The organism is Streptomyces spongiae (assembly GCF_009377185.1).
GTDB classification, from domain to species: Bacteria; Actinomycetota; Actinomycetes; order Streptomycetales; family Streptomycetaceae; genus Streptomyces; species Streptomyces spongiae.
In genome coordinates this window covers 57672-114419 of sequence record NZ_VJZC01000001.1, presented here as the reverse complement: position 1 = coordinate 114419, position 56748 = coordinate 57672, and the positions used below count along the sequence as shown (strand labels likewise).

Annotated in this window: 53 protein-coding genes and 1 pseudogene (2 of these 54 running past the window's edge); 31 read left to right on the top strand and 23 right to left on the bottom strand. The window is 68.9% G+C overall.

The features are described from left to right. The 3 genes in view from FNH08_RS00505 to FNH08_RS00495 are tightly spaced (at most 54 nt apart) and all read right to left on the bottom strand, a layout consistent with a single transcriptional unit that may run on beyond the window. Positions 1 to 809: the 5' portion of an XdhC family protein gene (locus FNH08_RS00505; protein WP_152769210.1), read on the bottom strand. Its footprint begins 370 nt before the window's first position; only the first 809 of its 1179 coding nucleotides appear in the window; it begins with the start codon at positions 807 to 809; its stop codon lies beyond the left edge, outside the window. A 54-nt stretch (positions 810 to 863) separates the two neighbouring features. Further along, entirely contained in the window at positions 864 to 1853 is a 990-nt protein-coding gene (locus FNH08_RS00500; protein WP_152769197.1) for a PDR/VanB family oxidoreductase, read from the bottom strand. Further along, on the bottom strand, positions 1850 to 2527 hold the full coding sequence (locus tag FNH08_RS00495) for a cytochrome P450 family protein (RefSeq protein WP_152769196.1): 678 nt from the start codon (positions 2525 to 2527) through the stop codon (positions 1850 to 1852). Before FNH08_RS00495 ends, FNH08_RS00500 begins: the two co-directional genes overlap by 4 nt. A 604-nt stretch (positions 2528 to 3131) precedes the next feature. On the opposite strand from FNH08_RS00495, the gene FNH08_RS00490 reads away from it, so the two are divergent. From FNH08_RS00490 to FNH08_RS00480, 3 genes are all read left to right on the top strand, one after another. Continuing rightward, a complete protein-coding gene (locus FNH08_RS00490; RefSeq protein WP_152769195.1) occupies positions 3132 to 3497 on the top strand; it encodes a VOC family protein in 366 nt (121 codons plus the stop codon). Positions 3498 to 3969: 472 nt separating this feature from the next. Further along, positions 3970 to 4455 (top strand): ribonuclease E activity regulator RraA, encoded by a 486-nt coding sequence (gene rraA / locus FNH08_RS00485; RefSeq protein ID WP_152769194.1) that lies wholly within the window; start codon positions 3970 to 3972, stop codon positions 4453 to 4455. 1075 nt (positions 4456 to 5530) lie between these two features. Beyond that, a complete protein-coding gene (locus FNH08_RS00480) occupies positions 5531 to 5728 on the top strand; it encodes an RraA family protein (protein WP_152769193.1) in 198 nt (65 codons plus the stop codon). 10 nt (positions 5729 to 5738) lie between these two features. Here the strand turns inward: FNH08_RS00480 and FNH08_RS00475 are convergent, their stop codons facing one another. Beyond that, positions 5739 to 6533 carry an IclR family transcriptional regulator gene (locus FNH08_RS00475; protein WP_194238311.1) on the bottom strand — a complete coding sequence of 265 codons (795 nt, stop codon included), beginning with the start codon at positions 6531 to 6533 and terminating at the stop codon, positions 5739 to 5741. A gap of 222 nt (positions 6534 to 6755) precedes the next feature. On the opposite strand from FNH08_RS00475, the gene FNH08_RS00470 reads away from it, so the two are divergent. From FNH08_RS00470 to FNH08_RS00420, 11 genes are all read left to right on the top strand, one after another. Continuing rightward, positions 6756 to 7226, top strand: a complete 471-nt coding sequence (locus tag FNH08_RS00470) for a hypothetical protein (RefSeq protein ID WP_152769191.1) — start codon at positions 6756 to 6758, stop codon at positions 7224 to 7226. Further along, positions 7223 to 8470 (top strand): M24 family metallopeptidase, encoded by a 1248-nt coding sequence (locus FNH08_RS00465; RefSeq protein ID WP_194238310.1) that lies wholly within the window; start codon positions 7223 to 7225, stop codon positions 8468 to 8470. The genes FNH08_RS00470 and FNH08_RS00465 overlap by 4 nt, the downstream gene beginning before the upstream one ends. 52 nt (positions 8471 to 8522) lie before the next feature. Further along, positions 8523 to 9305, top strand: coding sequence for an enoyl-CoA hydratase/isomerase family protein (locus FNH08_RS00460; RefSeq protein WP_322723380.1), 783 nt, complete (start codon positions 8523 to 8525; stop codon positions 9303 to 9305). Further along, positions 9302 to 10474 carry a CaiB/BaiF CoA transferase family protein gene (locus FNH08_RS00455; protein ID WP_152769189.1) on the top strand — a complete coding sequence of 391 codons (1173 nt, stop codon included), beginning with the start codon at positions 9302 to 9304 and terminating at the stop codon, positions 10472 to 10474. Before FNH08_RS00460 ends, FNH08_RS00455 begins: the two co-directional genes overlap by 4 nt. A gap of 10 nt (positions 10475 to 10484) precedes the next feature. Next, positions 10485 to 11456 (top strand): cyclase family protein, encoded by a 972-nt coding sequence (locus FNH08_RS00450; protein WP_152769188.1) that lies wholly within the window; start codon positions 10485 to 10487, stop codon positions 11454 to 11456. Positions 11457 to 11627: 171 nt separating this feature from the next. Next, positions 11628 to 12476 (top strand): CoxG family protein, encoded by an 849-nt coding sequence (locus FNH08_RS00445; RefSeq protein ID WP_322723388.1) that lies wholly within the window; start codon positions 11628 to 11630, stop codon positions 12474 to 12476. After that, a complete protein-coding gene (locus FNH08_RS00440) occupies positions 12473 to 13324 on the top strand; it encodes an FAD binding domain-containing protein (protein WP_286249509.1) in 852 nt (283 codons plus the stop codon). The genes FNH08_RS00445 and FNH08_RS00440 overlap by 4 nt, the downstream gene beginning before the upstream one ends. Next, complete coding sequence (locus FNH08_RS00435) at positions 13317 to 15701, top strand: xanthine dehydrogenase family protein molybdopterin-binding subunit (protein ID WP_322723377.1); 2385 nt, start codon at positions 13317 to 13319, stop codon at positions 15699 to 15701. Before FNH08_RS00440 ends, FNH08_RS00435 begins: the two co-directional genes overlap by 8 nt. Continuing rightward, complete coding sequence (locus FNH08_RS00430; RefSeq protein WP_152769186.1) at positions 15698 to 16156, top strand: (2Fe-2S)-binding protein; 459 nt, start codon at positions 15698 to 15700, stop codon at positions 16154 to 16156. Before FNH08_RS00435 ends, FNH08_RS00430 begins: the two co-directional genes overlap by 4 nt. Next, complete coding sequence (locus tag FNH08_RS00425) at positions 16153 to 16929, top strand: alpha/beta fold hydrolase (RefSeq protein WP_322723376.1); 777 nt, start codon at positions 16153 to 16155, stop codon at positions 16927 to 16929. Before FNH08_RS00430 ends, FNH08_RS00425 begins: the two co-directional genes overlap by 4 nt. Positions 16930 to 17060: 131 nt before the next feature. Next, the gene (locus tag FNH08_RS00420; protein WP_152769185.1) at positions 17061 to 17915 is read left to right on the top strand and encodes an IclR family transcriptional regulator; all 855 of its coding nucleotides are present in this window, start codon (positions 17061 to 17063) and stop codon (positions 17913 to 17915) included. A gap of 433 nt (positions 17916 to 18348) precedes the next feature. Here the strand turns inward: FNH08_RS00420 and FNH08_RS51400 are convergent. After that, positions 18349 to 18538, bottom strand: a pseudogene (locus tag FNH08_RS51400) (IS256 family transposase); the annotation flags it as partial. Positions 18539 to 19348: 810 nt separating this feature from the next. Here FNH08_RS51400 and FNH08_RS00400 point away from each other — a divergent pair. The 3 genes from FNH08_RS00400 (at position 19349) to FNH08_RS00390 (ending at position 23950) form a co-directional block, all read left to right on the top strand. Beyond that, positions 19349 to 21142, top strand: coding sequence for a CocE/NonD family hydrolase (locus tag FNH08_RS00400; RefSeq protein WP_194238308.1), 1794 nt, complete (start codon positions 19349 to 19351; stop codon positions 21140 to 21142). A 350-nt stretch (positions 21143 to 21492) separates the two neighbouring features. Then, positions 21493 to 21885, top strand: a complete 393-nt coding sequence (locus tag FNH08_RS00395; protein ID WP_322723374.1) for an amidohydrolase family protein — start codon at positions 21493 to 21495, stop codon at positions 21883 to 21885. 202 nt (positions 21886 to 22087) lie between these two features. After that, on the top strand, positions 22088 to 23950 hold the full coding sequence (locus FNH08_RS00390) for a CocE/NonD family hydrolase (protein ID WP_152769182.1): 1863 nt from the start codon (positions 22088 to 22090) through the stop codon (positions 23948 to 23950). A 395-nt stretch (positions 23951 to 24345) separates the two neighbouring features. Here FNH08_RS00390 and FNH08_RS00385 read toward each other — a convergent pair whose 3' ends face one another. Continuing rightward, entirely contained in the window at positions 24346 to 24957 is a 612-nt protein-coding gene (locus FNH08_RS00385; RefSeq protein WP_322723372.1) for a TetR/AcrR family transcriptional regulator, read from the bottom strand. Between the two features lie 310 nt (positions 24958 to 25267). Here FNH08_RS00385 and FNH08_RS00380 point away from each other — a divergent pair, with 310 nt between their 5' ends. The 3 genes from FNH08_RS00380 to FNH08_RS00370 all read left to right on the top strand — a co-directional run bounded on the left by FNH08_RS00380 (position 25268) and on the right by FNH08_RS00370 (position 29254). Next, on the top strand, positions 25268 to 26479 hold the full coding sequence (locus FNH08_RS00380; RefSeq protein WP_152769181.1) for an oxygenase MpaB family protein: 1212 nt from the start codon (positions 25268 to 25270) through the stop codon (positions 26477 to 26479). Between the two features lie 127 nt (positions 26480 to 26606). Further along, complete coding sequence (locus FNH08_RS00375) at positions 26607 to 28115, top strand: MFS transporter (protein ID WP_152769180.1); 1509 nt, start codon at positions 26607 to 26609, stop codon at positions 28113 to 28115. A 65-nt stretch (positions 28116 to 28180) separates the two neighbouring features. Then, a complete protein-coding gene (locus FNH08_RS00370) occupies positions 28181 to 29254 on the top strand; it encodes a lipocalin family protein (protein ID WP_152769179.1) in 1074 nt (357 codons plus the stop codon). Between the two features lie 90 nt (positions 29255 to 29344). On the opposite strand, the gene FNH08_RS00365 is transcribed toward FNH08_RS00370, so the two are convergent. Continuing rightward, positions 29345 to 30343, bottom strand: coding sequence for an AraC family transcriptional regulator (locus tag FNH08_RS00365; RefSeq protein WP_194238307.1), 999 nt, complete (start codon positions 30341 to 30343; stop codon positions 29345 to 29347). A gap of 168 nt (positions 30344 to 30511) precedes the next feature. Between FNH08_RS00365 and FNH08_RS00360 the strand changes: the two genes are divergently transcribed. The 5 genes from FNH08_RS00360 to FNH08_RS51395 all read left to right on the top strand — a co-directional run bounded on the left by FNH08_RS00360 (position 30512) and on the right by FNH08_RS51395 (position 36758). Further along, entirely contained in the window at positions 30512 to 31318 is an 807-nt protein-coding gene (locus FNH08_RS00360) for a crotonase/enoyl-CoA hydratase family protein (RefSeq protein WP_152769177.1), read from the top strand. Positions 31319 to 31337: 19 nt separating this feature from the next. Continuing rightward, positions 31338 to 33506, top strand: a complete 2169-nt coding sequence (locus FNH08_RS00355) for an acetate--CoA ligase family protein (protein WP_194238306.1) — start codon at positions 31338 to 31340, stop codon at positions 33504 to 33506. Beyond that, on the top strand, positions 33503 to 34876 hold the full coding sequence (locus FNH08_RS00350; protein ID WP_152769175.1) for a 3-hydroxyacyl-CoA dehydrogenase: 1374 nt from the start codon (positions 33503 to 33505) through the stop codon (positions 34874 to 34876). Before FNH08_RS00355 ends, FNH08_RS00350 begins: the two co-directional genes overlap by 4 nt. After that, complete coding sequence (locus tag FNH08_RS00345; RefSeq protein WP_152769174.1) at positions 34873 to 35757, top strand: amidohydrolase family protein; 885 nt, start codon at positions 34873 to 34875, stop codon at positions 35755 to 35757. Before FNH08_RS00350 ends, FNH08_RS00345 begins: the two co-directional genes overlap by 4 nt. A gap of 638 nt (positions 35758 to 36395) precedes the next feature. Then, complete coding sequence (locus FNH08_RS51395) at positions 36396 to 36758, top strand: hypothetical protein (protein WP_228033762.1); 363 nt, start codon at positions 36396 to 36398, stop codon at positions 36756 to 36758. Here FNH08_RS51395 and FNH08_RS51390 read toward each other — a convergent pair. From FNH08_RS51390 to FNH08_RS00305, 8 genes are all read right to left on the bottom strand, one after another. Beyond that, the gene (locus FNH08_RS51390) at positions 36748 to 37062 is read right to left on the bottom strand and encodes a hypothetical protein (protein ID WP_228033761.1); all 315 of its coding nucleotides are present in this window, start codon (positions 37060 to 37062) and stop codon (positions 36748 to 36750) included. The two genes, FNH08_RS51395 and FNH08_RS51390, sit on opposite strands and share 11 nt — an antisense overlap. A 330-nt stretch (positions 37063 to 37392) precedes the next feature. Then, positions 37393 to 37584 carry a hypothetical protein gene (locus FNH08_RS00335; protein ID WP_152769172.1) on the bottom strand — a complete coding sequence of 64 codons (192 nt, stop codon included), beginning with the start codon at positions 37582 to 37584 and terminating at the stop codon, positions 37393 to 37395. Between the two features lie 120 nt (positions 37585 to 37704). Next, positions 37705 to 38103: an SDR family NAD(P)-dependent oxidoreductase gene (locus FNH08_RS00330; RefSeq protein WP_152769171.1), complete on the bottom strand. Its 399-nt coding sequence runs from the start codon at positions 38101 to 38103 to the stop codon at positions 37705 to 37707. Positions 38104 to 38276: 173 nt separating this feature from the next. Continuing rightward, positions 38277 to 39428 (bottom strand): NAD(P)/FAD-dependent oxidoreductase, encoded by a 1152-nt coding sequence (locus tag FNH08_RS00325; RefSeq protein WP_322723366.1) that lies wholly within the window; start codon positions 39426 to 39428, stop codon positions 38277 to 38279. Positions 39429 to 39459: 31 nt separating this feature from the next. Then, complete coding sequence (locus FNH08_RS00320) at positions 39460 to 39651, bottom strand: ferredoxin (protein WP_152769170.1); 192 nt, start codon at positions 39649 to 39651, stop codon at positions 39460 to 39462. A 25-nt stretch (positions 39652 to 39676) separates the two neighbouring features. Further along, the gene (locus FNH08_RS00315; RefSeq protein WP_152769169.1) at positions 39677 to 40906 is read right to left on the bottom strand and encodes a cytochrome P450; all 1230 of its coding nucleotides are present in this window, start codon (positions 40904 to 40906) and stop codon (positions 39677 to 39679) included. A 213-nt stretch (positions 40907 to 41119) separates the two neighbouring features. Beyond that, positions 41120 to 41767: a TetR/AcrR family transcriptional regulator gene (locus FNH08_RS00310; RefSeq protein WP_322723365.1), complete on the bottom strand. Its 648-nt coding sequence runs from the start codon at positions 41765 to 41767 to the stop codon at positions 41120 to 41122. Positions 41768 to 42196: 429 nt separating this feature from the next. Continuing rightward, positions 42197 to 42634, bottom strand: coding sequence for a nuclear transport factor 2 family protein (locus tag FNH08_RS00305; RefSeq protein WP_152769168.1), 438 nt, complete (start codon positions 42632 to 42634; stop codon positions 42197 to 42199). Positions 42635 to 43117: 483 nt separating this feature from the next. Between FNH08_RS00305 and FNH08_RS00300 the strand changes: the two genes are divergently transcribed. After that, entirely contained in the window at positions 43118 to 43990 is an 873-nt protein-coding gene (locus tag FNH08_RS00300; RefSeq protein WP_152769167.1) for a PaaX family transcriptional regulator, read from the top strand. Positions 43991 to 44095: 105 nt separating this feature from the next. Here FNH08_RS00300 and FNH08_RS00295 read toward each other — a convergent pair whose 3' ends face one another. The 5 genes from FNH08_RS00295 to FNH08_RS00275 form a co-directional block, all read right to left on the bottom strand. Continuing rightward, positions 44096 to 44413, bottom strand: coding sequence for an acyl-CoA dehydrogenase C-terminal domain-containing protein (locus FNH08_RS00295; protein WP_322723364.1), 318 nt, complete (start codon positions 44411 to 44413; stop codon positions 44096 to 44098). 312 nt (positions 44414 to 44725) lie between these two features. After that, entirely contained in the window at positions 44726 to 46267 is a 1542-nt protein-coding gene (locus FNH08_RS00290) for a class I adenylate-forming enzyme family protein (protein ID WP_194238305.1), read from the bottom strand. Between the two features lie 335 nt (positions 46268 to 46602). Continuing rightward, positions 46603 to 47394 (bottom strand): enoyl-CoA hydratase-related protein, encoded by a 792-nt coding sequence (locus tag FNH08_RS00285; protein ID WP_322723363.1) that lies wholly within the window; start codon positions 47392 to 47394, stop codon positions 46603 to 46605. Further along, a complete protein-coding gene (locus FNH08_RS00280; RefSeq protein ID WP_194238304.1) occupies positions 47391 to 48275 on the bottom strand; it encodes a fumarylacetoacetate hydrolase family protein in 885 nt (294 codons plus the stop codon). Before FNH08_RS00280 ends, FNH08_RS00285 begins: the two co-directional genes overlap by 4 nt. Before the next feature lie 11 nt (positions 48276 to 48286). After that, positions 48287 to 49513 carry a CaiB/BaiF CoA transferase family protein gene (locus FNH08_RS00275; RefSeq protein ID WP_152769164.1) on the bottom strand — a complete coding sequence of 409 codons (1227 nt, stop codon included), beginning with the start codon at positions 49511 to 49513 and terminating at the stop codon, positions 48287 to 48289. 151 nt (positions 49514 to 49664) lie between these two features. Here FNH08_RS00275 and FNH08_RS00270 point away from each other — a divergent pair, with 151 nt between their 5' ends. The 3 genes from FNH08_RS00270 (at position 49665) to FNH08_RS00260 (ending at position 51351) form a co-directional block, all read left to right on the top strand. After that, positions 49665 to 50093 (top strand): nuclear transport factor 2 family protein, encoded by a 429-nt coding sequence (locus FNH08_RS00270; protein ID WP_152769163.1) that lies wholly within the window; start codon positions 49665 to 49667, stop codon positions 50091 to 50093. Between the two features lie 83 nt (positions 50094 to 50176). Continuing rightward, positions 50177 to 51013 carry an SDR family oxidoreductase gene (locus FNH08_RS00265; RefSeq protein WP_152769162.1) on the top strand — a complete coding sequence of 279 codons (837 nt, stop codon included), beginning with the start codon at positions 50177 to 50179 and terminating at the stop codon, positions 51011 to 51013. Between the two features lie 62 nt (positions 51014 to 51075). Beyond that, entirely contained in the window at positions 51076 to 51351 is a 276-nt protein-coding gene (locus FNH08_RS00260; protein WP_152769161.1) for a hypothetical protein, read from the top strand. A gap of 44 nt (positions 51352 to 51395) precedes the next feature. Here FNH08_RS00260 and FNH08_RS00255 read toward each other — a convergent pair whose 3' ends face one another. The 3 genes from FNH08_RS00255 to FNH08_RS00245 all read right to left on the bottom strand — a co-directional run bounded on the left by FNH08_RS00255 (position 51396) and on the right by FNH08_RS00245 (position 54682). Then, positions 51396 to 52277 (bottom strand): LLM class F420-dependent oxidoreductase, encoded by an 882-nt coding sequence (locus tag FNH08_RS00255; protein WP_152769160.1) that lies wholly within the window; start codon positions 52275 to 52277, stop codon positions 51396 to 51398. Then, positions 52274 to 52729 carry a flavin reductase family protein gene (locus FNH08_RS00250; protein WP_152769159.1) on the bottom strand — a complete coding sequence of 152 codons (456 nt, stop codon included), beginning with the start codon at positions 52727 to 52729 and terminating at the stop codon, positions 52274 to 52276. The genes FNH08_RS00255 and FNH08_RS00250 overlap by 4 nt, the downstream gene beginning before the upstream one ends. Before the next feature lie 186 nt (positions 52730 to 52915). Further along, positions 52916 to 54682: an FAD-dependent monooxygenase gene (locus tag FNH08_RS00245; RefSeq protein WP_152769158.1), complete on the bottom strand. Its 1767-nt coding sequence runs from the start codon at positions 54680 to 54682 to the stop codon at positions 52916 to 52918. A gap of 273 nt (positions 54683 to 54955) precedes the next feature. Here FNH08_RS00245 and FNH08_RS00240 point away from each other — a divergent pair, with 273 nt between their 5' ends. Both FNH08_RS00240 and FNH08_RS00235 read left to right on the top strand, forming a co-directional pair. Continuing rightward, a complete protein-coding gene (locus tag FNH08_RS00240; RefSeq protein ID WP_152769157.1) occupies positions 54956 to 56065 on the top strand; it encodes an LLM class flavin-dependent oxidoreductase in 1110 nt (369 codons plus the stop codon). Positions 56066 to 56083: 18 nt separating this feature from the next. Next, positions 56084 to 56748, top strand: the 5' portion of a protein-coding gene (locus FNH08_RS00235; protein ID WP_194238303.1) for an alpha/beta fold hydrolase. 154 nt of this gene lie beyond the right edge of the window; 665 of the gene's 819 nt are visible here — the first part of the coding sequence; the start codon lies at positions 56084 to 56086; its stop codon lies beyond the right edge, outside the window.

Below are 56748 nucleotides of genomic sequence, written 5' to 3'. Positions count from 1 at the left end.
CGGCGGTCGACGCGGCCCGCCTCGATCTCCGTACGGAGGTAGCGGTGCGGCCAGTCGACGACGACCCGGTCGGCGTCCGGGAACCTGCGGGCCGTCGCGAAGACGGGCCGTGCGTCGCACACGGTCACGTCGTATCCGACGAAGGAGCCCAGCCGGGCCACGGCCGCGGCGAAGTCGATCGCTCCGAAGACGAGCATGCGCGGCCTGGGAGCGAACGCGGCGACGAAGACCTGCATCCCGCTTCCCCGCCGTTGGCCGTCGGGGCCGTACGAGAGCACCCCGCTGGACCCTGCCGCGAGCATGCCCAGGGCGTCGTTTCGGACGGCGGTGTCGATGCGCGCCGACCCCAGGCCGTTGTGACCTGCGGTGCCGTCCGGCCGCACGATCATCCGCCGGCCGACCCGATCAGGACACGGATGGGCCACGACCGTCGTCACGGCCACGGGACGTCCGGCCTCGACATCCTCGACGACGTCGCCGAACTCCGGATACCCGGTACGTGACACGACCTCGACGAAGACGTCCAGAACGCCGCCGCAGGTGAGCCCGACGCTCAGCGCGTCGTCGTCCGAGACGCCGTACCGCGTCAGCGACGGCGCCCCCGATGTCATCGCGGCGAGGGCGCGCTCGTACACGTCGCCCTCCACACAGCCGCCCGAGACCGATCCCACCACGGAACGGTCCGGGCCCACGAGCATGGCGGCACCCGCGGGGCGCGGGGCAGAGCGGAAGGTCGACACGACCGTCGCCAGTGCGACGTCGTCCCCCGCCTGCCACCACCCCCGCAGATCACCGAGCACCTCACGCATGGTGGTGCCCCGATCGCCCCGTCCCATGGATGTCCCCGACGCGAAGCCGATCCATCACAGGTCCAGGACCAGCTTCGGCCCTCGGCACCGGGAGACGCAGATCATCAGCCGGTCGCCGGCGGCCCGCTCGCTCTCGGAGAGCACCGAGTCGCGGTGATCGATGTCGCCGGCGAGCACCATCGTCTCGCACGAGCCACAGGTGCCCTCAGCGCAGGAGCTGATCACGTCGGCACCGGCGTCCTCCAGAACCGACAGCAGTGTCTGGTCGGCCGGGACCTGGAGGACCGTGCCGCTGCGGGCCAGCTCGACCTCGAAGGCATGGTCGGCGTCGGACGTGAGCTCCGTGTCGGTGCGAGCACTGAATCGCTCGATCCGCAGCGCTCCCGCGGGCCAGCGCGCCACCCGCTGCTCCACGGCGTCCAGCAGCGGCCCCGGGCCGCAGCAGTAGATCAGCGTGTCCGGCTCCGGGTTGGCCAGAAGACGGTCCAGGTCGATGAGGCCGGCCTCGGACTGCGGGACGATCTCCACCCCTGCGTGCAGTTCCCGGAGTTCGTCGACGAATCCCATCGACTCCCTCGTCCTGCCGCCGTAGACGACGGTGAGATCAGCGCCCATGCCGCGTGCGGCGCGCACCATCGGCAGGATCGGCGTGATGCCGATGCCGCCGCCGATGAACAGGTACCGGCGGGCGGGTTCCAGCGCGAAGTGGTTGCGTGGGCCCCGGGTGGGCACGAGGTCCCCCTCGGCCAGCTCCTGATGGACCCACTGCGAGCCGCCGCGCCCCTCCTTCTCCAGCAGCACCCCGACCCGCCAGGTGTGCCGGTCGTCGGGGTCACCGCAGAGGGAGTACTGACGAGCGGCACCGTCGGGCATGATCAGGTCGATGTGAGCGCCGGGCTCCCACTCGGGCAGCGGCCCGCCCGCCGGGTCGACGAGTTCCAGGGCCACGACACCCTCGGCGGCCCGCCACTTCCGTGCGATGCGCACCACCCGCTCGGCGCGCTCGGTGACCTGGACGTCTGACGTCATCGTGAGCGTGGTCATGCGGCCTCCGAAGGTGCGGCCGCGTTCATCCTGAGCGGCATCTCGTTGACTGACAACACCGGGTAGCTGCGCCGAACCACATCACCGTTCAGGCTGAACGACGAGGTCCGGGCGGGGAAGGGCTCCTCGAACATCGCGGACTCGGGGTCACTCAGATTGCTGTTGCTCAGCTTGTCGATGGTCATCACGAACTCGTGGTGGACCGGCCAGTCGGATTCCGGAATGCCGAGGGACAGGCACAGCACACGCGTCGGATACGGGTAGGAGAACGACTCCGCGAAGTCCACCTCTCCCGCCGTGACCATCGCGTCCACCATCTCGACTGCGATCTGCCGGATTCCGGCCTCAAGGCGACCGACCACCTCGGGCGGGAAGTTCGCGTTCAGCAGCTCGCGGAATCCGGTATGCAGCGGCGGGTCCGCGAAGAGCGGGATGATCACGGGCGTGCCGTCCCGTTCGGTCGTCACGGTGCTGCCCATCCTCCGGAAGCCACGCAGGACGGTCGGGAGCTCGGCGTGACTGAGGGCAGCCCACCGGTCCACCTTCGACCCGTCGACCTCGACGCGTGACATGGGGCACTTCGCCGGCATCTCGCCGTACGCTTCGGCGGTTCCCGCGGTGGGGTCCGAGTCGAGGTGCCGCATCGCCCACGTGGCGTTCCACCGAACGGTCATGGTTCAGCCTCCGCGGAGTCCTGGCCCCAGCTGCACATGGGTTCCTCCTGGTTCAAGATGGACGTTGGCCGTCCCAGCCCGTCTCGATTCGCCAGGCTGGTCGAAGCGAGAGTCGCGTCCCATTGAGAGGACTTGACGTCCTCTATTCGCGACATTAACTATCGGCCACAGTGACGTCAAGGCTGCGATCCGACTCGCCTCGCGCAAAATTTTCCGGGCGTTCTCCCAGGGCGGGGAGAGGGTTCGGTCGTCGCCTCGCCCCCTCGGCCTGTGCGCCTGCAAGGCGACCGAGTACTCCCCGCGGGACGGTTGAAGCTTCGGGAGGGACTGACGGGGGCGGCTGCATGCAGCGCGGACCCCGCGTACGGCCAGGATTATGGGTTCGGGGACAGTCTGCCCTCCAGGGCGGACATTTCGACAGGGTAGCCGCCTGGAACTACCTAGACGTGTCCGGTGGGAGAGATGTAACGTCCCGCGGGCGAATCGTTGGTAGTGCGTCGCCTTCATCGGCGCCCCGATGGACGTCACCTGGCGGTCCGTCTCGCAGGGGGCGGGCCGGCAAGGCCCCGGGCGCAGAGCCGACTCCGGAAAGGGAATATCGAACATGGGGATCAAGGGCATCACCTGGCACGCCGTTGTCGTCGACGGCGAGGCGTTCGGCAGTACGCGTCAGTTCTTCAACGATCTCCTCGGAAGCGGACCCGCGTGGGAGGCCGACGGCTACAGCGCGTTCCAGACGCCGGACGGCTCGGACCTGGAGCTGCTGGCACCGACCCACGTCCCGGCGTACGGACTCAACGACGGCGTCGCCTTCGGCTTCATGGTCGACGACATCGACGAGGCGTCCGCGGCCGTCGAGACCGCCGGTGGCACTCTGGTCGGCGAGGTGGTGCGTACCGACGCCGTGGCCTACCGGCACTTTCAGGATCCCGCAGGGCGCACCTACACCCTCACCCAGCCCCTCGGCTGAACGTCGGACCACCGGTCGGAATCACGGCCGGGAGGAGTGGCGGGCGAGGATCTCGAGGGCCATGGGGCTCTCGGCCGATGGCATGCGCGGCCGGTGACATGCACCGCGGCCGGTTCCTCGCGTCCCGCTGACGCCAGGTTGGCGCGACGGCCGGCGGTACGACTGCCGGTTGCCGCCTTTGGGTGCGTGTTCGCGTTTTGATCTGGGCCTCCAGGGCTCCGATGGAGGCGGGCCGGTCCACGATGACCGCCTTCTCGTCGGCGGGGGTGAGTCCGCGGCTGTGGTGAGTGGTCCTGCCGACGTCAGGGCTGAGTGGCGCGCCGACGTCCCAGGTGTCGAGCATCGCGCCCTTCCAGGAGAGTTGACCAACATATGAGATATCTTGTCTTGCAGTGAGGACGCAATTAGCATTGCCGTGGCCTCCTGGGAATTGGTGAGGCCGGCGACCTCCATCGGAGGAGAGGCGGCAGTCATGACCGAGAGACCTGTTTCCACGGCCGAGTTTTACGACGAGTACGGCGACCGGCTGCTGGTGTGCGACCTCCAGTTCGCGCAGTACGGTGGTCGTCGCGCATTCCAGGGGTCGATCGTGACGGTGCTTTCCTACGAGGACAACGTGTTGCTCAAGCAGGTCGTCGCCGAACCCGGGGACGGCCGTGTCATCGTGGTCGACACCCAGGGCTCGCTCCGGGTGGCCATGCTCGGGGACAACATGGCGAGGAAGGCCGCCGAGAACGGGTGGGCGGGCATCGTCGTCAACGGGGCCGTCAGGGACGCGGTGGCCCTGCGCGGCCTGCCGATCGGCGTGAAGGCGCTCGGGACCAACCCGCGGCGCAGCCTCAAGCAGGGGACGGGCGATCTGAATGTGCCGGTCGCCTTCGGAGGGGTGGCTTTCCATCCGGGGGCGACGCTGGTGAGCGACGGCGACGGGATCGTCGTCCTGCCCGGTCAACCCTGAGGCCCGCCACACCCGGGGCGCGTCCCGTGTCGTTCAGGCGGTGCTTGATCCTCAGCGACTCGCGCAGATCCCGTTCGACCTCGTCGAGGGCCCAATAGCAGCGTTCGTACACGTCCTGGACGATCCGCCAGGCGTCGTCCACCTGGTCGAGAAGGAGGTGCGCGACGGCCGGCTGGATCCTCAGCGTGTTCGGGTACTCGTCGGAGACGCCGGTGTCCGTGTACAGCCTGAGCGTCTGCCGGAACTGTTCGATCGTGCCGTGCACGTCGTCGTGGGAAAACCAGTGCACCCCCGTCATATGGGTGGGGTACGCGATCAGTTCGGGTTCACCGAGCCCGTCGGCGATGCGCAGGCTCTCGCCCAGATCCGACCGTACCGGCTCCGTGTGCCCGCGTTCGTCCGTGGCCGCGTGGTGCTCCTGGGAGATGCCGCGCACGCGACCACACCCGACGTAGGGCAGGGGTGCCTGCCTGGCGATCAAGGACGTTCTGCGTTCCTACGACGCAGCCCGCCGCCCGCCGCCCCCGCGCGGGAGCCATCGCCCCGTTCTCCGGCAGGCTCGCCGGCGTCATGCAGGTCTCCAGCCCCGCACTCGGCTGGGTGCGCGACACGCTCACCCGTGCCACGCCCACGCCGCTGTTCCTGCGTGCCGTGAGCATGGCGTACGGCTGGACACCAACAACGCGTTGACCGGCCCGCCGTCCGACGCGGTCAGATGCGGACGGGCGCGGATCGCGGCCAACTGTGTCTGGTTTGCGGGGGTTCGAGGAGAGGCCTGCCTGGCCCGCGGCCTTGCCGCGCGCGGGGCCGACTGCCCTGATGGCCGGCAGGCTGCGCCGTCGGAAGGAGGTCGCGGCCGTCCTCGTCGAAGGTTCAGGCACGGCGAAGACGCGGCGAAGTGATCGGTGTCGGCGGCCTCGTCCTCGACGAACAGGTCCAGGACGAGGCCCGGGTCGGCCTTGACCTCCACGACGAGCATGGCGACCGACTCCTTGTGCGCCACCTCCGATTCGCGCGGACGACGGCCATCGCGCGATCCGGGGACGACCGTGACAGTGCTCGCCCACGAGGACACATGCTGCTCAAACCGCTTGCGGACGCCATGGCGAGTAAGGCAGCCGACAACGGCTGGGCCGGAGTCGTCGTCGACGGCGCCGTCCGTGACGTCGCGGCGCTGGACAGCCTGCCGATCGGCGTGCGGGCGCTCGGAACCGACCCGCGGCGCGGCCTCGTACGAGGGCCGGGCGACCTGAACGTGCCGGTCACCCCCTGAGCTGAGTCGATCAGGTGGCGGCGTGCACCAGCGACTCCCGCCCGGGCGTCGAACCACCGATCCGGGCGGTCGCCCGTGCGGCGGCGTCCCGGATGGACGGGCCCACGCGGTCGAGGTTGTCCCAGTCCAGCTCGCTGGAGAAAGTCATCGTCATCAGCGCCAGCATCGGCTGACCGCCAGGGCCGAAGACGGTCGAGGAGGCCCCGCTGTGCGCGACGTTGAACTGCCGGATGCTGCATCCGTATCCGCGCTCGCGAACCTGCGTGAAGACCGCGGACAGCTCGTCCAGGCCGGTGCTCGTGAACTCGGTGAAACGTTCCACAAGTCGGCTGCGGGCGAGGTCGACGAACTCGTCGAACGGACGAAAGGCCCAGAACGCCTGCATCAGGCCCGGCGCGGAGAAGGGGAACCGATCGCCGACGTCGACCGTCACCCGCACGCCGCGGCCCGGGTCACCGACGGCGACCACGGTGTAGCTGCCGGATCCGTCCTCCTGTGCGGCGAAGACGACCAGGCCCAGCCGGCGGCAGAGCCGTTCGACCTCCTCCTTGATCACGGAGAGGATCGCCTCGTCGCCGAGCCCGGCCAGCGCGGAGAGTCCCGGCCCGAGCGTCCAGCCGGAGCGATTGCCGAGGTTGTTGACCCAGCCGGCCTGCTGAAGGGTCGCCAGGATGTTGTAGCAGGTGGAGCGGTTCAGGCCGAGCGCCTGCGCCAGGATCCCCGCCGACACCGCCCGGGGTGCCTCGGCCGCGATGCGCTCGACCAGTCGGATCGCCGCACTGACCGCGGGCACCTCGTTCGCCATGGACTGCTCCTCAGGCCTTTGTCGCTCCGATGGAGGGAGCATGGAGGACAGCAGTGTCCTCGACACAGGACATCAGTGGCAAGTCGATCGGCTGCCTGGAGCGGTAGTTTCCAGGTTTTCACAGCACCTTGCGCATATTCGTAACGGCAATTAGTGTTCTTGGCGAGACATCTTGTTCTCTAGAACGGACAGAACTCCTACGGTTCCACAGGAGGAATGCAAATGATCTTCCATGTGTCCATCCCGGCGGACGACCCTCAGCGCGTGGCCGAGGTGATCGCCGAGATCTGGGGCGGCGAGGCCTTCCGCTTCCCGCCGTGGCCGGGTGCCTGGGTCGCCATCGCCGGTGACGAGCACGGTACGACCTGCGAGGTCTACCCGCGCTCCCAGACGATGGCCCCCGGCAAGGGCGAGGACGACCCGGTGTGGCCGAAGCTGGACGAGTCTCCTTCGAAGTACGTGGCCTTCCACTTTGCCACCTCGACGGACAAAAGCCAGGACGAGATCATGGCGATCGCCGAGCGTGAGGGATGGCGCACGCTGCGCTGCCCGCGCGGGGAGTTCTTCGACGTGATCGAGGTGTGGGTCGAGAACCGGCTCCACGTCGAGGTCCTCACGCACCCGATGCAGGACGACTACCGCAAGAACGTCAACATGGAGATGTGGCGCTGGACCCAGGAGGACGCCGCGTGAGCGGCTCCCCCGGTCTACCGCAGCTGCCGACCCTGTCCCTGGCCGAGCGGGACCGCCGGTGGGGTCTGCTGCGCGAGATGATGCGGCGCAACGACGTGGAGTGCCTCCTCGTCCCGCCCGCGCCGGTGCGCTATCCCGCCGACACCTACTTCACCAACGACATCCCCGGCTCCGCGGTCGTCCTCCCACTGGAAGGCGAACCCGTCGCCATCCAGCGCGGAGCGTCCGTCGCGGGATCCTGGCTCCAGGCGCAGGAATGGGGCGAGGGCAGCTGGATCCCGGACATGCGGTTCGGACCGCGCGCGCCCGCGATGGTGCGGGTCCTTGAGGAAATGGGCCTCGCTCAGTCACGGATCGGGACGATCGGCATCCTCAGCGGCCCCAATCTGCTGCCGTACGGATGGACCCCGCAGCCGATGTGGGCCTACCTCCAGAAGGAACTGCCGAAGGCCACGTTCGTCGACGTGCTCGATGACTTCACCGGAATCTGGCTGGTGAAGAGCGACGAGGAACTCGCGCTCTTCCGCTACGTCTCCCAGCTGGCCGAGCAGGCCTGCCAGGTGATGCTGGACGTCACCAGGCCGGGGGTGAGCGAAGTCGAGATCTACGCGGCGGTGCTGCACGAGTTCCACCGGCACGGCGCCGGCATGGCGCACGACCTCTTCGTCCACTCCGGCCCGGACAACCTGAGCTGGGACGCGCCGCGCTGGCTGTACCGCGCCCAGGCGCCACGTGTCGTCCAGGAAGGGGACATGGTCCTCTCCGAGATGATGCCGACCGTCGGCGGGCTTGAGGCGCAGGTGCAGATGTGCGTGGCGGTGGGGGACGTTCATCCGGACTTCCACCGCGCCTCCGAGGTCGCCAGGGAGTCGTACGAGGCCGGTCTGGAGGCTCTGCGGCCCGGAGTGAAGTTCGGCGAGGTCGCCGACGCGATGGCGGAGCCACTGCAGCGGGCGGGAGCGTGGCACATCACGCCGCTGATCCACAGCCTCACCCCGCTCACGATGGTCGGCCGGGTCACCCGGGGCACCGATCGCAGCATCACGGACCGGTTCAAGCAGGTGGACGAGTTGCCGGGCACCGACCTCGATGTCGTCCTCGAACCCGGGATGACCTTCCAGCTCGAACCCGACGCGGTCTTCGGGCGACGCCAGGTCAACATCGGCGGGAACGTGATCGTCACCGAGGACGGTCATGAGGAGCTGAACTCCCTGCCCACCTGTATCCGCTTCGCCCGGACCTGACGGCGTCGGCCGAGCCGGATCCACCGACCCACCGCACGAGGAGCACCCCGCAGTGACCGCACTGGAGTACGACGTCGCCGACCATGTGGCGACCATCCGGCTCAACCGCCCCCAGAAGCGCAACGCGTTCACCTTCGAGATGGTCAACGACTGGGCAGACCGGCTCGTCGACGCGCAGGCCGATCCGGAGGTACGCGTCATCGTCGTCACCGGCGCGGGCAGCGGCTTCTGCTCCGGTATCGACCTGTCGTGGGTGGAGGACCACGAGCAGGCGCCCCTGGAGTTCAAGCAGGCTCTGACCCATCACATCCATCGCGTGCCGCTCGCCCTGGAGGGCATCGACAAGCCGGTGATCGCCGCGGTCAACGGCGATGCCATGGGCGCGGGACTGGACATGGCGCTGATGTGCGACGTCCGACTGGTCTCCACGACAGCGCGGATGGCGATGTCCTACGTGAAGGTCGGTCTGGTGCCCGGTGACGGGGGATGCTGGCTGCTGCCCCGGCTGATCGGCATGCCGCGGGCGCTGGAGCTGCTCTGGACCGGGGACATGATCGGTGCCGAACGAGCCGCCGAGCTCGGCATGGTCAACAGTGTGCACGGGCCCGACCAGCTGATGGACGCCACGTACGCCCTCGCGGCACGGCTGGCGTCCGCGCCGCCGGTGGCGGTGCGGATGATCAAGCGAACGGCGTACCAGTCGCAGCGCCTGGACTTCCGCACCAGCCTGGACCTCATCTCCTCCCATATGGGTGTCGTGCGCTCGACCGAGGACTCGGTGGAGGCCTACCGGGCGTTCACCGAGAAGCGGCCCGGAAAGTACGTGGGCCGATGACCGCGCTCAGCGGACTGCGTATCGCGGACTTCTCCAGAATCCTCGCCGGGCCGCTCACCACCATGCTGCTCGCCGACCTCGGCGCGGAGGTCGTCAAGATAGAGCGGCCGGACGGCGGCGACGACACCCGGGCATGGGGACCGCCGTACACGCCGGACGGTCGGGCGACGTACTTCCTCGCCGTCAACCGCAACAAGCACAGCGTCGTCCTGGACCTCGCGACGGAGGAGGGCCGCAAGCGCGCCCAGGACCTGGCCGTGGACAGCGGCATCGTCGTGGAGAACTTCCGGCCCGGTGTGATGGACCGGCTCGGCCTCGGCTACGAGGAACTCGCGGCCCGTCGCCCGGATCTCATCTACTGCTCGATCAGCGCCTTCGGCTCGGGCGGCGGTGCGTCCCTGCCCGGTTACGACCTCATCGTGCAGGCCGTGGGCGGCCTGATGAGCATCACGGGATCGCCGGACGACGAGCCGCAGAAGGTCGGCGTCGCCGTGATCGACGTGATCACCGGCCTGTACGCCGCGGTCGGCGTGGTTTCCGCGGTGCGGCACCGCGAGCGGACCGGAGAAGGCCAGCGGATCGAGGTGGACCTGCTCAGCTGCGCGCTGGCCGCGTTGTCCAACCAGGCCTCCGGCTACACCGCCGGCGGCGTCGTGCCCACGCGGCTGGGCAATGTGCATCCGTCCATCGCGCCCTACGAGACCCTGCCGACCGGCGACGGGGAACTCGCCGTCGCCGTGGGCAACGACCGGCAGTTCCGTTCCATGTGCACCGTCCTGGGTGCCTCGGAGCTCGGATCCGATCCCCGGTTCGTGGTCAACACGGCTCGGGTCGCCCACCGTGAGGCGCTGCGCACCGAACTGACGGCGCGCCTGGTCACCGACGGCGCACAGGTGTGGGCACAGCGCTTGAACGACGCCGGAGTGCCCGCGGGGCCGGTCAACGACATCGCCGCCGCGTTCGAGTTCGCACGCACCCTCGGGCTGGAGCCGACCGTCGACATCGACGGCACGGTCGTCACCCGCAATCCGCTCCGCATGGGTGGGACCCCGGTGTCGTACCGACTGCCTCCGCCACCCCTGGCCGAGGACGGCCAGGGGCCCCGGTGGGCCGACCAGGACGCTGCAGGAACTGAGGCAGCCGGACCACCGGCACCATACGAAACCTGAGGAGACGAGCGTGGAACCGCAGACGACAGATCCCGTCGCCGCGCGATCCGTGACACCCGGGAAGGTGAGCCGCAGCCCGTTCGGGCCGTCCGACCAGATCGGCATGCTCAACCTGATGACCGACGAGTCCCGGGCCGCCGCGTGGGCCGACGCCGACCCGACGACGATGTACGACCTCTCGGTCGACTACCACGTCGGGATGCCGTCGTGGGCGGGTCTGGGAGACCCGACCTACCAGATCTGGATGTCGCACACACCGCAGGGCAGTGTGAACGAGAACGTCCTGGGCGTCGGCGCCGAGCAGAACCGGCACGTCACCTACTCGGCCGACTGCATCGCGATGTTCACGCACACCGGAACCCACCTCGACGCGCTCAACCACTTCGGGCTCGACGGCATGATCTGGAACGAGGTGCGCGCCGACCAGGAACTCGGGAGCCGGCACTGGCTCAAGGCCGGTGCGGAGCAGCTTCCCCCGGTGATCGCCCGCGGGGTCCTGCTCGACGTGGCCGCGGCGGCCGGTGTCGACGTCCTCCCGGACTCCCACCGCATCACCGCCGACGAACTGAGGTCGGTGATCGAGCGCCAGGGCACGGAGATCCGCCAGGGCGACGTCGTACTCGTGCGGACCGGGCGCATGCGCCTGTGGCACGACAACAGGAGGTATCTCCACAACGAGGCGGGACTCGACCGCGAAGCCGCCGCACTGCTCGCCGAGGCGGGAGCGATGATCATCGGCGCCGACAATGTCGCGCTGGAGGTCATGCCGAGCGTCGACCCGGACAACTGGCACCCGGTGCACACCTACCTGCTCGGCGAGTGCGGTATCCCGATCATGGAGAACGCCTACCTGGAGGACATCTCCGAGGCCGGGCTGTGGGAGTTCGTGATGTTCGGCGCCGGGCTGCGCCTGCGCGGCGCGACGGCGGCGCCGATGAGGCCACTGGTGTTCCCGATCCGCCCCGGTGCCACCTTCCGGTAGGCCGCCCGCACCACACGCCCTCAGCAGGGCCTTGAGGGTGAGCGATTCGCCGCCCTGGCGAAGTATGCGTCCTGCCCGCAGGACACTCCTGCCTCCCGTCACCCGTCGACCCCCTTGCATTCGCCACCCGCCACCCACCCTGTTATCGAGCGTGGGTGGCGGGTGGTCGCCATGTGCCGGTGGCCTCATAGAGGGCTCCTTTCCTGCATCTTGACGGCATGTAAACGCACTCGTAGTGTCCTGCATACAGAACAAGCTATCCTCCATGGCGGTCATGCGATGAAACTGGCGTCCTCATTCACGATTCCCGCAGCGGCAGACAAGGTCATGACCCTGTTCCTCGACCCGAACACGATGCGCTCCTGCATCCCGGGGTGTGAGGAACTCGTCCAGACCGACGAGACGCACTACAAAGGCAGCCTCGTCAACGAGGTCGCACACGTGCGGTTCAAGGCAGGCTTCGCGGCCGAGATCACCTCCATGACAAGGCCGGAGAACACGTCCGAGCCGATCGTGGTCAAGGCCGTCCTGCGCGGTGAGGACCGCCGCCTCGGCAGCACCATCAAGATCGACGCGACGCTCACCGTGACCCCGCTGGCCGCGGGGAGCCGCGGGGAGACCGGCGAGGCGTCCGAGGTGAGCTACGAGTTCGAGCTCGGCATCCGGGGCAAGCTGGGCCGAGTCGGCGAGGCCGTCGTCCGCAAGCGCACCACGGAGGTGGAGAAGCACTTCGCCGAGGCACTCACCGCGATCTGCACCGGACGGCCGGTGCCGCAGAGCGGGAACGAGGGCAAGAAGGCGGCCACCCCCGTACTCCGCGCCGTCCCCGCCGCCCAGGCGCCCGGAGCCGACAGTACGACGGCGGGACTCCCGCAGGCCCAGTCGGCCGACGCGGTCCAGTTCGTCGTGGCGCCCGCCGCCGAGCGGGCGCGCCAGGACTGGTTCGTGCTCGCCCTCTCCGTCGCCGCCGCGTTCGCCTACGGCATCCTGTTCGGCCGCCGCAAGGGCGACCGTCGGTGAGCGCCGGCCGCGTCCACCGCCCGGAGACCCTGGAAGAGGCGACCGCCCTGCTCGGCGAGCTGGACGACGTGATGGTCTACGGAGGCGGCACCGCCATCCAGATCCTGCGCAAACAGGGCCTGCTCTTCACCGAGGACTACGTCGACATCGCCGGGATCCCCGGCCTGCGCGACCTGACAGTCACCGACGACGACATCACCATCGGCACACTGGTTCCGCTGCGCCGGGTGGAGACCGACCCGCGGACCCGTCGGCTCGTCCCGGTCGCCGCGGCGGCCTACGGGCAGGCCGCGAACCCCCGGGTCCGCAACACCGCGAGCGCGGGCGGCAACATCGCCCACGGCGACTACCGGCTCGACCCGCCCACCGCGCTCGTCGTCCTCGACGCCACCGTCCACCTCGCGTCCGCCGCCGGCAGCCGCGAGGTGGCGGTCCGGGAGTTCTTCACCGACTTCCAGGAGACCGACGTCCGGCACGGCGAGATGATCACGGCCATCACCGTGCCCCGCCAGCCCGACGGCTCCCGCAGCAGCTTCGTCAAGATGCGCAGCCTCAGTGAGAACGACTGGCCCTGTGCCTCCGCCGCGGTCCTCGCGGTGCCCGAGGACGGTTTCGTCGAGATCCGCATGGGGCTCGGCGCCGTCGCCCCCACCACGGTCTACCTCGCCTTCGACGTCACCCCGGACATGGACGAACAGCAGGCCGTCGAGGCCGCCCTCGACATCGCCGACTCCGTCATGGACCCGATCGCCGACATCCGCGGCAGCGCCTCGTACAAGGCGCGGCTGGGCCGGGTCGCCGTCGAGCAGGCCGTCCGCAGCAGTCTGAAGGAGCTCTCCCGTGACTGAGGTTCTCCCCGACGCACAGCCCGCCGGAACCCGGCAGGCCGAGACTGAGCCGCGCTACGGCGTCGGCGAGCGCCGCAAGCGGTTCGACGCCCTCGGGCGAGTGCGCGGCACGATCCGCTACACCGGCGACGAGGCCAACCCGCCCGGCACGGCGTTCGTCGGCGTCCACCGCAGCACCGCGCCGCACGCCCGGATCGTGGCCGTGCACACCGAGGACGCGCTCGCCATCGAAGGCGTCCTCGCCGTGGTCACCGGCCGCGACCTGCACGAGGTGCTCGGCGACCGCATCTACACGGGCCCCGCCTTCGCCGACCAGCCATGCCTGGCCGTCGACAAGACACGCTTCGTCGGCGAGGCGATCGCCGCGGTGCTTGCCACCGATCCCGACATCGCCCGTGCGGCGGCGGACGAGATCGCCGTCGAGTACGAGGAGCTGCCGCCCGTCTACGACATCGACGACGCCCTGCGCGGCGAGGCCTTCGTCCACGAGGAGCTGCGCCCGAGTTCGGTCTTCGCCGACCTCGCCCATCTGCACGGGGTGCGCGGCACGAACGTCAACTACGAGTACCGGCAGATCCTCGGTGACGCGGCCGCCGAACGCGAGCGGGCCGCCACGACCGTCTCCGCGACGACATGGGCGCCGCCCACCCACCATGTGCCGATCGAGCTGCCGTCCACCTCGGCCTGGGTCGACAGCGGCCGGCTGGAGATGCTCTCCACCACCCAGACCCCGTCGTACGTCCGGCAGACCGTCTCGGACCTGCTCGACATCCCGCTGTCCCGCGTGCGGATCATGACCCGGCCACTGGGCGGCAGCTTCGGCTGCAAGATGTACGACCGCCTGGAGCCGCTCGCCGCGGCGCTCGCCTGGACCACGGGCCGCCGGGTCCGCATCGACGCGACCCGCGAGGACGCGTTCCTCCTGACCACCCGGCACGGCGCCAGGGTCACCGGCTCGATGTCGGCGGACGCCGACGGCAACATCGTGGCCGTGACCTCGGACGTCCGCTACGACACCGGTGCCTTCGCCGACGTCGGCCCGCGGATCGCCGCCAAGTCGGGTCTGGTCGCCCCGGGGCCGTACCGGATCGCCGCCGTCGACGTGCGCTCCCGCTGCATCTACACCAACAAGGTCTCGGCCGGCCCGTTCCGCGGCTTCGGCGTACCCCAGGTCACCTGGTCGCACGAGACCCTCATCGACGAACTCGCCCGCGAACTCGGTGAGGACCCCTACCGTTTCCGTCGGCGTCATCTCCTGCGCGAGGGCGACATCGCCACCGTCGGCACGAAGATGCACAGCGCCGACTTCCTCACCTGCATCGACGAGGTCACCAAGGCCGTCGGCTGGGACGACCCCACTCCGCGGGGCGACGGCCGGTGGGTGCACGGCAAGGGGGTCGCCGTGGGCATGAAGGCGGTCCTCACGCCGACCATCGCCAACGCCACCCTCAACCTCAACCAGGACGGTTCCGCGACCCTGCTGATCAGCACGGTCGACATGGGGCAGGGCAGCGACACGATCATGTCGCAGATCGTCGGCGAGGTCCTGTGCCTCGACAGCCGCCGGATCCACGTCGTCCGCGCCGACACCGACGCGACCCCGTACGACACGATCACCGCCGGCAGCCGTTCGACCTATCACACCGGCAACGCCGTACGGCTCGTCGCCGAGGCGATGCGGAGCAAGCTGCTGGGCTTCGCCGCCGAGCGGTGGGGGGTGCCCGCGGACGAGCTGGTGCTCGACGCACAGGGCGTGGTCCACGAGGCGAAGGAGCTGCGCGACAGCCTGCCCGACCTGGTGCGCGCGAAGTTCGGCGCCCGTGGGGCCACGGTCACCACGGCGGAGAACTTCACCAGCTGGTGGGTGCCCTACGACCATGACACAGGCCTGTCCGAGAAGGTGACCGAGCACTGGTTCGCCGGCGCCGCCGCCGTCCGTCTCGCGGTCGACACCTGGACAGGGCGCATCCGCACCCAGCACCTCGCCATCGCCGGTGACGTCGGCCGGGCCATCAACCCGACACTGGTCGAGCAGCAGCTGACCGGCGCGGCGATCATGGGCATCGGCCACACGCTCTTCGACGAGATGGTGTTCGACCAGGGGCAGATCACCAACGCGACGATGCTGGACTACCAGTTGCCGTCCATCAAGGACCTCCCCGAGAAGCTCACGCCGGTCATCGTCGAGAGCGCCCACCGCGACGGCCCGTTCGGCGCCAAGGGCGTCGGCGAGACCACCATCCTGCCGATCGCTCCGGCGTACGCGGGCGCGGTCCGGGACGCCTGCGGTGTAAGGATCACCACTCTGCCGCTCACGCCCGAGCGGGTACTGAACCACCTCGCCGACGCGGCGGACCCCGGGAAGGCCGGACGATGAACGAGATCACCCTGGACGTCAACGGCACCCCGCACAAGGTCGCCGTCGAGGACACCACTCTGCTGCTGGACGCGCTGCGCCGGCGGGTCGGGGTCACCAGCGCCCGCGAGGGGTGCGGGGTCGGCGCCTGCGGTGCCTGCACCGTCCTCGCCGAGGGCCGCAGCGTGTCCTCGTGCCTCGCGGTGGCCGTGCGCTACGACGGCACGCCGCTGACCACCGCCGACGGACTCCCCGAGGACGACCCGGTGGTCTCCTCCTTCGTCGACAGCGACGCCATGCAGTGCGGCTACTGCATCCCCGGCTTCGTCCTCATGACCAAGGAACTGCTGTCCGAGAACCCCTCGCCCAACGACGAGGAGGTCAGCGATCACCTGGAGGGCAACATCTGCCGGTGCGCCACCTACCCGGAGATCATCAAGGCCGTCCGCCTCGCGGCGAAGAGGAGTGCCACGTGACCCTGGAACGCCCGTGGGGCTCGCTGAACTACCTCGACGAGGGATCGGGCCCCCTCGTCGTCCTGCTCCACCCCCTCGCCGAGGCCGGTGAACTGTGGCGCCGGTGGATCGACGAACTCACGCCGCACTTCCGCGTGGTCGCGCCGGACGCCCGCGGCCACGGCGACTCGTCCTGGGACGGACAGCAGTTCTCCGTCCCCGACCTCGCCGACGACGTCGCGGCCCTCGTTGAACACCTCGACGCCGGACCGGCCCGGGTGGCCGCGCTCTCCATGGGCGGCTGCACGGCGGTCGCCCTCGCGGTACGGCACCCGCGGGCCGTGCACAGCCTCGTCCTGGCCGACACGACCGCCGACTACGGGCCGGAGAAGGCCTCGGCCTGGGGGGAGCGGGCCGAGAAGGCCGTCACGGTGCCACGGGAGAAGCAACTCCTCTTCCAGGTCGACCGCTGGTTCTCACCGAGCTTCCTCGAACACGACCCGGCCGAGGTCGAACGGGTCTCCCGGATCTTCACCGGGACCGACTCCCAGGCGCACGCCGCCGCCTGCCGGGCCCTGGGCGCCTATGACGACTCCGCGCGGCTCGGGGAGATCAGCGCCCCCGCTCTGGTGCTCGTGGGTGCGGAGGACTACGCCACGCCTCCGGCCATGGCCGAGGCGCTGCACGCCGGCATCGCCGGCTCACGCCTCCACGTGCTCCCCGAGGTCCGGCACCTCAGCCTCGTCGAGAGCCCGCACGCCCGGGCCCTGGCCGGAGAGCACCTCAATCGCTGAGCGAGGGACCGCGGCGAATCCGCTTCGCGGTACGGAGCAGTTCACAGCGAAGAGGACGTAAGTCACTCTCACGGGTCTCGCCCGAGGACGGTACAGTCCTCTCTGTAGGACTTACGCAAGCGGGCTCGACTATGCGGCAGCGAACGTGGCGACGCTCGCGACTACCAGGGAAGATGTCCGTGCCAAACGAGGTTCCCGCTGTGAGTGCAGCGGTCCGCATTCTTGAGCGTCTTGCCGCGGAACTGCCGCGAGCCGTTTCGCCGACGGTCCTTGTGAACGAGCTCGAACTCAACCGTTCGACTTGTTACAACATCCTGGCGACACTGCAGCAGGCCGGCTGGGCGAACAAGCTGGAAGCCCGCGGCGGCTGGACGCTCGGCCCCGGACTGCTGGCTTTGACCGGGGTCAGCGACGACTCCGTCGCAGCAGTGGTGCAGGAGGAGATCGACAAGCTCAGCCAACGCCTCGGTTACGTCGTCTTCGCCGCCAAACAAGACGGATCGGGGGGATACACGGTCATTGCGACGGCGGATCCCCGGCGCGGAGTGCGGATCGTGGTCGACGTCGGCGACCGCTTCCCCTTCTCCGCCCCCGCACTCATGCAGGCGATGTACGCACATCGGCCCTTTGGAGACTTCCTGGCGACCGCCCGGAGCAAAGTCATCGAGAAGTTCACCGAACACACGGCGGTGGACATCGACGCACTGGAGAGGATCTTCTCCGAAGTGCGCAGGCGTGGCTTCAGTACGAGCGTCCGTCAGTTCAACCTCGCCCAGAGCGGTGCTGCGGCTCCGGTCTTCGACCGGGAGGGCAAGCCTCATCTCGTGGTGGCCACGCTGGCCTTCTCCAGTGAACTGGACGAGAGCAACATCGCCTCGGTCGGACAGTTGATCAGCACCACTGCGGGGCGCATCACCGACCGCACCGGTGGAACGCAGGTGCCTGACGCCGGATTCGACGAAGCAACGGTGGCATCCGCCTCGTAGACGAGACACCCGGGCGCCTCCCGCGACCGTTCCCCCCTGACGCGTCCGGCCAGCCAATCTCGCGACGTGTGTACGGCCGTGATCTCCCTCGCAAAGCGTCGGGGCTTGTTCCGGCCGACCCGCTGCGGGCCACGGGGCCCGCTTGCCGTCCGCGTCCCGTGTAGCGCTTGGCCACGGCGACCACCAAGCGGAGGTCGGCCTCGGTGACGTGGTTCTTGGCTCGGCGTCCGTCCTCGGTGAGCAGACCGAGTGGCGATGAGCCGGAGGTAGTCGCTGACCTGGTCAACAGTGCCGCTCTGGGCGGGCAGTCGACGCGGAGGACCGTCCGCCTCGTCGTCCTCGGAGAGCGGGAGATCCTGCGGGCCCCGCAGATCCGTCGCGTTCATCGGTTCTCCGACAGGTGGTTGAGGAACTGTCCGGTGTCCTCCTTCGGGGCCCTCCAGGGCGGACTCCACCAGCCGTTTGGTCAGCCGCTGGAGCAGCCCGCCCTCGCCGGTCAGCTGCAGGCCCTCGGCCTGGGCCCGGCTCACCAGTTCGTCGATCAGATGGTCGTCCACGGCCTTCGCCGACACAGCCGCTGCCGACTCGACAGCCTCGTGCTCGGCCAGATTCTCACTGGTCATCGATGCATCTTCCATGATCGGGAGTGGCACCGAACGATTACGGTCCCGCGCCCGGCTGCAGCATCAGCCCCACGAACGGAGCAACGAGCAACCCGCCGTCACAACCGGCTGCAGTAGCAGAAGAAGCCCAGCTTCTTCGGCGATTACGAGACCAGCAGGTTCTTCGCCTGCTGGTGGTACACGGGTCCACGCGCGGATGACCAGCGAAAACGCCCGCGATCGCGACAAGCAGCGGTGCGCCGGCCCGGGAGCGGTCCGGATCTTGGTCTGTGACCGTGGCCGACGGGTTCCCGCCCATGTACGCGGTAAGGGCCAGCAGTTGCGGATCGCTCGTGGTGTGCTGTCCCGTGGGCAGAGAGATAGATACGGGTGCGAACCAAACCGGCGCCCACCGCCTGCGCATCCACGACTGGACCCAGGTGGAAGTGCGGTCCTGGCACCGGCCCGACCGCCGCCACTGGGGGGGCGCTCAACACGGTTTGTACGCCCTCGTGGTGTCGAACGGCTCGGAGATCTCCAGCCTGCTCAACAGGCCAGGAGCACCTGAGTGGAGCGGGCGGCACCGCCTCCGACCCTCCCGCTCCCCTGCCCAACACGTACAGACCGAAGAACTGCCGCACGATCTCCTGGGGCGCGGCACCCTGGCCGCTCTCCTCGACTTCTTGCACCGACATACCTCGAGCGTATGCGATCAACAGGATATCTGATGCGAATATTCACGTTGACACGAGTATTCGCATCATGTTCTCTTGGGCGGGTGACCCGGAGACGCATTCCGGATGGTCGTCACGCAGCAAGAAGGGCGTCGCGATGGACGTGCAAAAGCAGGACAACCTTGGTGTCGACGTGATCTTCCGGCCGGCGAATCCGCTGGACACACCCGGAGCTCTCGTACCTCCGCTCCAGCCCGGCACCACGGTGCTGCCCAAGGGGTCGGTGCACGCGGAGAGCGGCATGGCACTGCCGTGCGACGTCCGGATGGACCGGGACGTGGCCGTAACGCTGCGCGACGGAACGGTTATCTACGGCGACATCTACCGGCCCACCGGCGACGAGCAGGTCCCGGTGATCCTGGTGTGGACCCCGTACGGCAAGTACGGGGGGTGGTGGAACCTCCACATGAAGCCGACCGTGTTCGGGGTGTCCCCTAAAGACGTGTCGGGCCTGCAGGCGTTCGAGGCCCCCGACCCCGCCTACTGGTGCAGCCACGGCTACGCGGTCGCCGTGGTCGACGTGCGCGGCACCGCCCGCTCCGGTGGCGACATGCTGTGGTGGGGCAGGGCCGGCGGGCGCGACGTGTACGACACCGTCGAGTGGCTCGCCGAGCAGGAATGGTGTTCCGGCAAGGTCGGCATGGCCGGCAACTCCCAACTGACCATCCTGCAGTGGTTCGGCGCCGCCGAACGCCCCCCGCACCTGGCGGCCATCGCCCCGTGGGAGGGCTGCGTCGACATGTACCGGGAGGACATGGGACGCGGGGGCATCCCGGAGACCAAGTTCCACAGCGAGGACGTCGCGGCGTTCCTCTACGGCGAGAACCGCTTCGAGGACCCCGCCGCCATGCTCACCGAGCACCCGCTGATGAACGCCTACTGGGCCGACAAGCGCGCCCGGCTGGACCAGATCGAGGCCCCCGCCTACATCGTCGCCAGCTGGACCCACCCCATCCACTGCCACGGCACCCTGCAGGCGTTCCGGGAGATCTCCTCCACCGACAAGTGGCTGCGCGTCAGCAACGAACTGGAGTGGGTCGACCTCGCCGACCCCGACAACGTCGCCGACCTGCGCCGCTTCTTCGACCGCTACCTCAAGGGCATCGACAACGACTGGGAGGACACCCCGCGCGTGCGCCTCTCCGTGCTCGACCCCGGCGGCACCGACCAGGTCGGCCGACCGGAGAACGAATGGCCCCTCGCCCGGCAGGAATGGCGCACCCTCTACCTGAACCCGGCCGACGGCACTCTCTCGGAGGAACTGCCGGCGCACGAGGCGGTCGCCCGCTACCAGGGCGACGATCCCGCCTCCTCCGTCACCTTCACCTGCACCTTCGACGAGGACACCGAGATCACCGGCCACCTCAACCTGCACCTGTGGGTGGAGGCGGAGGCCGCGAACGACATGGACCTGTTCGCCGCCGTGTACAAAACCGACAGCGACGGCAACCGGCTGCATCACGTCGAAGTGCGTAGCCCGGAGATGCGTGCGGTGGTCCTGAGCATGGAGACCGACGGCCGACTGCCCGCCGGCTTCGGCTACGAGGGCCCCAGTGGCCGCCTGCGCGTCTCCCACCGCGCTCTGGACCCGGAACGCTCCACCCCCTCCGAGCCCTACCTCACCCACGCCGAGGAGCAGTTGCTCACGCCGGGCGAGTGCGTCCCGGTCGAGCTGGCCCTGTGGCCCACCTCCCTGCTCGTCCACGCCGGCGAACGCCTGATCGTCGAGATCGCCGGCCACCCCGTGGGCAACGTCTCCGTACCGCCCATGCCCGGCCCCGACCCGGACGTCCCGACCCGCAACAAGGGCGCCCACCTCATCCGCACCGGCGGCACCTACGACTCCCACCTGCTGCTACCCGTCGTCCCCACCACGGCGCCGCGCGGCTGACGGACCGGGACGGTTCGCGTACCCCGACCTTCCACCCGCGCAGGGCACACAAGCCGGAGCTGCCCCCGGATTCGTGGAGTCCCTGAAGCCAGGCTTGTGTTCCTGGCCCATAGGAGAACCACGAGCTGTGGCCAGCAAGGAGGCCCTGCGCGGCTGGGTCCGCCAAGCCGCGCAGGGCGTTGGGGGCGCCGCCGGGGAACGCGACGACCGGATGACCACCGCGGAGCACGAAGAATCGAAGCAACCTCGCAAAGAAGTCGCGGAGTTGAGGCGAGCGAACGAGATCCTCAAAGCGGCGAGTGGGCTCTGCGCCCAGGATCTCGACCATCCCCGGACGAGGCCGACCGAAGGTGCGCGAAATCGAACGCGGCGTGAACCGCCTCGGATTCAAGGGTGTCATCATCAACTCCCATACCCGCGGCGAATATTTGGACGACAAGAAGTTCTGGCCCGTCCTGGAAGCCGCCGAAGCCCTCGACACACCGATCTACCTGCACCCCAACACGCCTTCGCCGCGCATGATCGAGCCGATGCTCGAAGCCGGCCTGGACGGTACCGTGTTCGGCTTCGCTGTCGAGACCGGACTGCACCTGCTCCGAGATCTCGGTCCGAGATGCGGCGCGGATGACGCATCGGACGAGGAGTCCGAAGGGCGCCCTGCCGGGCTGCGACCGTTCAGGCTCCCTCACGGCGGTACAGGAGTACAACATCTCCAGCCTGCTCAACAGGACAGGAGCACCTGAGTGGAAACCGGCAGTGCCGCCTTCCGCTCCTCCCGCTCACCCCTTGCCGAACACGTACAGACCGAAGAATTGCAGCACCAAGTTCTGAGCCACCGCGACCGGACCGATTGCCCCAACGCCTTGCTTATCCCGCATACGGCGATCGTACGCGACAACCTCCACGCTTGCTGCACGTTTTAACGTTGACACAAATAGTTGCATCATGTTCGCTGATGTGTGGCCCCGGGCCCCGTCCACCGGATGGCCGGACAAGCAACGGAGGGACATGGTGATGGACCTGCACGAGCAGGACAACCTCGGCGTCACAGTGCGCTACCGGTCGGCGAATCCGCCGGACACTCCAGGAGCATTCGCACCGCCGCTCCAGCCTGACACCAAGGTGCTGCGGAAGGGGGCGGTGTACGCGGAGAGCGGTATGCCGCTGCCGTGCGACATCCGGATGGATCGCGATGTGGCCATAACGCTGCGCGACGGAACGGTTATCTACGGCGACATCTACCGGCCCTTCGACGAAAGGCGGGTGCCGACGATCCTGGTGTGGACCCCGTACGGCAAGTACGGGGGGTGGTGGAACCTCCACATGAAGCCGACCGTGTTCGGGGTGTCCCCTAAAGATTTGTCGGGCCTGCAGGCGTTCGAGGCCCCCGACCCCGCCTACTGGTGCAGCCACGGCTACGCGATCGCCGTGGTCGACGTGCGCGGCACTGCCCGCTCCGGTGGCGACATGGTGTGGTGGGGCAGGGCCGGCGGGCGCGACGTGTACGACACCGTCGAGTGGCTCGCCGAGCAGGAATGGTGTTCCGGCAAGGTCGGCATGGCCGGCAACTCCCAGCTCGCCGTCCTGCAGTGGTTCGGCGCCGCGGAACAACCCCCGCACCTGGCGGCCATCGCCCCGTGGGAGGGCTGCGTCGACATGTACCGGGAGGACATGGGACGCGGGGGCATCCCGGAGACCAAGTTCCACAGCGAGGACGTCGTGGCGTTCCTCTACGGCGAGAACCGCTTCGAGGACCCCGCCGCCATGCTCACCGAGCACCCGCTGATGAACGCCTACTGGGCCGACAAGCGCGCCCGGCTGGACCAGATCGAGGCCCCCGCCTACATCGTCGCCAGCTGGACCCACCCCATCCACTGCCACGGCACCCTGCAGGCGTTCCGGGAGATCTCCTCCACCGACAAGTGGCTGCGCGTCAGCAACGAACTGGAGTGGGTCGACCTCGCCGACCCCGACAACGTCGCCGACCTGCGCCGCTTCTTCGACCGCTACCTCAAGGGCATCGACAACGACTGGGAGGACACCCCGCGCGTGCGCCTCTCCGTGCTCGACCCCGGCGGCACCGACCAGGTCGGCCGACCGGAGAACGAATGGCCCCTCGCCCGGCAGGAATGGCGCACCCTGTACCTGGACGGCTCCGACGGCAGCCTCTCCGAGCATCCGCCGCAGCAGGAGGCAGTCGCCCGCTACCAGGGCGACGATCCCACAGCCTCCGTCACCTTCACCCTGCCGTTCGACGAGGACACCGAGATCACCGGCCACCTCAACCTGCACCTGTGGGTGGAGGCGGAGGCCGCGAACGACATGGACCTGTTCGCCGCCGTGTACAAGATCGACAGCACGGGGAGGCGACTGAACCACATCGAGGTGCGCGGCAACGAGGCCCGCGCCGCGATCATGGCCCTGGAAAAGGACGGCCGACCGCCCGCGAAGTTCGGCTACTCGGGGCCGAACGGCCGGCTGCGGGTCTCCCACCGCGCTGTGGACCCGGAACGCTCCACCCCCTCCGAGCCCTACCTCACCCACGCCGAGGAGCAGTTGCTCCTGCCGAGCGAGTGCGTCCCGGTCGAGCTGGCCCTGTGGCCCACCTCCCTGCTCGTCCACGCCGGCGAACGCCTGATCGTCGAGATCGCCGGCCACCCCGTGGGCAACGTCTCCGTACCGCTCCTGCCCGGCCCCGACCCGGACGTCCCGACCCGCAACAAGGGCGCCCACCTCATCCGCACCGGCGGCACCTACGACTCCCACCTGCTGCTACCCGTCGTCCCCACCTCGGCGCCGCGCGGCTGACGCGCCGGGCAGGGACCCACAGGCACGCGGGAAGCCTGCCGGAAGCAGGACCTCCGCAGGCCGGACGCCGTTCACGGGCCGGTGCCGACCGACTGTCATCCGCCCGTTCCGGCCGGGCCTTGGCCGACCCGGAAGGCCAGACGGTGTGCGGGATGCGGTTGCGGTTGCCGCGCAGCACCGAGCAGTTCGTCCAGCACGCCCAGACCCACCTGCGCACGGTGGATACCAACGCGCGCCCGCAGGGTTCTTCATACGCAACTGCCGTTTCTCGACCTGATTCCAGGGTGCGGCTGATTCCAGGGTGCGGCTGGACGTGCGTCGCCCCGGCCGACGAGCAGCGGGCCGGCGCCGCCCGTGGTCGCCGGCCGGCGCGCACACGGACGGCACCGGCCGCGTCAGGCTCGGCGGCCACTCTCTGAACCTGCCGCGAGCAGTCCGTTGACCACCAGCGTCGCCAACGACTCCGCCGTGGCCGTGAGCTGATCCGATGAGGTGGTTTCCGGCCTGCCCAGACGCCGCGCCAAAGGCCCGTCCACCATTCCCGAGACGGGAGGGATGACGGCGAAGAACAGCACGTCCCACGGGACGGGCGCCATGCGTCCCGCGGCAACGAGCCGTTCGATGCTGGGCACCATGAGCTGCAGGACCGGAGCGATGTAGTGCTGGTAGAGGTAGTCCAGCCGCTCGGTGTCCCGGGAAAGCTCGTCGACGAAGACCCGTCCGATCAACGGCGTGTCCACCGCGGCCCGGTAGAAGCCGGCGATGATCAGGTGCAGCCGGTCGGCATCGTCGAGCGAGGGATCCGCCTGCGGCAGGCGCGCCAGCTGCGCCCCCAGGGCAGAGTCGATCACTGCACGCCAGAAGGCTGCCTTGGACCCGTACCGGTCGTTGATGAAGTTATGACTGACCGCCAGGCGGCGGGCCAGCTCCCGTGCGGAAGCACGGTCGTACCCGAGCTCGGCGAAGGCCTCCAGCCCTCGCAGCAGGATGCTCTTCTCATCGGGCACCGCGGGACTGCCCGCGCCCGGGCGCCCCGGCCGTCGCGCGGATTCTGTTCCGACTCCCACAATCGCCTCCTTACGGATCGCCCCTGACTTCCGGGCTCACCAACACTTTACTTGACACTCGTCAGAATACAGCTAATCTGACATGTGTCAGAGCTGCTTCTGACGTGACATGAGCAACAGGCCCAATTGCTCTTCGCAGCGCTGACCTGCACGGATCACCACAGGACCACCTCTCCCCCCGCACCCCGCGGCCGACCAGAACGACGTACGCCGGACCCGGCCGCACCCTCTCGGAAAGTGAGAGACACACATGACCGCACACCACTCGTTCCGCAAGGCCCCCGAGCGCGTGGTCGACCTGGAGGCGGCGCGGCGTCGGCACGGCGCGCAGGCCGACCGCGTGGTGACCCTGCTCACGGCCGGGGATCCGCTCGCCGATGCCGTCGTCGCCGAACTGGACCTCTACGGCCCGCAGGCGCGGCGTGCCCTCGACCTGGGCCTCAGGAATGGCCTGGCGAGCCTGGACGAGCAGCCCCCCACAGCCGTCGCCGCGCTACTGAAGCAGCTGGAGGCAACCCCTTCCTGGGTCGACCCCCTCATGCTCCATCGCGGCGATGTCGTGAGCTTGTCCGTGCCTCCCATGTGGTTCGGGCTCTGCGCCATCACCAGTGCGCTCTCCCACACCTACGCGTCCCCGGCAACCGCACGGCTGCTGGCCCGAACCGGCAGGCCGACGGACATGGCTGCGCGCCGACTCGCGGAGGCGGCGGTGTGGGCGCGGCAGACCATACGGCCGGGAGCACTACTGCGCGGGCGGCCGGGGTACGTGGCCACCGTCGAGGTCCGGCTGCACCATGCCCGCATGCGGGCCACGTCCCTCACGGACTGGGACATGGGCGCTCCGGGGCTGCCGATCGGCCAGCTGGACATGGCCCGCAGCTGGCTCGGCTTCACCCTCAGCGCCTTCCAGGCCCTGGCGACCGTGGGTATCGACATCAGCCCCGACGAGGAGCGCCACCTCTACCAGTACTGGTCGTACGTGGCCCATCTCCTGGGACTCGACGACAGCCTCCATCAGGACGTGGCCGACCACGTCGGCGCCCGCCGTCTGCAGGACCTGTTGGACGCCACGACGCCCGCACCCGACGAGAACTCAACGGCACTGACCGCCGCCCTGGTCGACGCACAGGCTCGCGCGATGGCCGGCGTTCCAGGCACCGACCTGTCCGAGGCGCAGCTGCGCCACCTCATCCACAGCGTGCTCCAGCGGGCCTTCGGAGAGGAGTGGGGGGACCGCCTGGGCATCCCCGGCGTCCCCGCTGCCACCTGCCTGCTGCCTCTCATCGGCCGGCTCAACCGTGAGGCCCGGTACTGGCAGACCTACTCCCCCACCTCGGCCGCAGAAGCCCGCCGTCGGGCGCTGGAGGGACCCGGGCCGCAACTGAAGGCAGCCGCCCATCCCTGTGGCGCCTCTTGTCGGCGGCACGCGGGAGCCCACCTCTCGGGTGTCTCGGCGGCCTGAATCTGCCTGAGAGTCGGTGCCCGGATCACCGACCGAATCGTGTGACGAGCTCCAACGACGCAGCCGTCCCATCCCGCATCACCGAACGTCCCGTCCTCGTTTTTCCCACTTCCTCTGGAGCTTCGTCATGTCCCAGACCTCCGCCGACACACCGAACATGGCCACCGTGTCCCAGCTTCCGCCCTCTGACGCTCCGCCCCGCCATCGCTGGTGGATCCTCGCCGTCATCGGCGTGGCCCAGCTCATGGTCGTCCTGGACGCGACCATCGTGAACATCGCCCTGCCCTCCGCACAGAAGGACCTGGGCTTCTCCGACGGAGACCGGCAGTGGGTCGTGACCGCCTACGCCCTCGCCTTCGGCAGCCTGCTCCTCCTCGGCGGCCGCATAGCCGACCTCTTCGGCCGCAAGATGACCTTCCTCGTCGGCCTGGTCGGCTTCGCCGGGGCCTCCGCCCTCGGCGGCGCCGCGACCAGCTTCGAGATGCTCGTCACCGCCCGCGCGGGACAGGGCCTGTTCGGCGCACTGCTCGCCCCGGCTGCCCTGTCCCTGCTCACCACGACCTTCACCGACCCCAAGGAACGTGGCAAGGCCTTCGGCGTCTACGGCGCCATCGCCGGCGCGGGCGGCGCCATCGGCCTGCTCCTCGGCGGTCTGCTGACCGAGCACCTCGACTGGCGCTGGACCCTCTACGTCAACCTCGTCTTCGCCGCCGTCGCCCTCATCGGTGGCGCCCTCCTCCTCCAGCGCACCACCCGCGACAAGACCGCCACTCTCGACATCCCCGGCGCACTGCTCGTCGGCGGCGGCCTGTTCAGCCTGGTCTACGGCTTCTCCAACGCCGAAACCCACGACTGGAGCTCCGTGGAAACCTGGGGCTGGCTGGTGGCCGGTGCCGTGCTGCTCGCCGTGTTCACCTGGTGGCAGACCCGCTCCACCCACCCCCTGCTTCCCCTGCGCGTCCTGCTCGACCGCAACCGCGGCGCCTCCTTCTTCTCCGTCCTGATCAGCGGCGCCGGAATGTTCGGTGTCTTCCTCTTCCTCACCTACTACCTGCAGCAGAGCCTGGGCTACACCCCCGTCAAGACCGGACTGGCCTTCCTGCCCATGGTCGCCGCCCTCATGCTCACCTCCACCCTCGCCTCCACCGTGCTGATCCCCCGTATCGGCCCCAAGCCGGTGGTGCCGCTCGGCATGGGCCTGGCCGCCGCCGGCATGGCCTGGCTGACCGCCCTCGACCTGAACAGCAGCTACACCACGGACGTTCTGCCTCCGCTGGTCGTGGCGGGCCTCGGCCTGGGCCTGGTGATGGCCCCGGCCATGAGCCTGGCCACCGCCGGCGTGGAGGCCAAGGACTCCGGTGTCGCCTCCGCCACCGTCAACGCCATGCAGCAGGTCGGCGGCTCCATCGGTACCGCCCTGCTCAACACGCTCGCCACCAGTGCCGCCACCGACTACCTGGCCGGCAAGAACCCCAAGGACCCCGCCGTCCAGGCCCAGGCCGGCCTGGAGGCCTACTCCACCGCCTACTGGTGGTCGGCCGTCTTCTTCGCCGTCGGCCTGGTCGTCAGCGTGGTGCTCTACCGGCGCGGCGTACCCGCCCAGGACCCCGACGCGGCGCCCGTCGTGCATATGTGAGACCCCATCAGGAGTCGCACTGCAAACGTTCCTCGACAGATCTCCACCACTCAGGAGCAGTTCCCATGAAGAGCACCACGCGTACGAAGCTCGGCATCGCCATCGCCGCCACCACCGCGACAGCACTGCTCGGCGCTGCCGTCATACCCACCGCCGAGGCGGCGGACCGGGACAACCGCACGACGCACACCATCATCAACTCAGGCATACCTTCGACGGTCGACCCCGCCAAGGACCTCGCCGCCCACACCCCCGACTCCGACCCCGCGTGGAGTGAGTCGATCTACTTCACCAGCTGGGTGAAGGGCAATGGCCATGACTTCGGACTCGTCGTCCAGACAGCGACCTTCCCCCACACGGACCAGCAGATGATGACCGTCGCCGTCACCGATGTCACCACCGGCTGGCACAAGAGCTACCAGACTCCGATCGCCAAGGAGGACTACACCTGGAGCAAGAGCGGGCTCGACATCAGAATGCCCGGGATGACCTGGACGGGCACCGCGCAGAAGATGTCGGTGAAGACGGCCACCCCGTGGGGCTCCCTGGATGTCCAGCTCAAGGCCAAGGGGCCGGCTCTGAAGGTGGCCGGCACCGGTTCCTTCCCCCTGCTCGGGAAGACGAACTACGAGTACGCCTTCCCCTCCATGCAGACCACCGGCACCCTGAACATCCAGGACAAGTCCTACAAGGTGTCCGGGGAAACCTGGCTGGACAAGCAGTGGGGCCCGGTCGCCTTCGACGACTCCATGCACTGGACCTGGATGAACTTCCGCCTCCCGGGCGGCGACAAGATGGTCGTCTGGGACGTCGCCAACAGCACGACGGAGAACGCCTGGGCCACGGTTCTGCACCCGGACGGCTCCTACGACGTGGTGGCGGTCGAGCCGGTCGCCGAGGGCGCCCACCGGATCTGGACCAGCCCCACCACCGGCAACGCCTATCCCACCCGCTGGAGCATCGACATCCCCGCACTCAAGACCCACCTCAACGTTCGCGTCACCGGCCCCGACGCCCAGGAAGTCATCGGCAACCCGGGCAGCCGCTACGAAGGCACAGCCGCCTACACCGGCATCTACCAGGGCAAGAAGGTCAGCGGCGTGAACTACGCCGAGATGGTCGGCCACTGGCCGGCCTGACGCCGATGACAGTCCTGTAACGGGGACATGACCGCCCGCGACCGCACCGACCCGATACCCCGGGTCGGTGCGGTCGCGTCCAGCGCCCCGTCATCCGGGAGGCACCCGGTCTTCCTGCCGTCGGCGGGACCGGTATTCGCGCGGCGTGCAGTTCAGCGCCGCGCCGAACGCCCGGCGGAACGCGGCTTCGCTGCGGTAACCGACCGCTTCGGCGATCAGGTCCACCGTGGTGTCCGTGGTGCCGAGCAACTTGGTCGCGGTCGCCATCCGCCAGTCGCTGAGGTAGGAGAGCGGGGTCTGGCCGACCACGTCGGTGAAGCGGGCGGCGAACGCCGAGCGGGACAGGCCGCAGGTCGCGGCGAGGGAAGCCACCGACCAGGGACTCCCCGGATCGGCGTGCATGGCCTTGATCGCCGGCGCGACCAGCGGGTCGCTGAGGGCTCGCAGTCCCGGTCGGCCGGACAGGTCGTGCGCCTGCTCCCTGAGAACGAGAATCAGCAGGGCCTCCGCGAGACGGCTGATCAACCGGGTACCCGCAGGTCCCGGTGTAGCGCTCTCCGCGACCATCATGTCCGCGACGCGGCCGATCTGGCTGGACATCGCGGCCTCCTGGGCCGAGATGTGGATCAGTGGCGGGAGGCTGTCCAGCAGCGGCGCCCGCGGCGCGTCGCCCCACTGCATCATGCAGCACACGAAGGACGTGACCGGCTCCCCCTGGGCGAGGCGCAGCGGAGCCGGAGCCGCTGTGACCTCCGGCGGAAGCTTGAACTGCCACGTGGGAGTGGCCGGGTTGGACCCGTCGTGCAAGTAGCCACCGGCGTCGCGCAGGTAGACGACCAGATCGCCGGGCCCCAGGACGACGGGCTCACCGCCGTGATCCCGTGGGACCAGATGGCTGTGCCCGGCGGACTGGACGAGAATCGCGAGCAGGCCCGTGGGCTTGGCGTCGACACGCCAGGGGGGTGTGAGGTCGACACGCCCCGCCACGACGGTCCTGAGCCGGTGGATGTCCAGCAGCGAGGCCAGGACGTCCACGTTGTCGATGGCGGAGACCGGGGCGGCGCCACCGTACGTGCGTCGGGTCGCCATGAGAAGCCTGCTCCCTCCCCCTGAGATGGTTGGACGATTGGGTCGGTTGCAGCGACATCCTGTCATAGACAGTCCACGATCGGTCCGGTGTGCTGGTAGGTGAGATCACTCGATCGCACAGGCGCGGCAGTCCGGCCGCGTGTCTCCGGGGCAGACGAGGAGTCACTGATGTCCGAGGAACACTTCACCTACGAACTCGACAACGACATCGCGTTGATCGGGATCAACCGCCCGGACAAGCGCAACGCCCTGACCGAGGCCATGCATGCCGAACTCGGACGGCTGGCCGAGCGGGCCGGCCAGGAAGCGAGGGCGGCCGTCATCTTCGGTGTCGGTCCTCACTTCTCGGCCGGCCTCGACCTCGCCGAACTCGTCCAGCAGCTGAAGGACGGCGGGGAACCCGGTCGGCCTGCCCTGGGCCGCCACACCCCGCACGTCGCCTTCGACCACATCGCCCGCGGGCGGATCCCTTTCGTCGCCGCGCTCAGCGGCGCGGTGATCGGGGGCGGCCTGGAGGTGGCGGCGTCGGCACATATACGGGTGGCCGACGACACCGCCTTCTTCGGGCTCCCCGAGGCCCAGCGCGGCATATTCGTCGGGGCCGGCGGCTCAGTGCGCATCCAACGGCTGATCGGCAACGCCCGGATGACGGACATGATGCTCACCGGGCGCATTCTCGATGCCGACGAGGCCTACGCCCAGAACCTCGTCCAGTACCGCGTCGAGGCCGGTACCGGTAAGGCTTTCGACAAGGCGTACGAACTTGCCACGGCCATCGCCGGCAACACCGCCGAGTCCAACTGGGCCATCACCCAGGGCCTGAGCCGGGTCAACGACATGTCGTACGACGACGCCCTGTTCGTGGAGACCCTCGTCGCCCGCAACTCCGTCTCACCCGGCTCGGACGACCGCCTGCGCGACTTCGTCGAGAAGCGCGCGAAGCCGCTCGCCCGGCCTGCGACGTCCCAGAGCTGAGCATCAGGAGATGCTTTCCATGCAGCAAGAAATATCGGCGCCGGCGAACGTCGGCCCGATCGCAAGGCTGCTGAATCCCCGGTCCGTCGCGATCCTCGGGATGTCGGCCAAGCCTGGATCCACCAGCCGTCACCTCCTGCGCGGTCTCGTGCGGGACGGATTCCCGGGCGACATCTACCTCGTCGGCCGTTCCGGCGGTGAGATCGACGGGCAGGGGGTGCTGACGAGTGTGGACGACCTGCCGCGGGGAGTGGACCTCGCCCTGATCACCGTGCCCGCCGACGGGGTCAGGGCAGCGGTGGAGGCGTGCGTTCGCCGCGGTGTGGGCACCGGCATCGTCTACGCGTCCGGCTTCGCGGAGTTCGGCGATGCCGGACGTGCCGAGCAGGCCGAGATCGCACGGCTGGCCCGCGAGGGTGGCCTGCGTCTGGCCGGCCCCAACTGCATCGGCAACACCAACTACGTCGATCGGCTGAGCACGGTCTTCCTGCCCCAACCGGCCACGAAACAGTTGCCCAAGGGGACGACCGGTGCCCTCGCGGTGCTCGCGCAGAGCGGCGGGCTGATGGGCCTCATGACCCGAGGGCTGGAGACCCGCGGTCTGCCGATCTCCTACCGGATCTCGACCGGCAACGAAGCCGGGCTCACCCTGGCCGACTACCTCGACCACCTCGCGGACGATCCGGCGACCGGCGGCTTCGTGGTCTACGCCGAGGACATCCGCGATCCGCAGGGCTTTCTGCGTGCGGTCCGGAAAGTCCGCTCCCGCGGCAAGCCGATCGTCCTGACACACGCCGGACGCAGCGAGCGAGGACAGCAGGCAGCCGCCTCCCACACGGGGGCGCTCGCTGTGGACTACGGCGTGATGAGGACCCTCGTCACCCGGGCCGGGGCCTGTGTCGTCGAATCCCTCGACGAACTGCTGGACGTGGCCGAGATCCTCGCACGCCACCCGCAGCCGCCGACGGCGGGCATCGGGGTCGCCACGACGTCGGGAGCCTTCTGCGCGCTCGCCCTGGACACTCTCGGCCCCCTCGGGGCCGACGTGCCGAACCTGTCCCCTCACACGGTTCAGGCTCTGACCGAGCGGATGCCCGCCTACATGAAGCCGGCCAACCCGCTCGACCTCGGCACCACGGTAGGCCCCGATCCCGAGCTGTACCGTGACACGCTCGCCGCCCTGCTCGCCGACGGCCGTGTCGGCTCGGTCCTCCTCGCCGTCCCCTTCATCGACCCGGCCTCGAACCAGATCATGCTGGAGCAGGTCACCCGAGCGGCGTCCGGTCAGCCCAAGCCTGTCGTCACCACGCTGTTCGCCGATGTCGCACCGCTGCCGGACGACTTCAGGAGCTACGCGATCGAGCACGGCATGGTCGTCTCGACCTCGCCCGAACGGATGATGCGTGCGATGACGACCGTCACCGAGTACGGCCGGTCTCTCGCCAGGGTCGGCGGCGACGGCGCGGACAGTGAACTGCCATACGCGCTCCCGGAGTTGACGCCCGGCCCGCAGACGGAGTGGCTGGGGAAGAAGTTCGTGACGGCGGTCGGGGTGCCCGTTCCGGACGGCGAACTGGCGACGACAGTGGAGGAAGCCGTAGCTATCGCGGCCAAGGTGGGCTACCCGGTCGCGGCGAAGGCGCAGGCCGCCGATCTCCAGCACAAGACGGAGGCCGGCGGCCTGGTCCTGGGCATCAAGGACGAGGCGTGGCTGCGCGCCGCCTGGACCCAGCTGACCGAGCGAGTCGCCACTGCCGCTGTGACGGACTTCGACGGCATCCTCGTCGAGGCCATGGCTTCCAAGGGCGTCGAGTTGATGGTCGGGGCAAAGCGGCACCCGACGTGGGGACCGGTCGTGATGGTCGGGCTCGGCGGCGTGTGGGTGGAGGCCATCGGCGACGTACGGCTGATACCGCCGGACCTGTCCGAGCCGGAGATCGTTCAGGAACTGCGCAGCTTGCGGTCGGCGAAGCTGCTCGGCGAGTTCCGGGGGTCTCCCGCGGCCGATCTGGCCGCCGTGGCGCGGATCGTGGCCCAGATCGGGCGGCTGACGATGGCGCGCGACGACATCGTCGAACTCGACATCAACCCACTGCTCGCGGCGCCCGACGGCGCCACCGCACTCGACGTGCTGATCGTGTGCGCACCGGAGAACGAGTCCATCCGACAGGTGGTGAGCGAGGCATGAGCCAGAGCGGAACTTCAACTCCGATCGCAGACGACTCCGCTGACGAGAGGAAGGCCCGGGAGTACGTGCAGCAGGCGCACCGCCTTGCCGGGGACATCCCGGGCCTGCCCGACGTGGGCGAGACGTGGCGTCCGATGCGGGCCGCGGTCGTGGGCGCCGGGACCATGGGCGGCGGTATCGCCATGGCGCTGGCGAACGTGGGCATCCCGGTCGTGCTGATCGACCGCAGCACCGAGGACGTCGCGCGCGGCCTGGCGAAGATCAAGGCCAACTACGCGCACAGCGTGTACCGCGGCCGTCTGAAGCAGTCCGCGGCAAACCGTCGGATGCGATCCATCACCCCGGCGACCGACTTCGCCGCCGTGGCACGGGCCGACATCGTCATCGAGGCCGTCTTCGAGGATCTGCCGCTCAAGCTCGACGTGTTCGGCGCACTCGACCGGCACGCGAAGAAGGGGGCCATCCTGGGGACCAACACCTCGGCACTCGACATCGACACGATCGCGGCCGCGACCAGCCGGCCCGAACAGGTCATCGGTACGCACTTCTTCAGCCCGGCGAACGTCATGCGCCTGCTCGAGGTCATCCCTGGCGCCAAGACGGCTCCTCTGGTCGAGGCTCGGGTGATGGCACTCGGCCGCCTGCTGGGCAAGGTACCGGTCCGGGCCGGCAACCAGTACGGGTTCATCGGCAACGCCATGCTCCTGGACTACCTCCGCCAGGCGGACTTCCTGCTCGAGGAGGGATCCTTCCCGAGCGAGGTAGACCGCGTGCTGAAGAAGTTCGGCCTCGCCATGGGGCCGTACACCATGAGCGACATGTCAGGGCTCGGCGTACTCGCGGAGGTGAAGCGCAAGGAGATCCTGACGCGGACCGACGACCGCCGCCACGCCGACATCGCTCTGCTGCCGGTCGACCTGGGCCGGCTCGGCCAGAAGACCGGATCCGGGTGGTACCGCTACGCCGAGGGCGACCGGACACCGCAACGCGACCCGGAGATGGACCGCCATATCGTCGAGTACTCCGCGCGCATCGGGGTCCAGCGCCGGGAGATCAGCGACGAGGAGATCCTCAAGCGCTGCCTGTACGCCCTGGTGAACCGGGCGGCGTATCTGCTGGAGCAGGGTGTCGCCGCCCGGCCCAGCGACATCGACCTCGTCTACGTCACCGGCTACGGCTTCCCCGCCCACAAGGGCGGCCCGCTGTACTGGGCCGACTCGATCGGCCTGGCCGACGTGCTGGCCGATGTCGAGCGCTTCCACGAACAGCACGGCGTGTGGTGGGAGCCGGCACCACTGCTGGTGCGGCTCGGCCGCACCGGAGCCACCTTCGCCGACCTGGGTGCCGCTGCCGGCGGAGGGCAGTCATGACCGTCTACCTACCCGCGATCGACCTCGACGCCATCAGCGCGATCGACATGCACACCCACGTCCACGCCTCCGTCAAGGCACCCGCGCCGGAGCCGGACGAGGACCGCGCCGCGATGGCGAAGTACTTCAGGACCGGGAAGGCGCCGTCCGAGACGCTGCCGGATCTCGCGGCCCACTACCGTGAACGGGGCATCGCGGCGGTCACCTTCACCGTCGACCAGGGCCCGTCGAAGCCCGAGCCGACGCTGACCAACGACGAGATCGTCGAGCAGGCAGCGCTGCACAACGACATCGTGATCCCCTTCGCGAGCGTGCATCCGGACCGCGGCGAGGATGGCGCGCGCACCATGGAGCGGCTCATCATCGACGGCGGAGTCCGCGGCTTCAAGTTCCATCCGAACGGGCAGCACTTCTACCCCAACGACCGCAAGGCATACGCCCTCTACGAGGTGCTCAACGCCCATCGCGTCCCCGCGCTGTTCCACACCGGCCAGAGCGGAGCGGGGGCCGGTGCCCCGGGTGGCGGCGGTTACCGGCTGAAGTACTCCAACCCTCTGTACCTCGACGACGTCGCGGTCGACTTCCCCGACATGCCGATCGTGCTGGCGCATCCCTCATTCCCCTGGCAGGAGGAGGCACTGGCCGTCGCCGTCCACAAACCCCAGGTGTACATCGACCTGTCCGGCTGGTCGCCGAAGTACTTCCCGCCCGTCCTCGTCCAGTACGCCAACACGCTGCTGCGCGACAAAGTCCTCTTCGGCAGCGACTTCCCGCTGATCACCCCGGACCGCTGGCTCGCGGACCTGGAGAAGACGGACATCAGGGACGAGGTCAAGCCCGGCCTGCTGAAGGACAACGCCGTGCGGCTGCTGGGACTGTGAGCCAAGGTCGCTCCCCGGTGAGCGTCACCAGCCGTGTCGTCCCGAGAAGGCGGCTGGCATAGGTGACGTCATGAGCAGCGGCCGACGCACGCACGCCCTCGACGACCACGGCAGCACGAACCGATGGGTATTGCTGCCGTCGGGCACCCTGGCGGGGTTCACCGCTCCGTACGCAGCTGACGGAGCCAGATGCCCTGCTTGCCCGGTGAGAGGATGCCGACCGGGTCCAGCGCGTCCTTGATCTTTTCCACCATGGCCATGTGGGAGTGGTCGTTGAAGAACGAACTGCTCCGCCACGAGGTCCATGAACGCGGGGTGGGCGCGGTACTCGCCGTACGCCAGCCGGGCCGCTTCGACCACCATGTCCCGGTAGAGCTGGTTGACCGCCTTCACCTGCGGCTCGTTCGCGACGTCGTAGAGGAGCATGCAGACGTGAATGGCGTGGCGCTGGTTGAGCATGATGCCGCAGGTGTAGTCGGATCCGGCCTCCTCCACCCGGGTGCGGACCATCTCGACGATGCTGCGCGCGTCCGTCCCCGTAAGGGGGATCGTGGAGGCGAAGGAGAGGTGACCGCCGGTGTCGGTGCCGTACCACTTGAGTACGTCCAGGATCGTCTCGTCGGGTACGCCCCCATCACATGCGCCTTCTGGTCGGTCAGGGCGGGGCTGCCGGGCTTCACCTCCTCAGGGTCGATGGAATTGCCGACGACCTCGACGTCGGGGATGGATGCGATCGCCGTCCGGACGCGCTCGAAGTCACGCTCGGCGACCTCCCGGTCGCCGTACAGAGCGAAACGGATGTTCCACGCTCCCGGGCGTCCGACCTCCCACCCGAGCCGTTCGGCGAGTTCACGGGGGACCGGAGTGTCCTGGTCCCAGATGTCCTTTCGCCGGACGGCGCCCGGTATGACGGAGAGCGGGCAGTACAGCATCGGGCAGTTGCTGACCGTGCGGTCGACCATGAACGGACGGAACGCCTCGACCAGGGCATCAGCCAGTAGCCCACTTGGTGACGATGCCCATGTTGGACTGCATGAAAAGGCTGTCCGTGCTCGGGCCGAAGCCGCGTTTGGACAGGTGCCAGGTCTTGCTGCCCGTCATCGCGCCCGTACCGGTCCGCACACCACCGAACCGTCCGCGAGGACGACCTCCATGCCGGGCCGCCGGGTGATCGGAGTACAGGGTGAAGCCGTTGCCGTGCTCCAGGGGGTTGCCGATGACGCTGCCCCAGCTCAGGTCGGGAATGTCCACCCAGAGCTTCTTGCCCGATGCGTGTACGGCCTCGTAGAGGTCCTTGAAGGACACGCCTGGCACCGTAACCGTTGTTGCGGCCCTGCGAGTTGGTCCAGATCGGGACACCGGTCTCGGAAGCGATCCGGACGACTGCCTGGACCTCCTCCACCGAACCGGGTTGGACGACCGCCTTGGTTACGTATCCGAAGCTGACCGGAGAGTAGGGGTCGGCGAATTGCGCGAGTGACTCGTCATCGGTGAGTACGTGATCCGGGCTCAGTGCATCACGCCAGCGGGCCAGTGCCGTCTGCAGGTCCCCGGACGCGGTGTGCGCGGCGGTGGTCGGCGTGTTGTCGGTCTGCTCCATGTCTGTGCTCCCGGAACTCCGTCGCTTGTACGGAGTCACCGGGCGGCCGCGGTGGTGTAGGCCTGCGCGATGTGCTTGTGCCGCGCCGAGATCGGCGGGAACTCCTCGGGGTGCGTGATGATGTAGGGGTCGTTGCGTTGGATCCCGTCGAGGATGATCCGGGCGGCTTCGTCCGCCTCCAACCAGTTGCCCGGCGGCAGATGATCGTCGTTGCTCCCGCGCGGCACGCCGCCCTGCAGCCGGGCCGCTTCAGCGCGTTCTCGCCGATGTTCGACTTCACCTGTGCCGGTGTCAGCACGGGCAGCCCCACCAGGCTGCCATCCGCTGCCAGTTCGGCCCGGATGGCCTCAGTCAGGGCGACGACGGCGTACTTGGACGCCGAATAGGCGCATACCGGGCCCGGCCACCTGGACGTCGATGTCGAGGACCGAGCGGAAGCCGTCGAGGGTCAGCTCGTCGAACGGCGCGAACGGTCCGACGCCCGCGTTGTTCGCCACGAGGTCGGCACGTCCGAACTCGCCGACGGTCCAGTCGGCCAACTGCTGTACGGCGGCGTCGCGGACGTCGACGACGTAGGGCGTCGCGCCGATGTCCTCGGCGGTCGCCGCCAGGAGGTCCGCGTCGTTGTCCGCGATGACGGCCGCGGCTCCTTCGGCCACGAGCCGTGCTGTCAGTGCCTTGCCGATTCCGGACGCTCCGCCGGTCACGACGGCGACGCACCCGCTGAAATCCCTGATTCCGGTCATACGGAAACACCTCTGGTGTGAGTTCTACTCGTGGGAGACGCCTCAGGGGCCGGTGGAGGCCGGTCGGCTCCTGTACTCCGCGCGCGTGGGCTGCTTCAGCCGTGGGGTGGTCTCGTCCGTATCACCCACGCGAAGCCGACGGTTGTCGACGGCGGCTGGGTGGGAGGGCCAGGTCAGGTAGCCCGAAGCAGACGTTTGAGCTTGGCCGGCGGTGTGGGGTGGTTGACGGCCATGGCCGTGTGGCGCACCTCGGCGTCGGGCCAGGCCACAACGGCATGACCGGTCGTGAGATCTCCGTCGAGCACGGCGGGTTTCCCGGTCGGTGCCGCGGCACCGACCATCTTCAGGTCCCAGCCGAACTGCTCGGTCCAGCCGTAGCGGGAGGGCCGGTAGCTCGGTGCGTCATCGCCGTGGAGGAGCGCGAGGGCGGCGACCCGGGCCTGTTCCACGGCGTTCGTCCAGGTCGGGATGCGCATCGCGGCCGGGCCCGAGTCCAGGTGAAGGCAGGCGGCGACATCGCCGGCCGCCACGATGCCGGGGGCCGCCCGGCAGCGCTCGTCGACGTGGACGCCGCGTCCGAGCCGCAGTCCGGAGTCGGCCAGCCACTCGACGTTCGGCACGTCTCCCGCGGCCGTCACCACCAGGTCTGCCTCGAACCGCCGACCGTCGGACGTCGCCACGGCGCACGGGTGCGGGCTGCCGAGCAGGGTCACCTTGTCGCCCACGACGATCCGGCAGCCGGCGCGCTCAGCCGATTCCCGGACCAGCGCGCCGACGTACGGGCCGATCAGTGCGTCCAGCGGCGGCGCGATGTCGACGACGGTGACCCGCTTGCCGAGCTCGCAGCACGTCGACGCGATCTCCATGCCGAGGAAGCCACCGCCGACGACGAGGACGGACGAGACGCGGGACAACCGGTCGCGCAGGTCGAGACCGTCGGCCCGGGAGCGCAGGACGAGCTCCCGCGACCGCGGACTTCCGAGCACTCCCAGGCGGCGGGCACGGGCACCCGAGGCGATGACCAGACCGTCGTAGGGCACGTCGCCCCGGGTCGTGCGCACCACCCGGGCCCGCACGTCGAGACCGTTGGCACGTACCCCGAGACGCAGTTCGACGCCTGAGGGCAGCGGCCCGATCTCGATGTCCTCCGGCGGCTGACGGCCCGCCAGGACGCCCTTCGACAGCGGCACCCGTGTGTAGGGCGGTACCGGCTCCTCGCTGAGCACCGTGATGTGCCCCTCGAACCCTTCGCCGCGCAGCGTGTTGACCGCGGTGAGAGCCGCGATCGAGCCGCCCACGACGACCACGTCGCGGGGCGCGGTCACCGCCCACGTCCTCTCAGCGCACGGGCCCCGCTCATTCGACGACTCGCAACGCCGCGACGGGACAGGCCCGTGCCCCCGCCTCGGCCTTGGCGCGGAGCGCCTCGGGCAGCACGTCGTGCCGGAGCACGACGACGGCGTCCTCGTCGAGGTCGTAGACCTCCGGGGCGACGTCCGCGCACAACCCGTGCCCTTCACAGCGGGACGTGTCGGTCTGGATCCGCATGGTGTCCCTCCCTGTCTTCCTGTCCTCAGGCCGCGTGCAGGCGCACGGGCACCGATGTGTAGGAGCGGACGATGGAGTGGACGATGGGCCGTGGTTCACCGGCGGGCTCCAGCCGGGCCACGGACCGGGCGAGTCCGGTGAGCACCGAGGTGATCTCCAGCCGCGCCAGCCCCTGCCCGGCGCACCCGTGGACGCCGTAGCCGAGCGCCACGTGGTCGGCGTTCTGCCGGGTGATGTCGAACGCGTCGGGGCGGTCCCACTTGCGTTCGTCCCTGTTGGCCGAGGCGAAGAAGACGGCGACCCGTGAGCCCTTCGGCAGCGGGTGTCCCCCGATCTCGGTGTCCCGGCCGGCGACCCGGGTGAAGGCGCGCAGCGGACTCTCGAGACGGATCACCTCGTTGAACGCCGAGCCCGCCAGGTCCGGGTTCGCGCGCAGCAGGTCCCACTGGTCGGGGTGTTGTGCGAACAGCGCGATCGCCGAACCGAGAGCACTGATCGTGGTCTCCAGCGAGGGGCCGAAATAGTCGATCAGCAGGGCTGGGCACCGGTCCATGGCCACCTCCCCCCGGTCGGCCGCCGCGAGCAGATCGTGCCCGAGGGATCCGGGAAGCGTGCGCCGCTGCGCCACCAGGCCGCCGGTGTATTCCCCCATCTCGATGGCCGCCGGAATCGACGCCGCATGGCGGTCCGAAGGCGGTCCACCTGCTTCCAGGCCGGCGAGGGCCCAGTCGATGAGCCGGTCGCGGCAGTCCTGGGGGAAGCCCAGGAAGTCCGGGACCACCGACATGGGCATGGCCTGGGCGATGTCCGTGACGGCGTCGAGGACCTCGTCGCGCTCCAGCAGGGCGGTCACCAGGGCGTCGGCCTTGGCCTCGATGGACGCCCGTTCCTCGCGCAGTGCCCGTGGGGTGAGCCGGTGGGCGACGACTTGGCGGAGTTGTTCGTGTTCCGGCCCGTCGCTGGTCAGGATCGCGCCCCGCATCAGCTCGTTGAACACGTCGTTGAAGTGAACACCCTGGCCGGAGATGAACGTCTCGTCATCGGCCAGGACGGCGCGTACCTCGTCGTAGCGTCCCAGTGCGTGCATCTGCTGTGAGGTGAGGTATGCGACAGGGCCCAGGTCACGAAGCCGGCGGTAGTGCGGGTAGGGGTCGACGACGACATCCTCGGAGAACAGGTCGGTGTCGAACTCCGGGACGCCGGTCTGGCCGGAGGCGGCAGAGGAGGCATGAGGGGATGGCGAGGCGGTGGACATGTGGCTCCTGACATCGGCGGCAGGGCCGGGCAGACGGCCCGGTCGGGCTGAGGTGCGCTGCTGGCGGGTGGCTGATGGCTGCCGGGCCCCACACTGAACGTGAATACACATTCAGTCCTGGCCAAGTTCACATAGCGTCGATCGCCCGTCAAGACGTACGCACGGTTCTGTTCGACGGGCAGCGGCGCGCCGGGCCCGCACGCAGGGCGCGGCTCAGTAGTCCCGTGGGGCGCTGAAGAGGTGGGAGATGACCGCGGTTTGGAGATGGCTGCGGAGCTCACTCCACGGCAGCGGACGGTCGGACTCAAGAAACTCGCCCTGGATGACGCGGTGCGCCACCGTGGCGTAGATCAGGCGGTACGCGAAGTCGAGCGCGGCCGCGCGGTCCGGATGCCCGATGGGGACGTGGTCCAGCGCTTCGGCGAAACGGCGGTTGCCCTCGACGCTGACGCGCGCGCCCTCTTTCCGGACCTCTTCGTGACGGGTGCCGAGCAGCAGGAAGACACGCAGCAGGGCCTCGTGCGCCTGGAACGCGTCGATGTGCGCTCCGACCGCCTCGGCGACCGCGACGGCCGGATCACGCAGGAGGCTCAGCCGTTCCACCGATGCGCGCTCGGCGATCTCGGCCTGAAGGTTCTCGGTGAAGGCGCGCTGGATGGTCAGGAGCAGCCCTTCCTTGTCACCGAACCGCCGGTAGATGCTGCCGACCGCCACACCCGCCCGTTCGGCAACGGCGGCCACGGTCAGGGCGTCCACCCCGCCCTCTTCGAGCAGTGCGTATCCGGCCTGCAGGATGTCCTGCCGCGAACGGCGACTGCGTTCCTGGTGGGCGGCAGGCCTGCGGGCGGCGGTCTCAGTCACCCGAGCATCCTATCGACCAGGCTCTTGACGTCGAGGCCGCGCCCGTGAACGTGGCCTCACATTTTTCCGACCCGACATTCACGTAGTGCTCCGCCATCCGCAGGCTGCCCCGGTTTCGACCACGGCCAGCCGCCATCCGGCCTCACCCCTGCCGCCTCTGTGCCTCTACGTCGGGGGGCGCGGGGGCAGGAGTCCTCCGATTCCGTCCACGCCTACCATGACCGCGTCGGCGATGCCGGTCGCGCCGTGGGCTTGCGGCGTGCCGCGCAGGTTTGTGCGCGGTACGAGGGAGTCAGCGGATCCCAGGTCGCGCGCACCAGGCACCCGGGGGCTGCTGGGCGAGCATCTCCGCGGGGAAGATGTCACACAGCAGCCCCTCGACGACGGTACGGCCCACAACGACCGACGCCCCGTCGGCGATTCGCCATGTCAGCCGCTCGCCTCCGAGGCGGCGCCGAGGACACCCATGTTCACGTAGTACGCCCGCGTCTGGTCGTCCAGGATGTCGGGAAGGAACTTGAATGCAATGATCTTCCCGTCGCGCACCTGCAGTTGATCAATCCCGGTGATCCGTTCCTGACCGAACGTGCGCACCATGTCGCTGCTCAACGCCAGTTCACCGAACGCCCATCCGTCGGCCGAGACCGCAATGCGCACTGTTTCGAGCCTGCCGTTCTGCGCGATCACCGTTTCACCGATGTATCTCCGCAGAACATCCTTTCCGGTGTTCCCGGAAAACAACTGCCTGACGAAGCCAGGAACGGTGACGGAGTCGTCGAACAACGCCAGCACCGCTTCGAGGTCTTTCGCGTTGATATCGCGTACATAAGCTTCCATGACCGACTTCGGGTCGAGCATTCCGCCCATTGTTCCTCCTCAGCCGTTTGACGATTGGGATCAGCCCGGGCGTCAGGCACTGAGTACGCCGCACGGTACGGTTGGGCTAGAACATGGCCATATGACAACTAAGCCCCTCAGTTCACAATCCTCCCGTTTTGCGCGACCGACCACCCGGCAGAGCTGGGCCGACATCCTGCATGTTGTGCACACTGTCGCCACAAAAATGCGCAACACATCCCACGCACGACCTTCCCGAGGTCGCAGTCCGAGGCGCGCTCGGTCCGGTGACCCGAGCACCGAGGCGGCACATCTGGGGGCTTGCGCAGCGGCATGCACGCTCTGCCGCGCCGACCAGTGACAGGCCTTCGGTCGTGACACCCCACCCAACTACCTGACCGACCATCCGGCAGATGCGCCTTCAGGTCACGCACCCCACGATGCGTGATGCAGATTTTCGCGTTAGCGCTGTAAAACGCATCACTTTGTGAAGTGATCGCGTACCATCGCTGTATGTCCGTGCGAGAAGACGAAGAGAGCGGCCCAGGCGCCGCGCCCCACGAGATGGTGCTGAACCTCTTCGGGCTGTATGTGTTCGGCAGGAGGGAACGGGAGGAGCTCAAGGCGGCACCGCCGGTTCCGACTCAGGTGTTCCTGTCCGCGTCGAGCAGGCTGGGGATCTCGGAGTCGGCCATGCGTGCGGCACTGAACCGGATGGTGCATCGATCTCTTCTCGTCCGTCAGAAGCAGGGCCGTACCAGCGCCTTCCAGCTGACCGACGAGGCCAGGGCGTTGCTGCGCCGAGGCCGGGACCGGATGTACTCACCGACGCCCTTCGAGCACACCGAGGGCGTCTGGACCGTCTTGAGCTGCCCGGTCCCCGAGAGCCTGCGCAACGTGCGCTACCAGCTCCAGGGCCGACTGCTCTGGGCGGGATTCGGCCTCGTCCATCCCAATGTGTGGGTTGCCCCGGGACGGGTGGACGTCGAGGAACTGCTCAGCGACCTCCCCACCCAGGACGCGCTCGGTCTCGTACAGGCATTCCATGGGACCCCGACCGCCCCCAGTCGCCCGGAGCAACTGGTGCACAAAGCCTGGGACCTCGAAGCACTCCGGGCCGGCCACCTCGACTTCCTCGCGCGCTGGGAACACACGGAGCCGGCCCCCGCCGACGCCCTTCCGCAGCTCCTGATGCTCCACGACGACTGGGGCCGCCTCCTGCGCGCCGACCCGGGCCTGCCCGCCGCATACCTCGACGACGACTGGCCCGCCCGCCGCTCAACGCGGACGTTCCAGAGGTTTCTGACGCTCCTGGGTCCCCTCGCGGACCAACAGCTGGAAGCACTCCTGGGCCCAGATTCCGGCCTGTCGACGGGCCGGCGATGAAAACGTCGAGGCCCGGCCTCCTCTTCATGGAATCACGTACAGCAGGTTCAGGCATGCCGGAGTCACCAGACTCCGGTGTCGGTCGTGTCGTGACCAAGAGGGTGTTCAAAAAGCCGAGTTGGGCCGGTTGAGCAGAGCGGCGTCGGTATTTCGGGCCGTGACGAGGTCGGCGGCGATGCGGGGCAGCACCGTCCGGGCGAAGAAGCGGCCGGTGGCGACCTTGCCGGTGCAGAACGAGGGGTCTGCCTCAGTCAGGCCGCCGGCGGCGAGTTCCTTCGCGGCGGTCTCGGCGCTGCGCAGGAGCAGCCAGCCGCAGAGCAGGTTCCGGCGGCGGGCAGCAGCCGAGTCGTGTCCTGTGCCGCGAGTGTCTGCCGTCCGGTTCCTCGCCTTGCTGTCGCCGCTCAAGAAGGCCGACGAAGACACAGAGGAAACTCCAGCGGCCGGTCGCGTTCGCGCTGTTGCGGACGCCGGGCAGATGGTTGTCGGGCAGGCCTCCCCCGGCCTTGCTCCTGCACCCGCGAAGCCCGCCCTGGGACGCCGCACAGCCGAGAGGCCGCCACGGTCCGACCCCTTCGGCGTCCGCGCTCAGGGCCTTGAGCTGGGGAATCCCAGCCGGCCAGGGCCGCGGAACTCCCACGGAAAGGCCGGCGGCCCCGGCGTGGGCCGCTGTCACTCAGGGCATCACGCCGGGCCCGTCCACCGACCCGGGTACGGCGAGGTCCGGGCCGGGCTACGTCACGCACTCTTTCCTCGGACCTCGTGCTTGAGGATCTTGCCGGATGCGGACCTTGGCAGGGGTCCGGATCGCACCTCGACCGTCTTGGGCACCTTGTAGCGGGCGAGGGCCTGGCGGCAGTGCTCGATCAGGTCGCCTTCCGTGACAGCGGATCCGGCGTCGGTGACGACCACCGCGTGCACGCGCTCGCCCCAACGGTCGTCGGGCACGCCGACCACCGCGGCCTCGACCACCTCCGGGTGTGTCTCCAGCACGCGCTCCACTTCCAGGGAATACACGTTCTCCCCGCCGGTGATGATCATGTCCTTGATGCGGTCCACGAGGAACACGTAGCCGTCCTCGTCGTAATAACCGCCGTCACCGGTGCGGTACCAGCCGTCCACCAGCGCCTGGCTGGTCTCCTCGGGCCGGTTGAGGTAACCGAGCATGATGTTCGGGCCCCGGACCCAGACCTCACCGACGGTGCCGTCGGCAACGGGACGGCCGTCGCCGTCCCGGATCTCCAACTGCACGCCGGGCAGCGGGTAGCCGACCGACTTCAACCGCTGCACGGCCTCTCCCGCGAGGGCCTTCCGATGGTCCTCCTGCGACAGGAACGTGCACCCGGGGCTCATTTCCGTCATGCCGTATCCCTGGACGAATTCGCATCCGAGTGCCTTCGCGGTCCGGCGCAGCAGTTTCTCCGACATGGGAGAGGAGCCGAAGTGCAACAGACGCAGGCTGCTGAGATCCGCGGGATGCTCTTCGAGGTGGTCGAGCAGCATGTGGATCATGGTGGGGACGAGGAACGCCACTGTGCCTCGGTGTTCGGCCACCGCCTTCGCGTAGTCGGCGGGCGTGAACCGGGGCAGAAGCACATGGGTGCCGCCCACCCAGGTGACCGAGTGGATCATCTGCGCACCGGCCGCGTGGAAGAAGGGCGGGGCGTGAACCACGACGTCATCGCGCCGGAACTCGTCCTGGTGGAAGTTGTGCTTGCAGTTGTCCAGGATGCCCGCGTGACTCAGCATGACGCCCTTGGGGCGCCCCGTCGTGCCTCCCGTGTACATGACGACGGCGAGCGAGTCCGGATCGAGGTCGGGCGGGGCGACGCCCTCGTCGGCCATGAGTGACTCGTAGGGCAGACAGTCGTCGGGGCAGGCGCCTTCACCTGCGAACAGCACCTGCTTCAGGCCGGGGACGAGGTCGCGAAGACTCCGTCCTGCCTCGAGGTTGACCGCGTCGACGATCAGCAACTCGGCGCCGGAATCCTCGAGCATGTACGCCAGATCCGGGACGGCCAGGCGTGTGTTGAGGCTGGTGAGAACGCGGCCGTACGCCGGCACCGCCAGCCAGCTCTCCACGTGCTCCAGGGAGTTCGCCATCAGCACCGCGACGACCCCGCCCGGTTCGATGCCGGAATCCGCCAGGCCTGCTCCGATACGCCGAACGCGGTGGTGCAACTCGCGATACGTGAGGTGCCGTCCTCCGTCTATGACAGCCGTTCGAGCTCCATGGGAGCGGGCCGCACTCTCCAACGGCCAGGCCAGTGTTCCTTGCATGCTGCGATCTCCTTTGGCAACAGGCATTTCTGAAGGAGGTGGACGCCGCGGGTTCCGGCGAACTACCGAGGCGTGGGCGTCACGGGCGGCTGAACAGGCTCATGAGCGTCTTTCCTGCCCGGTTCGGGCCTCGGCGCCGGTTTGCAGGACCTCGCAAGTCACCGGCGCCTGGCCGAACCAGACGAAGCAGACTAGTGACATATTAACAGCGCTCTGTGAAACATCTGTGGCGGAAGCCGCCATCGGTTGTGGCGACCGGCTGGCCGCCGACACCGCGATCCGATCGGGTTTCACTGAGCCGTGTCTAGCAGGCCACCCGCTCATCGCATGCGTTGTCATGCACCCAGAAACTTGGGGGGCCGCTTCTCCATGAAGGCACGTCGTCCCTCCCGTGCGTCCTCGGACTCGGCACACAGGGCGACCAGGGCCTCGGCGTCATCCCACCGCGTCGAGTCGGCGGCTGCCCTGATCGCCGCCTTCGCCGCACGGACCGTCAGCGGTGCGTTGGCCGCGATGGTCGCGGCCAACGCACGGGTGGTCTCCTCCAGTTGCTCCACGGGTAGGACGCGGTTGACGAGGCCGGCACGGAGCGCTTCCGGTGCCGCGAGCGCGCAGCCGGCGAAGAGGATCTCGGCCGCATGGGCCGGCCCGACGGCATGGACCAGGACTTGCGTGAGCGCGACGGGATAGCCGATGCCCAGGCGCGCGGCGGGAACGGCGAACCGGCTGTTGTCGGCGGCGATCCGGATGTCGGCACCGAGCGCGACGGCCACGCCCGCCCCCAGACAGTGGCCGTGGATCATGGCGATCAGCGGTGTGGAGAGCGTCGCGAGCCCTCCGAAGAGGCTCGCCTCCGTCTTCTCGGCCAGCGACCGGGCCGCCGCGCCGGCCTGCTGGGCCTCGAACTCGGAGATGTCCGCGCCGGCCGCGAAGGCCACGCGGCCCTCCCCGCGCAGGACGATCACCCGGACCGCCGGATCGTCGTCCAGGCGCCGCAGAATCTCGTCCAACTGGCCCATCATGCTGATCGACAGGGCATTGCGGCGTCCCGGGTTGCTGATCGTGACCCAGCCGACGGAGTCCTCGACCTTCCCGTGGACCGTGCCCGCGGGCGGCGTCGCGCTCACGGCCGCTTCTCCGCGTGGTAGCGGTTGCACAGTGCCCCGATGCCTTCGACGTGGACTTGGAACTCGTCGCCGTCGGTCAGATATCGGGGTGGCTGCCGGACGGCTCCGACTCCGGCCGGGGTTCCGGTCAGGATCAGATCGCCGGGTTCCAGCGTGAGGAAGGTCGTGAGGTAGGTGATCAGCTCGGTGACGCCGTAGACCATGCTGCTGGTGCGGTCGTCCTGCACGGTCTCTCCGTTGAGCAGTCCGGTGACACGAAGGTCGGGGTGGACGCCGCCGAGTCGCTCGGCCGGGACGACGACCGGCCCGAGCGGGGTGAGACCGTCCCACGCCTTGCCGGCGGTGCGGCCGGGGGTGTGCAGCTGGTAGTCGCGTACGGACCCGTCATTGGCGATGGTGTAGCCGAACACCACGTCGGCCACGTCCTCGGCGGCGACCCGGCGGCACCGCCGGCCGATCACGACCGCGAGTTCGCTCTCGTAGTCGACCTTGTCCGATTCCGGTGGCAGCGCGAGATCCGCGTAGGGGCCGGCCAGGGCGTTGTCCCACTTGGGAAACAGGTCCGGGTAGGAGGGGGCGGAGGCGCGGCCCGTCTCCCTGCTGTGTGCGGGGTAGTTCTGGCCGACGCAGATGATCTTGCGCGGCCGTCCGACGGGGCTGAGCAGGGCGTCCTCATTCAGTGCGACCGGTTTGCCCGGCTGGATACGGCCGGACTGCCCCTCGGCGGCCTCCAGCAGCGCGGGCAGGTCGGTGAACGCGAGCCCGTCGACCGTGGCGATGTGCGCTGCCGTGGCTCCCGGCCGGAACAGCACCACGGCCGGGCCGTCCGCCAATTCCGCTCGTCCCAGGCCGGCTTCGGCGGCCCAGCTCTGCTCCGTCATGGGCAGTCTCCTCATTTCGTACCGGCGTCTTCGTAGGCATCGGTGCCGGCGATGACCCCGGCGTCCACCAGTTGCTGGATGTCCTCGGCGCTGTAGCCGAGTTCGGCGAGAAGCGCGGGAGCGGACTCGCCCAGCCTCGGCGCCCCGCCTCGGGCGCGGGGCGCACCGTCGGCAACGACAGGTGTGTTCACGATGACCGGCTCGCCGTGGCGTTGCGGGTCCTTGGGGAAGATGCCGCGCACACGGAACTGCGGATCGGCCACGACGGCGTCGATGGCGTTGACCGGCCCGCAGGGCACTCCGGCGTCCCGCAGCGCGGCCATCCAGTGATCGCGCGGGGCGGTGATGAAGCGCTCTTGCAGAATGCCGGCCAGGTCTTTGCGATGGCGGAACCGTTCGTACTCGGTCGCGAACCGCTCGTCACCGGACAGATCGATGCCCAGCACCGAGCACAGCCGCGGCCAGGCGCGGTCCACCGCGCCGATGACGAGGGTCTGCCCGTCACCGCAGTCGAAGGCCTGGTACGGCGCTGCCAGGCGGTGCGCGGTGCCAAGCGGCCCGGGCACCTCTCCGGTGGCGACGTGGTCGGCGACCTCCCAGAGCGACCAGGCGGCCACCGTGTCGGCCAGCGCGATGTCCACGTATGAGCCTCCGCCACCTGCCCGGGCACGTAGCAGGGCGGCGAGCACACCGATCGCGGCCCACATGCCGCTGCCGAGGTCGGACAGGGGGAAGCCGGCCTTGGCGAGACGGCCGTCGTCAGTGCCGGTCACACTCATCAGGCCGCCGTAGGCCTGGGCGATCAGGTCGATGCCCTTGGCGTCCCGCATCGGCCCGAACTGACCGAACCCGGAGATGGAGCAGTAGACCAGGTCCGGACACTCGGCCCGCAGATCCTCGTAGCCCAGGCCCATCCGGGACATCGCACCGACGCTGAAGTTCTCCACGAGGATGTCGCTGCGGCGGGCCAGGTCGATGACGATCTGCCGGCCACCGGGGGACTTCAGGTCGACACCCAGGCTGCCCTTGTCACGATGAATGAGGTCGAACGGCAGGGAGCGGCGGTCGGGGCCCATCCTTCGCCGGCGCATTCCGTCTCCGTCGACCGGCTCGATCTTGATCACCTCGGCGCCCAGATCGGAAAGGATCATGGTGCAGTACGGCCCCGCGAGGGCGCCCGTCACATCGAGCACCCTGACGCCACCCAGAAACGGCGCCGCTCTCGTCGTCCAGCCCATCGGCACTGCCCCTTCCCCAATTCGGTCCGCACAGTGGACCACTGGACCGGTCGGCGGTCTGATGGCAAGCTAGGTGATATTTCACCGGGGCGTCAAGCAGTGTCCCGCGTACCACTGAGCCGCCGGACAGGTAGGACGGAAGAGGTCTGACATGACAGCACCGGTCTCGTACGAAGCGGAAGCAGCATGTCGCCGCCTGGTGGTGGCCTTCGCCCAGCACCTCGACCACCGGGAGTTCGACCGCGTGGCGGCTCTGTTCACCGGCGACGGCGTCTGGGACAGGCACGGTGAGCGGTTGGAGGGCCCCGAGCAGATCCTCGCCCTGCTCGAGCAACGACCGTCCACCCAACTCGAACGACATGTGATGACCACCATCCACGTCACCCAGCTGTCGCCGGACGAATGCGCCGCGACCAGCTACGCGATGATCTTCCGTGCCGAGACGGCACCGGGTCGGCCGGCCGTGGTGCAGGGCCCGGTCGCCGTAGGAGATTTCCACGACCGGTTCCGGCTCACCGACAGCGGTTGGAAGCTCTTCTTCCGGACGTCGGAGCCAGTGTTCGTCATCCGGCCCACATGACACGGCCGAAGCCGGCCCCCACCGACTCCACCGAACAAACTTGACGTCGCGATCGGTCCTCCGCATCGCAGAGAAGGACGCCCATGTCCACGCAACACCCCTTCGCCGGGCGCACACTCCTGATGTCCGGCGGCAGCCGCGGTATCGGCCTCGCGATCGCTGTCCGTGCCGCACGTGACGGCGCGAATGTCGCCTTCATCGCCAAGACCGACGCCCCCGACCCCCGGTTGCCGGGTACGGTCCACACGGCGGCCGCGGAGATCGAAGCCGCCGGCGGTAAGGCTCTCCCGATCGTCGGCGACATCCGCGACGACGACACCGTCTTCGACGCCGTGGCGAGAACTGCCGCCCGCTTCGGCGGGATAGACACCGTCGTCAACAACGCCTCGGCGATCGCCCTCAGCGGTGTCGGAGAGCTGCCGCTCAAGCGCTACGACCTGATGCAGGACATCAACGCACGCGGCACCTTCGCCCTCACATCAGCCGCCCTGCCCTACCTCCTCAAGTCGTCGGCACCGCGAGTTCTCACCCTCTCGCCACCGCTCAACCTCAACCGCCGCTGGCTGGCCCGGCATGCGCCGTACACCGTCAGCAAGTACGCGATGACCATGCTGACGCTCGGTGTGGCCGAGCAGTATCGGGAGCAGGGCATCGCGGCCGGCTGTCTGTGGCCGCGGACCCTGGTGGCGACCGCCGCCGTGCGGAACGTCGTCGGCGGCGAGGACGGAATGCGGGCGTCCCGCCGACCGGAGATCATGGCCGACGCGGCCGCGGCGATTCTCGCTCTCCCCGCATCCGAGAGCAATGGACAGTGCTACGTCGACGAGGAGGTGCTGCGTTCGGCCGGCGTCTTCGACCTGTCGTGCTACCTGCACGACGGTGCCGCCGAGGAGAGCCTCGAAACAGACCTCTTCCTGTGAGCAAGCTCCTACAGGGCTCCAGCTCGATCTCATCGCTTCCGTACCGGAAAGGGCTGTAGACCATGACCACGCCAAGTACACCAGTGCCCAGCACCGAACCACCGTCCGCCGTGCGCGTCTCGCTGACCTCCGGCCTCCTCGGCGGACTTATCGGGGCGGTGTTGAGCGCCCTCGTCAACTACGCGTTCGTCGGCGTGCCGGACGGCGCGGCGGCCAACGCCGTGAATCACGCCGTGAGCGGCCTCATCAGCGGTTTCGCAGCCGGGTTCATCGGACTCCTGGTGCATCAGCGCAAAAAAGCGTCCTCCGCGGCGGAGGCCAACTCGGCCGACCGGTAGGGCGATCACCTCCACCGGAGGTCAGGGGACCGACGTCATGCAGGTCAGCCGCGGAGGGCCCGCATGACGTCGGTGAGGACGGCGATCTGCTCGTCCGGGGTGCCGCCGACGATGCGGTTGCCGAGCCCGAGGCAGGTGGCGCCGGCTTCGGCCCATTCCTCCATGACGGTACGCCACTGTTGCCCGGGAACGGCCTGGGTGAGCAGGCGGGCCTCGAGTCCGACGGCGTCCGCGGGCCGGCCTGCGTCGCGCACGTGGGTCCGAAGACGGGCAACGACGTCGTGGGCTTTGGCGGGGTCGAGGCCGAGCGGGGCGAACATCTTGTAGCCGTCGGCGAATCGCGCGATGCGGCGCAGGGCTCCTTCGGTGGGGACTCCGCCACTGGCCATGCTGCCGGCGCCCATCCAGACGGGGATGCGGCGTGTGGGCCGGGGGCGGATGCCCGCACCGTCGAGGTCGTGGAAGGTGCCCGAGTAGTTCACACTGGGCTCACTCCACAGCAGACGCATGACCTCGATCTGCTCTTCCAGGCGTGCGCCGCGGCGGCGGGGATCCTGGCCGAGGAGAGCGACCTCACGGTCGTTCCAGCCGAGCGACACAGCCAGACGCAGCCGTCCACCCGACAGCAGGTCGACCTCGGCGGCCTGTTTGGCGGCGAGGACCGTGGGCCGCAGGGGCAACAACAGCATCGAGGTGGTGATCTCGATGCGGCTCGTGACGCCCGCCAGGTAGGCGGCGAGTGTCATGCTCTCGTGCCACGGGTCGTCAAAGGCGAAGCCCGGCGGAAAGGGACTGTCGGTCGTGACCGCCACGTGCTCGGAGAAGCTGAGGGTGTCGTAGCCCAGCTCCTCCGCCGCCTGGGCGAAGTCGCGGATCGCCGACGGATCCTCGAAGTACGGCAGGTCACACCCGAGGCGGATGGTCATGCCGACTTCTCTTCCAGCACGGCGTGGGTGCCGAACCCGCGCCGGTGGTAGGTGAGCGGCGCTCCGTCCCGGCAGGAGGCCGCGATCACCCTCCCCATCACCACGAGGTGGTCACCGCCATCGACGAACCGTGTCACCTCACAGGCGAGCCAGCCGGTGACGCCCGGCAGGCGAGGCAGCCCGGTGTCGACCTGCCAGGGCACGCCCTCGAACTTGTCGGCTCCCTTGTCGGCGAACCTCATCGCCAGCTCTCCCTGACGGGCGCCCAGTACGTTCAGGCCGAACCGTCGCTTCTGCTGCAGCAGCGACAGCAGCGTGGAGTTGCGGTCCAGGGCGACCAGGACCATCGGCGGTTCCAGGGACAGTGCCGAGAAGGCGCTGACCGTGGTGCCGTGAGGCCGGCCGTGGCTGAAGGTGGTCACTACGGAAACCGGCGTGCACACCGAACCCATGACGCGGCGGAAGAGTTCGCCGGGAACGTGTTCAGGGGTCTGTGGCGACGTCGGAGGTGGAAAATCGCTGGCATTCACAGGGGCACCGCCTTGGTCGAGAGCGCCGGACACCGATGCATGTGTGCCGTCATCGGCTCCTGATATTTCAGCTATACAGATCGCCATTCAGTACGTGGTCACGCGGCATCAAGGACTCGTCCTGCCCAGGACGGAGGAGATGACGCCGCGCAGTGTGGCCGTCGGATCGTCCACCAGGCCCTGCGAGCGCCATGCCACGTGCCGGTCAGGGCGGACCAGAAGGCAGCCGTCGTCGTCGAACTCCCGGATCCTGGTCCACTCCCCGAGGACGTCGTCGTACTCGGCACGCATCCCGATCGTCCGGGCGTCGACCGCGATTCCGCTCTCGCGCGAGATCGCCGCCGCCGCCTCGGTCCACGCCTGACCACCGACCCCGGTGAGCACGGTGAAATGGCCATGCCCGACGAGGTCGAGGGTCGAGACATGCTCGGTGCCATGCTGGAGCCAGACGTGGGGCAGGTGGGCCCCCGGGTGCGTGGTCGGGTGGTAGAAGAGCTCGGGATCCCTTGTGTACGCGGGGAACGGCGTTCCGTCGTCGACCACGGCGCTGGAGGTGTAACGCTGCCCCAACTCCACTCCGTGGCAGTTGAGTTGCCAGTTGAGCGGCGGGAGCGCATCCAGCAGAGCGGCTCGGCGGGTCGCACCAGCCTTCCCGGGGGCGAAAAGCTCGTCGACAGCGGCCCATCCCTGCTCGGCGGTCTGCCCGGGAGCCATCCCAAAGACTTCGGCGAGCGGTTGGACATCCTGGATGCTCTTGATCGCCCGGTCGATCACCTGGCGTCCTACCGGCTTGCGTTCGTCGTGGTAGGAGTCGAGCAACGAAGGATCGGCATGTCCGCGCAGCACATGGGCGAGCTTCCAGGCGAGGTTGTAGGAGTCCTGGATCGAGGTGTTGCTCCCGAGCCCGTTCGCCGGCGGATGCCGGTGCGCCGCGTCACCGGCCAGGAAGACCCGGCCCTTGCGGTACTGCTCGGCCACCAACTGGTTGATGTCCCACTGCCCGATGTGCTTGATCGTGAAGTCGACGTCGGGATCCCCGATTCCGGCCCGGACGAGCTCGGCGACGGCCTCGTCCGAAGTGTCGGCGGGCAGCATTTCATGCATCAGGAACAGGGCGTTCCACTCTGTGTGCGGCACCACCGCGGTCCAGGGGCTCACCGCCACCTGGGTACCGGGGGGCGAGACCCAGAACAGCGCGCCGGGGCGATGCTCGACGAACCTGGACAGGTCCGCTTCGATCCAGACCGTGAAGGCTGACCCGATGGCGGCCGCGCCCTCCATGGAGAACCCGAGGCTGCGGGCGACCGTGCTGTTTCCGCCGTCGGCACCGATCGCGTAGCGCGCCTCGATGTCGTACTCCACTCCGTCGTCGCGGCGCCGGACTCTGGCCCGCACACGCTCGTCGTCCTGCGTTATGTCGACGAGTTCGGTGTTGAACCGGATGTCGGCCTCGCGCTCCTGCGCCGCGGCCAGAATCACCGGCTCGAGCACGGTCTGAGGCGCGTTGCACATCTCGCACGGACTCGCCGCCTCATAGTCGGCACGCCGGTCCTGCCCCTGCCCCCAGGACATCACGCGCGCCAGTTCGACCCCGGCGAACGAGGTCGCCCACACGTTGGTACCCATCAACTCGGCGGGCATCGCGATCTCGCGCACGCGGTCCTCGATGCCCAGGTCACGCAGCACTTCCACAGTCCTCTGATTGGTGATGTGAGCGCGCGGGGTGTGCGCCGTCGACCGGTACTTGGTCAGCGTGATCGCACTGACGCCGTACTCGGCCAGGAAAGCGGCCGCAGTCAACCCGGCGGGCCCCGCGCCGACCACGAGTACGTCGGTGTGCACCACACCGCCTGCAGCGCCGCTGTCATGTGCCATAGCCGCCTCCTCATCCAGTACTGTCACCGCGATCCGCAGTTCGGACCGTCGGACCGCTATGCGGACCATTGGCAAGCTAAGTCAATGCCCAGCGGAGCGTCAAGCCGCTCGACAGCCCGCAGTCGTTGAAATTTGCCGCACCGGTTGACGCGTGTAATGCCCCATACGATAGTTCGTAACATCTCACAGCGGCCAGCTTCATAGCTCAGTCCGCCGTCACACGGGTGCCACACCGGCCCCGACCCCGATGTCTTCCATGAAGGGGTTCCGCATATGAAGGTCGAACTCTTCACACCGGTCGCGTACTACGGCGATCTCGACGCGTACGAGACGTGGCCCCTGCGACCGGGGTGGTACAACAGCGAGCACGGCATGGAATCGATGCAGTTCGGTTTCGAGCAGATGGAAGCGGCCCACGAGGCCGGGTTCGACTCGCTCAATCTCGCCGAGCACCACTACACGTCCCAGTTGACCCCGGTTCCCCACCTGTTCGCCGCAGCACTGGGTGAGCGGTTGCCCGATGCCCAGATCGCGGTCAACGGCACCGATCTCCCGTTGCACAATCCGATCATGGTCGCCGAGCAGTACGCCATGCTCGACAACCTGCTCGGCGGCCGACTGCGGTTCGCCCTGCTGCGCGGCACTCCCAACGAGTACATGACCTACGGCACCAATCCCTGGGAGGCCCGGGACAAGTTCGAGGAAGGAGTCGAACTGGTCATCCGGGCCCTGACCGAGCCCGAGCCGTTCGGCTGGGAGGGCAAGTACTTCCGTTCCCGCAACACCGCGCTGTTCCCACAGCCGGTGCAGAAACCCCACCCGAGGATCCTTCTGTCGGCCAACAGCGTCGCCTCCGCGCGCTTCGCCGGCAGGATGCGCTGCGACGCCGGCATCAGCTTCATGGCGCCGGAGAAGTGCGGGGAAGTCGTGGCCGCCTACCGTGAGGCCGCGGCCGATGCCGGCTGGACACCGACCGCGGACAACATCCTCTACCGGCAGTTCGCCTACGTCGCCGAGACCGACGAACAGGCCCGCGAGGACACCGCCGACAAGTGGCCGCAGGGCAAAGGCATATTCGCCACCGACAACCTTGACCAGTTGATCGCGATGGCCACGGCGGGCGCGGCCCTGGCCGGCGCTCCCAAGGGGGCACCCCTGGATCCCTCGATGGCGCCCAAGTTCGGCGAGCCCTTCCTCGGCAGCCCCGAGACCGTACTGGCGCAGATCCGTGAGGCGGAGCGCCACATCGGAATGGGCCGCGTCGAGTTCGCCATCGTGCCGCCGAGCAATTGCCTCAGCCACGAACAGGTGATCCGTTGCATCAAACTCATCGGCCGGGAACTAGTCCCGGTCCTTCACGCCGACGCGCCGGCCGCCGCCTGACCGACAGAGGAGCCCATGATGACCACCACACCCACCGTGCCCGGCGCCGCCTTCACGGAGCACGCGGTCGGGGCCGACGGATTCACCATCCGGTACTTCGAGGCAGGCGAAGGCGATGCCCTGGTCGTGCTCCACGGCGCCGGCGGCCCGGTGTTCTCCCTGGCGCTGGACACCCTCGCAGACCGCTACCGGGTGATCCTCTTCGAGATGCCCGGCTTCGGCGACCAGCCCAACGACCGCCACCAGTCGCTCGCCGAGATGGCCGCCACGATCGACGCGGCGACACGGGCACTCGGCCTGGAGTTCTACCACCTGCTCGGCACCTCCTTCGGCGGTGCCGTGGCCACGCACCTCGCGCTGGACCACTCGGAGCGGCTGGCCTCCCTCGTACTCGAGGCCCCGGCGACCTTCCGTGTCGGCAGCACCCCACCCGGGCCGCACCTGGCGCCGGACGAGATGCGCCGTATGTTCCGCAGGCACCCCGAGCGGATCCCGGCGTGGCAACCGCCGGACCCCTCCGCGGCGGCCCGAGTGTGGCCGCTGGTCGGACGACTGCTGGCGGAGACTCCGGAGTACGACGAGCAACTCGTGGCACGCCTGTCCACGTGCCAGGTCCGCACCCTCGTCGTGTTCGGGGACTACGACGGCGTGACCCCGCCCGACAACGGGCGCGTCTTCCGGCG

Excerpts from the sequence above, each read along its gene's own strand:
- FNH08_RS00420 (WP_152769185.1), top strand. The coding sequence starts at position 17,061 with ATGCGGCAGCGAACGTGGCGACGCTCGCGACTACCAGGGAAGATGTCC.
- FNH08_RS00360 (WP_152769177.1), top strand. The coding sequence starts at position 30,512 with ATGTCCGAGGAACACTTCACCTACGAACTCGACAACGACATCGCGTTG.
- rraA (WP_152769194.1), top strand. The coding sequence starts at position 3,970 with ATGACCGAGAGACCTGTTTCCACGGCCGAGTTTTACGACGAGTACGGC.
- FNH08_RS00500 (WP_152769197.1), bottom strand. The coding sequence starts at position 1,853 with ATGACCACGCTCACGATGACGTCAGACGTCCAGGTCACCGAGCGCGCC.
- FNH08_RS00350 (WP_152769175.1), top strand. The coding sequence starts at position 33,503 with ATGAGCCAGAGCGGAACTTCAACTCCGATCGCAGACGACTCCGCTGAC.
- FNH08_RS00245 (WP_152769158.1), bottom strand. The coding sequence starts at position 54,682 with ATGGCACATGACAGCGGCGCTGCAGGCGGTGTGGTGCACACCGACGTA.
- FNH08_RS00375 (WP_152769180.1), top strand. The coding sequence starts at position 26,607 with ATGTCCCAGACCTCCGCCGACACACCGAACATGGCCACCGTGTCCCAG.
- FNH08_RS00300 (WP_152769167.1), top strand. The coding sequence starts at position 43,118 with ATGTCCGTGCGAGAAGACGAAGAGAGCGGCCCAGGCGCCGCGCCCCAC.
- FNH08_RS00370 (WP_152769179.1), top strand. The coding sequence starts at position 28,181 with ATGAAGAGCACCACGCGTACGAAGCTCGGCATCGCCATCGCCGCCACC.
- FNH08_RS00345 (WP_152769174.1), top strand. The coding sequence starts at position 34,873 with ATGACCGTCTACCTACCCGCGATCGACCTCGACGCCATCAGCGCGATC.
- FNH08_RS51395 (WP_228033762.1), top strand. The coding sequence starts at position 36,396 with ATGCGCCTTCTGGTCGGTCAGGGCGGGGCTGCCGGGCTTCACCTCCTC.
- FNH08_RS00320 (WP_152769170.1), bottom strand. The coding sequence starts at position 39,651 with ATGCGGATCCAGACCGACACGTCCCGCTGTGAAGGGCACGGGTTGTGC.
- FNH08_RS00315 (WP_152769169.1), bottom strand. The coding sequence starts at position 40,906 with ATGTCCACCGCCTCGCCATCCCCTCATGCCTCCTCTGCCGCCTCCGGC.
- FNH08_RS00250 (WP_152769159.1), bottom strand. The coding sequence starts at position 52,729 with ATGGGTTCGGTGTGCACGCCGGTTTCCGTAGTGACCACCTTCAGCCAC.
- FNH08_RS00470 (WP_152769191.1), top strand. The coding sequence starts at position 6,756 with ATGATCTTCCATGTGTCCATCCCGGCGGACGACCCTCAGCGCGTGGCC.
- FNH08_RS00270 (WP_152769163.1), top strand. The coding sequence starts at position 49,665 with ATGACAGCACCGGTCTCGTACGAAGCGGAAGCAGCATGTCGCCGCCTG.
- FNH08_RS00380 (WP_152769181.1), top strand. The coding sequence starts at position 25,268 with ATGACCGCACACCACTCGTTCCGCAAGGCCCCCGAGCGCGTGGTCGAC.
- FNH08_RS00330 (WP_152769171.1), bottom strand. The coding sequence starts at position 38,103 with ATGACCGGAATCAGGGATTTCAGCGGGTGCGTCGCCGTCGTGACCGGC.
- FNH08_RS00255 (WP_152769160.1), bottom strand. The coding sequence starts at position 52,277 with ATGACCATCCGCCTCGGGTGTGACCTGCCGTACTTCGAGGATCCGTCG.
- FNH08_RS00480 (WP_152769193.1), top strand. The coding sequence starts at position 5,531 with ATGCTGCTCAAACCGCTTGCGGACGCCATGGCGAGTAAGGCAGCCGAC.
- FNH08_RS00305 (WP_152769168.1), bottom strand. The coding sequence starts at position 42,634 with ATGGGCGGAATGCTCGACCCGAAGTCGGTCATGGAAGCTTATGTACGC.
- FNH08_RS00475 (WP_194238311.1), bottom strand. The coding sequence starts at position 6,533 with ATGGCGAACGAGGTGCCCGCGGTCAGTGCGGCGATCCGACTGGTCGAG.
- FNH08_RS00240 (WP_152769157.1), top strand. The coding sequence starts at position 54,956 with ATGAAGGTCGAACTCTTCACACCGGTCGCGTACTACGGCGATCTCGAC.
- FNH08_RS00430 (WP_152769186.1), top strand. The coding sequence starts at position 15,698 with ATGAACGAGATCACCCTGGACGTCAACGGCACCCCGCACAAGGTCGCC.
- FNH08_RS00260 (WP_152769161.1), top strand. The coding sequence starts at position 51,076 with ATGACCACGCCAAGTACACCAGTGCCCAGCACCGAACCACCGTCCGCC.
- FNH08_RS00365 (WP_194238307.1), bottom strand. The coding sequence starts at position 30,343 with ATGGCGACCCGACGCACGTACGGTGGCGCCGCCCCGGTCTCCGCCATC.
- FNH08_RS00390 (WP_152769182.1), top strand. The coding sequence starts at position 22,088 with ATGTTCGCTGATGTGTGGCCCCGGGCCCCGTCCACCGGATGGCCGGAC.
- FNH08_RS00280 (WP_194238304.1), bottom strand. The coding sequence starts at position 48,275 with ATGACGGAGCAGAGCTGGGCCGCCGAAGCCGGCCTGGGACGAGCGGAA.
- FNH08_RS00355 (WP_194238306.1), top strand. The coding sequence starts at position 31,338 with ATGCAGCAAGAAATATCGGCGCCGGCGAACGTCGGCCCGATCGCAAGG.
- FNH08_RS00495 (WP_152769196.1), bottom strand. The coding sequence starts at position 2,527 with ATGACCGTTCGGTGGAACGCCACGTGGGCGATGCGGCACCTCGACTCG.
- FNH08_RS00275 (WP_152769164.1), bottom strand. The coding sequence starts at position 49,513 with ATGGGCTGGACGACGAGAGCGGCGCCGTTTCTGGGTGGCGTCAGGGTG.
- FNH08_RS00290 (WP_194238305.1), bottom strand. The coding sequence starts at position 46,267 with ATGCAAGGAACACTGGCCTGGCCGTTGGAGAGTGCGGCCCGCTCCCAT.
- FNH08_RS00400 (WP_194238308.1), top strand. The coding sequence starts at position 19,349 with ATGGACGTGCAAAAGCAGGACAACCTTGGTGTCGACGTGATCTTCCGG.
- FNH08_RS00445 (WP_322723388.1), top strand. The coding sequence starts at position 11,628 with ATGTGCCGGTGGCCTCATAGAGGGCTCCTTTCCTGCATCTTGACGGCA.
- FNH08_RS00455 (WP_152769189.1), top strand. The coding sequence starts at position 9,302 with ATGACCGCGCTCAGCGGACTGCGTATCGCGGACTTCTCCAGAATCCTC.
- FNH08_RS00265 (WP_152769162.1), top strand. The coding sequence starts at position 50,177 with ATGTCCACGCAACACCCCTTCGCCGGGCGCACACTCCTGATGTCCGGC.
- FNH08_RS00490 (WP_152769195.1), top strand. The coding sequence starts at position 3,132 with ATGGGGATCAAGGGCATCACCTGGCACGCCGTTGTCGTCGACGGCGAG.